This is a genomic window from Paenibacillus sp. NPDC101420 (assembly GCF_050277435.1).
In the GTDB taxonomy this organism is placed as follows: Bacteria; Bacillota; Bacilli; order Paenibacillales; family Paenibacillaceae; genus Paenibacillus_AQ.
In genome coordinates, this window is record NZ_JBNNSE010000004.1 from 393,080 (window position 1) to 450,070 (window position 56,991).

Sequence of the window (56,991 nt, forward strand, 5' to 3'; positions counted from 1 at the left end):
GCCAACACCAACGCCGACCGTGACGCCAACACCAACGCCGACCGTGACGCCAACACCAACGCCGACCGTGACACCAACACCAACGCCGACCGTGACACCAACACCAACGCCGATCGTGACGCCAACACCAACGCCGACCGTGACGCCAACACCAACGCCGACCGTGACGCCAACACCAACGCCGACCGTGACGCCAACACCAACGCCGACACCGTCGCCGGAAGTAACGCCAACGCCAACACCGTCGCCGGAAGTAACGCCAACACCGACACCGTCGTCGGAAGTGACGCCAACACCGACATCGTCGTCGGAAGTAACACCAACACCGGCACCGTCGTCAGAAGTAACGCCAACACCGACGCCAACGCCGGAGCCTCCGGTGTTCCCGACACCAACACCATCATTTGTAATTGGCACTATCATTGTTAATGATGATCCTGTGCCGCTGGGCCCTGTAGCTTCGTCGACTCCAGTACTAGTACCAACACCAACACCGTCGAGCAATACAGAGGTACTTGTTGATGAGGAGGAGATTCCATTAGGACCAGTATTGACAGTAACACCAACGCCGTCACCAGAGGATATTGCTGTAGTGGATGATACAATCCCGCTAGGTAATCCACCTGTTGATGAACTTCCAAAAACGGGAGAATCAAGTTCAGTCCCTTATTATGTAACTGGTCTAGGTTTTGCACTTATTGGATTGCTAATGAGAAATAGATTCTCGAGCAAGAAATAATAAACGGTGATTGTAGCTTGAATACAAGTTATGCCGTGAAGAATAGTAAAGCCGCTTTCGGGACATATTCCGAGGGCGGTTTTCTTTTGTTATGATTGTTATATTTTGGCGCATTCTAAGTAGATGTTATACTGATTTACAACGGATATGAGGAAAGGACGGGGAAGATGAATTGGTATGGTTCTTCATTAGCGCTGTCATCGTCATAGGAGCTCTGATCTATGCGGGCTTTTTCTTTTATGGAATTGCTATTAAACGAGCACCGAAGGAATTCCTGAGTAATAATCGTGATTTGAAGGTTGATCCCCCGGTTGCCGGGGCTTCTTGGGGTGAGGGGAAGGATTGGATCTCCAGTCAGAGCTTTGAGAATGTGGAGATTACATCTGAGGACGGGCTACAACTAAGAGGGTACTTGCTCCTTTCGGATCGTGCTGAAGGTCGTACGGCGATTCTAGCTCACGGTTATTCTGGAAAAGGGAAGGATATGGGGGCGTACGCCAAAATCTATTACGAGAGACTGGGCTTTAATATCCTGATTCCCGATGCCAGGGGACATGGGGAAAGCGCTGGGGATTATATTGGTTTTGGATGGCATGAGCGCAAGGATTATTTGCAGTGGATTGATTATATAATTGAAAAGACTGGGCCCAGTGCTCAAGTTGTACTACATGGGGTCTCTATGGGTGGTGCTACAGTGCTAATGACCTCAGGCGAAAATCTCCCGTCGCAGGTCAAAGCTATTGTCTCGGACTGCGCTTACAGCTCAGTTAAAGCACAATTAGCCTACCAACTACGGCGTATGTATCGCTTGCCAAGTTTCCCTTTTATTCAAAGTGCGAGTCTTATTACTCGTTTGAAAGCAGGGTATGGGTTTAGTGAAGCGTCTGCCTTGAAACAGGTGCGGAAGGCGAAGGTGCCGATTCTTTTTATTCATGGGGATGCCGATAATTTTGTACCATATAGTATGATGAATGAATTGTATGAGTCATGTCAGAGTCCCAAAGAGAAGTTCGTAGTGCCGCAAGCAGGGCATGGGTTAGCTTACGATATGGATAAGACGGGGTATATAAACGTAGTAACAGCTTTTGTGAATCAGTATGTAAATTAGATGCCCTGAACGTAGACAGCGCCCGATATCCGCTAGGTAGCGGTTATCGGGCGCCTATATTTTTCCACACATGGCATGTGTCCTTATGTAAGGTTCGTACAGCCATGCTTTTTCGTTATATTCATCCCCCGCCGTTCGTGAGTAACGGGTGTCTTAATTCCTTGTTATTTCCAGCAGCCGTGTGGCGAGAATAATCCTTCCAATACGACAAAAGCCCTACCTCTCTTTTGCCCTTGCGGCTCCATTGACCGCGCCAGTGTGAATCGGAATGCTATATTTCGAATTTAGTCTCATAAAAAGGAAAGTTTCTGCAAGAAAACATGAAGCCTCTGTGTCCAAATTGCCGAAGTGTAAAATAGTCGGCCTGACATCTTCTTGATGGGGATATTCAATATATCGAAAAACAAATACGATATAAATATAACACAGTATTGTTTAAAAGGCAAATATAATAATGAATTCCAAGATAAGGGTTGTTTGATTTAGAAGGGGAACAAGCAGAGCAAGAGAAAGCGTTTGATTTGAATATATCGTATGCTGGATTATTTGTGGATTAATTCGGAAAAGCTAGAAAGCCAGAGTAAATGGGGCTGTGGGGGTTATTTTGCGTGCCTATTTTGTGAACTGGTCTCTAAAACTTACATTAAACCCCAACATTGATTGAAGGATTGAGGGTAGACCGTTATAATTAATAAGTCTGGATTTTAATTAAAAAATAAGGGAGATTTTTATGAAACGCGCAGATGTGTGGTTGATTTCCATCGTGTTAATTGCTGCGCTCGCTTTTCTCGCACCGAGATGGTTTTCGGACAATGATGATAAAGGTGGGGCCGGTAAAAATCTCGTAGCCAATGTAACGGTGGACGGCGAGTTATTTAAAACGGTAAAGCTTACAAAAGAAGAACAAACCATTGAGGTTCGTACCGAACGTGGCTATAACCTCTTGAAGGTGCATGATTACGGGATTGAAATGTACGATGCCGACTGCCCGGATCAAGTATGCCTAGGTTTTGGTTTTATTACCCTGCCCAAACAGACGATTGTCTGTCTACCGCATAGAGTATTAGTGGAAATCACAAGTGCGTCGGGGGAGGATGATATAGATGCCTATGTCCAGTAGTGAATCTGCAACAGCTTTAAAAAGAACGGTAATTATTGCGATTTTCGCCGCAGTGGCAGTAGTGCTTAGTCTAATAGAAGCGCAGATTCCGTTGTCAGGAATGGGACTGGTGCCGGGTGCTAAACTAGGATTAGCTAACATCATGATTTTGACTTGTATTTACTTTTTACGTGGACGGGACGCATTCCTGCTTGTCATCCTCAAAACGTTGCTTACTGCATTTTTGCTAGGTACTTTTTCAAGCTTACTATTCAGTTTATTCGGTTCGCTGTTTAGCTTTGTTGTAATGTTCGTGTTAATGCTGATTAGTGGCAAAGGCAAGAGTATAAGCTTGATCGGCATTAGTATAGCTGGTGGGATTGCACATAATATCGGTCAGCTGCTGGCAGCTTCTATGGTATTCTCATCCCTTAGTATTTTTTATTATCTTCCCATGCTGCTAATCACTGGAGTAGTAACAGGAATTGCCGTGGGCTATGCAGTCCGTTATTTGGTGGCTTCATTGTCAAAAATATCGTTGTTTGAAGAGTTTTTGGACTGATTAGTCACATCAGCGGAAGGATGACTAACATGAATGAATCATATGAAGGTCAAGGATTAGAGGGAGAAGGACAAGCTATCATCTCTCTGGATGGGGTATCGTTTGGTTATGATCCTGAGCATCCGATTCTTCAAAATATAACGTTATCTATTTCTCAGGGACAATGGGTTAGCTTGGTTGGTCCCAATGGCTGCGGGAAGTCTACGCTAGTTAAGCTACTAAATGCTTTGCTGCCTAAGAGTGCTGGCGAGATTGTGGTTAGTGGTATGCAACTGAGTGAGGAAACGATCGGAAGCATTCGGCAATGCATCGGTATGGTGTTCCAAAATCCAGATAATCAGTTTATTGGAGCCACTGTAGAGGAAGATATCTTATTCGGCCTGGAAGGGCTTTGTTTGTCGTACGCAGAGATGGCTGAGCGGCTACAGGCTTATACGACGAGGCTGGGAATAAATCATCTGCTGTCCAAACACCCAGGTGAGCTGTCTGGAGGCCAAAAGCAGCGTGTCGCTATCGCCTCCATTCTTGCTATGGAACCAGGCATCGTCATTTTTGACGAGGCCTCTTCTATGTTGGATGAAGGAAGCAGAAATGATCTTCTTGGTATTTTGCAGGATATGCGAGCGGAAGGAAATTATACGATCCTTATGATTACGCATGATGCAGATGAGATTTTGGCATCGGATCGGGTGCTTGCGCTGCATGGAGGTGGTTTAGCTGCTGATGTTACACCGGCGGAATTGTTCCGGAACGAGGAGCTTCTGCAAAAATGCCATCTGTGTGAGCCGTATCCTTGGCGCCTTGCACGCGAGCTGCAGAATCAGGGCATCCATGTGGATGTTCCTGCCAGTGAAAAGGAGCTTATAGACACGTTATGGCCATAGAATTACAGCAAGTAAGTTATTCCTATGCTGACCGAAGCCTATGGAAGCTGACGGCGCTCCGCGACATTAACCTCAGTGTTCCAACAGGCTCTATGGTTGGTATTGCTGGGGCGACAGGCTCTGGTAAATCGACACTGCTGCAGTTGTTTAACGGGATACTGAAACCAACGGAGGGTACGGTAAAAGTACTCGATGTAACCATCCAGGCGGGGGAGAAATCACCTAAGCTGATGCCGCTGCGCCGTAGAGTCGGATTGGTATTTCAATTTCCAGAGCAGCAAATGTTTGAAGATACGGTCGAAAAGGATCTTATCTTCGGTCCTCTTAACTTCGGCATGAGCCTCGAAGAGGCAAAGGCACGCGCAAGACAGGCCATGCTAGATATGGGGTTGGATCTGGCACTGCTAGAGCGGAATCCTTTTAAATTGAGCGGTGGGCAAATGCGTAAGGCAGCTATCGCCTCCGTACTAGCTATGAATCCTGAAGTCATCGTTCTGGATGAACCGACGGCTACGCTTGATCCCATCAGCCGTGCAGAACTAATCCACTTGCTGGAGCGTTTATGCCGTGAGCAGGGGAGAACGATCATCGTCGTCACGCATCGGATGGATGAGTTATTACCTTACGCGGACAACTGGCTTGTCCTTAAAGAGGGCAGTACGGCATTTCAAGGCAGCGTAAAAGCGCTGGCAGATGACCCTTCGATTCTGGAACAGTGTGGCTTGACGGTTCCGCAGTCCCTTCGTTACTGGCGTGCAGTAGCTGATCGCTTTGGTCTTACGGATGAAGCTCCTCGCTTAACGGCAGAGAGCTTAGCAGAGCTAATCGCTTCGCTGCCATCTGGAACAGGCAACTCTAGCGAGCAGCACGAAGGAAAGAGGGATGGCCATGAATGAGAAGCTAATCATAGGGCGCAGTATTGAGACCGGTTCATGGGTGCATAAGCTAGATGCTCGTGCCAAAATCACCGGAATGCTATTATACGTAGCTGTTATCCTGCTCTCCCGTTCGTGGATGGCTATGGCGCTGCTGGCTATTTTCTCAATAGCGGTTATGGCTTCCACTCGGATTCCGCTTAAATACTTCCTGAAAGCAGCTAAACCTTTACGGTATTTAATGCTATTTATCTTTATCGTACAGCTGCTGTCTGTGAAGACAGGTGAGGCGGTGCTGACGCTTGGTTCGTGGTCCATTTATGAGGGAGGGCTAAGATTAGGCGCATTTTCGGTCATCCGCATGTTCTTTCTGATCACTTTCACGGCGTTACTTACATTCACCACAACGCCGGGTAAGCTGAATCAAGGGCTGGAGGGGATTTTGGCTCCATTCAAAAAGTTTGGCTTGAAGCCCGACCGTATCACACTGATGATCAGCATTTCCCTTCGTTTCATACCTACGATTCTAGATGAATCGCAGATTATCATGAAAGCGCAGGCCTCACGGGGTGCTGATCTGAAAGAGCTACCTTTAAAGGAAAAGGGGCGAATGTTAGTGTCCTTGCTGGTTCCGATTATCGCTAGTGCGTTTAGGCGTGCGCAGGATCTGGTATATTCCATGGAAGCTCGTGGCTTTCGTATGGATGCTCCGCGTAGTCAGTATCACCGCCTAAGGTGGGGCATATTCGATACTATTTTTATTACTATGTTTATTGTAATGGGGATTGCAGTAGCTTTGGTGTAAAGTACAACTTGTATGGAGAGTATCAACTTGGGAGGGAACTTGAATGGCACGTTATTTTAATGGTAGAGAGATTGAATTATTAGCACCCGCAGGAACGTTTGAGATTTTCAAGGAAGTGATCCAGGCACGATGTGATGCAGTTTATTTTGGTGGACCTGTATTGAATATGAGAATGATGCGTAAAGGATATAATCTGTCTCATGAGGAGATCGTAGAGGCACTAGATATTGCTCACCGTCTAGACAAAAAAGTGTATATCACAGTGAATAACCTATTTAGTGAAGAAGATGTGGAAGAGGCTAAAGAATATTTGCGTTTCCTTGATGGTGCTCGTCCCGATGCCTTGATTGTTCAGGATATGGCAGTGCTGGAGCTAATTCGCGAGATGGAGCTTAATCTTCCTATTCACTCTTCGGTCATGATGAATGTTCACAATCTGGAAATGATCTACGCATTGCGTGATCTGGGTGTAAGTCGTGTGGTTACTTCGCGGGAAATGGATTTGCAGACAGCTAAGCTGCTAGGTCAGCGGAGTGGGATGGAACTGGAGTATTTTATTCACGGGGATATGTGCTCCGTTCACGGTGCGAATTGTTATTTCAGCTCCCATGTATTCGGTATGAGCAGTAACCGTGGGAAATGTATGAAGCCATGCCGCTGGGATTATCGGGTTAAAAAAGACGGGTATGTATATCCGGCCGAATACCCCCTAGCTGTAAAAGATATGTTCATGTATGAGCATCTTCCGGAATTGATTGAATCAGGGATTACCTCCTTCAAAATAGAGGGCCGCATGCGGGATAAGGAGTTTATGGTGATGCTGGCGAATAGCTACGGCGAAGCCATTGACCGGTATATCGATGATCCGATTGGCTTTGATCGTACGGTAGATACGAAAGAGCTTCATAACAACCGTAAACGTGACTTTTCGACGGCGTATGCCTTCGGCAAACCAGGACTGACTAACATTAACCGTCGTTATGAAGGAACTGGTAAATTCTATAGCACTGGAAAAGTATTCAGTACACCAACTGCAGAGCGTGAGCTGTCTGAGAAACGAGTTGAGCAGTTGCGGGAAAGATTGGCTGAGGTCGAGCAACCGCAAAAGACAAAAGCCAAGTTAGCTGTACGTGTGAATAATATGGAACAGGCACGGATGGTCTTAGAGCTTGGTGTAGATAGCCTGTACTTGCCAGGGGATGTATTTGAACCAGATAAACCTTTTACAAAGCGTGACATCAAGGAACTGGGTGAGCTAAAGGGCGATAGCAAAATCTACTTGGGTTTACCACGGATGATGACCGAGCTGCATTTTGATCAATATGATCAATTGCTTGGCGGAGAACGCTTGCCGATTGACGGTATTATCGTTACAAATTTAGGAGCTATTCGTCGTTATAACAATACAGGTTATCCGCTAATTGGGGACAGTAACTTAAATGTATACAATCATCTTTCAGCGCAATTATATGCTAACTTAGGTTTAACTCAGCTTTCGGTATCGCCAGAAATGACGCTAGAGCATTTTGCTACCTTTGCCTCTCGTTGCAAAACGCCTTTGGAAGTTGTTGTTCATGGTACACCTGCACTAATGTATATGGAACATGATCTTTATGAGAATACGGAGTTAATGGAGCCTATTGCTGAAGAGGATAATCAATATGTACACAATAATGTATTGGTACTAAAGACAGACCAAGGCGAGAATCCGGTATATCGTGATCAGCACGGCCGTTGCCATCTTTTATTCGCAAAAGAGCTTTGCTATTTACCTTTGTTGAGTGAGATGAGTGGACTAGGTATATCAAGCTTCCGTATTGAAGGAGCAACCTATAGCGTCGAACAGCTACGTGAAATTATTGTTTCTTATCAACAGGCAATCAACCGATCTGATATCGGGGATGACATGCTGGGCGGCCTTAAGCCGGTCTATGCTGGTTATACTTTGGGCTCGCTACAGTTCAACTAATTGTATTTTAATGGGAACTAAATATCGCCTAGTGATAGGGCGGTGCACAGGACTCTATGAATAAGTTACTATTTTCACAAAAAGGAGAGAACCCTTCATGGAACAACAAGACTTCATCGGAAGAGAAGCAGTAGCAGCCAAACGTAAGCAATATTTCTATCCTTGTACACAGCATTTTTACCGTGATGCACCTCAGCTTGTTCGTGGTTCAATGCAGTTTGTTTATGATGAAAAAGGAAAGTCCTATACGGATTTCTTCGCTGGCGTATCCGTAGTCGCATGTGGTCACTGTAATCCGGCCATAACAGTACGCACGATTGAACAACTGCAGCAGCTGCAGCATACGACAACCATCTATCTAACTCAACCGAGTGTAGATTTGGCAGAGCGTTTGGAAGAGGTTATGCCGGGTGGGCTACGACGGACCTTCTTTGTTAACAGTGGCTCTGAAGCTAATGAGGGAGCTCTGCTGCTCGCTCGGATGTATACGGGACGTAAAGGGTTTATAGCGCTGGAGAGTGGCCTGCATGGCCGTACCAATCTAACTATGAGTGTGACAGGCCTGCCTATGTGGCGTACCGATAAATACTTGGATCATGACGTTGAGTTTATTCCTCGCCCTTATCATCCGGATTTATCGCTGGAGGAAGCGGCATCGTTATCCCTGGAATCGCTAGAGCGGGTGCTTGAAGAGAAGGGGAATACTATCGCTGCCATGATCGTAGAGCCAATCCAAGGCAACGGCGGAATGATTATGCCAACCCGAACCTACTTCCGTGATGTAAAAGCATTGTTAGAGAGATACGGTGTACTCCTAATCGCTGATGAAATCCAAACTGGATTTGGACGTACTGGTAAAATGTTTGCTATGGAGCATTTTGACGTTGTACCCGATATTATAAGTATGGCCAAAGCACTCGGTAACGGAATTCCAGTTGCAGCCTTCGCTACAACCGATGAGATTGCCCTTGCCCTAAACCGTCCTTCAGCTTCCACATTTGGGGGGAATCCGGTATCTGCTGCAACGGCGCTGGCTGTGCTTGATTATATTCGAGATGAACGGCTTCCTGAACGCTCGGTACAGCTCGGAGAACGATTGAAGGCAGGTTTGAAGGCTTTGCAAGCTCGTTATCCTTCGATGATAGTTGATGTGCGGGGAACTGGACTAATGCTGGGTGCGGAGCTAACGGGTGTAGATGCTGAGGGTGCAGCGGCACTTACAGATCAAGTGCTGGAGGCGATGAAGGACCGAGGTTATCTAATCGGTAAAAATGGCATAGGACGCAATGTACTAGCCTTCCAGCCACCGATGATTATTACAGAAGAAGATATCGACGGGATGCTTGACGTCCTGAACGAAGTTCTTGCGGAGCTTAATGACTAATACAATGAATTTCAAGTAGCGAAGAAAGAGGAAAACGAATGGCTATTCTAAACATTTTTAAAACTGCAGGCCTAAAGCTTAAAATGTTCAGCGAACTGGTGATGTTCTCTCATACACTTTTTTCGCTGCCATTTGCCATTATCTCGATGGTGTGGGCCGCTGGGGGCTGGCCATCAGGACATGTGATGATCTGGGGATTGATTGCATTGATAGGCGCCCGTAATGGCGCCAATGCATTCAATCGGCTGGCGGACCGTACGTTCGATGAACAGAATCCTCGTACGGCACATCGACATCTGCCTCAACGCTTACTGGCGGAAAAAGAAGTTGTTGTCTTTGTTATTGTCAACTATGCCATTTTCATTGTGGCTTCAGGCATGCTTAATTTGCTCTGCTTGATCTTGTCACCGGTGGCTATCGTATTGATATCAACCTATTCCTACACGAAGCGGTTTACCTTTCTCAGTCATTTATATTTAGGATTTGTTATTGCTTCTGCACCGATTGGCGCATGGTTCGCTGTAACCGGAAATATCGCATTTACACCGTTTGTTATCGGTACTGTTGTTATGCTGTGGATTGCCGGATTTGATATTATTTACGGCACTCAGGATATTGACTTTGATCGGCGGCATGGTCTATGGTCTATTCCTAGCTTTTTCGGTCTAGAGAACGCGCTGCGCATTGCAAAAGGTCTACATTTCATCATGATTATGCTGCTATTGTTCTTATATCTATGGCGTGATCTCGGCTGGATGTATCTGGTGGGAATTGGGATTGCGACGCTGCTCCTGATGACCGAGCATAAGATTATAAAACCATCGAATCGTAAGCTGATGAAGGTGGCCTCTTATAATCTGAATCAGGTGATCAGCATAGTGATTTTATTGTGTACGCTGATTGATTTTTTTTATGTTAGCTAGGAGCGTTGAGCGTTGAGTGTGGTTAGGAAGCTGCACTGCGTGGAATGTTGGACTTTCGATCGCTGTTATTCTCGGATTTCTTTGATTTGAACCGGCTGTCTGCGGTAGAAATCCGAGAATAAAGGCGAGCGCTACGCTTCTACAGTTCCAAAATTCCACTCCGTTCCGTCCTAACCAATGGCGCATTGCCTCCAAGCTAACAACAAAAGACAACAGCCTACCCAAAAGAGGGTAGGCAATGGGATCGGAAAGCTGGCTACGCGGCTTTCCTTTTTTGTTTTTGTGGACATCTGCGAGGGGGGCTAGAGCCGTGTGAGAGGGCTGAACTAATCCAAGGTAGACTTATAGGGAAAAACTCCCTATATTTCCGAGCTTAAGTGACTTTCGATCTTGTTATAGGGAAAGTCTCCCTCTAAATTGGCTGATTGGTCTATAAACCATGCGAATTTAGGTTTTTAGAGGGAGGAATTCCCTATAATCGTGGAATTCAAGTGATTATTAGCTAATTAGAGGGAGGAATTCCCTATATAGTAACGTCAAATCCTAAGAGACTATTCTCCAAGAGCTAAACACGCTCACGGGCGCTGCGCTACGTTCGGCTTGTTTAGCAAGCACACAAAAAAACGGATACCAACCCAATTAAATGGGTGGTATCCGTTTTTGATTGTCCTTAGCGATCACGGTCGGCAAAATATTGCAGCAGTGTATCCAGATCGGCATGCGCCGGATAGGAGGAGAGCTGCTGCACAATCGCTCCAGCCTTATCTAGGTAGTTCTGGCTGAACTGTTCTGCGCGAGCTAAGGCATCGCTTCTCTTAATAAGGGCAAGCACATGTGCCACCTCAGCATCGGAAGAATCAGGGCCGATTGAACGAATCACAGGCGAAAGCTTTGGATCCTGTAATGCATAAAGCACTGGCAGGGTAACCTGACCATGACGCAGATCGCTGCCGGCGGGCTTACCCAGCACAGCCTCAGACTGCGTGAAATCCAGCAGGTCATCTTGTATTTGAAAAGACATGCCTAAGGCTTCGCCAAAGGTATACAGAAGGTTGGCCACTTCCTCTGAGCTTTCGGTGGATAATGCACCCACACGTAAGCAGGTGGCCATAAGAAGAGCTGTTTTGTTTAAGGACTTCTCAAGATATTGTTCCATTGTAATCTCATAATCAAAAGCATGTTCCATTTGCTGATACTCACCTAGACAGAGCTGAGCAGTAGCTACAGAAGATAAGTCATGAACATATTTGTTTTTGTCTCCGGTATATTTGCTTAACAGTTCGATAACCCGAGCGGACATATAATTGCCAATATGCACAGCTGATAGTGTGCCCGTCTTAGTATGTAGGGCGGGTTTGCCCCGCCGTAACTCAGAATCGTCAATGATATCATCATGAATTAATGAGGCAACATGAATAAATTCAGCGGCAGCAGCTAATTGAAGCGCTCTTCGACCCGTATCCTTTCGGCCAAAACGGCTGCCAACAATGACCATAAGAGGACGGAGGCGTTTACCTCCAGAATTTATAAGCTCAAGAACACTCTGCCCGAGTTGTGATTTCTTAGGAACATCCTTATCTCGTGCCACAAGATTTACGATTTCACGATTAATTTCATCTATGTCTATGTTTAAGGCCTCATGCAGCTTCATCTTATAGATCCCACCTGTCAAATGGCTTTGCTTGTGCGACTGCGCTGTCTGCACTCTTGAATCAAGAACTGTTCGATTCCAGCCGCCGGATCATGTTCCGCGAAGTCTCCATTTGACCGTCTAATTTGCATTTTTTTGATCGAAGGAGCTAGATAAGCAACTAGGTCGAGCTCACGGCATTTCACCGCAAACTGAAGGTAAAAGCTGTACAAATAATCTCCATCCAAAATGTTGCGTGTAAGGTCGGGATGATGTGGGATACATTCCATATGGCGCTCAGCTGCCAAAGTGAGAATAGTGTAAATACCCAGCAAATTGACTTTGCGGTTGTATTCCAGATCATGGCGTTCTAGTACCGAGATTAGCTGCTCACATGCAGCCGGAGAGGGATTAAGCTCAATTCCGGCAATAGGTGACATTTCAGTATGCAACAACCGGAGGGTATCTTCTATGAGTTGTTTGTTCACAAGATTCTCTCCTTCTTGTCGGTTTTGCCGGAAGAAACCATACCCCTGATCATCCCTACAAAACCATTCATTAAAGAATAAATTGACCATTTCCTGATATTAGGAAGATTATTTTCTTCTTGTAAATAAGGAGAGTAATGTGTCCTAGGGACACATTACTCTGAAGTACATCCATATTTAGCTTAATGCCATGCAATCTACATATTTTCTTTGAAATAAATTACACGAACTCAGGGCTTTATAATCAGTCGGTGTATAGATACCATCGTCTGACGATCGGAACTCTCTTCCAATGTTTCTTAAGCCAAGGAAGTACATAGTAATCTAGGCCAAATGTGCTGCCCGATCCGCCGATGCAGGCGATACCCGCACCAACATACCATAACATTTCTGTAGAAGCCATTTTGGTCGACCAGATCATGACGGACATGGCTATCGTCGCTATAGAAGCAATAGCTGTGAACAGACCAACGATAAGCATAATACCGAACACGATTTCTGCACATACCATACCGATTTGGAACCATTTCGCGAGGAATGTATAACTTCCGTCGTTGTTGTAGAACATCAAATCCATGAACCAGTTTGTAATATTATAAACGAAGCCAGGAACTGGCAATGCTTCAACCGCTTCTTTTGCAGTGGATACTGCTGAAGCTGCAGATTGTGCATCTACTGTTGTTTTAACTGCATCCACCGCTACGCTGGCTGCTGATGAAGCATCCGTTGCAAAAGGAGCGGCTGGAATTAGGAATATCTTGTTTGGATCTACCCAAATTTTCCGTAGCTTATCTATACCTTCATATAACCACATTCCACCAAGCAGCATGCGAAGCGGAACGAGCCAGAAGTTAGGTGAACGCTTGGAGAAGTGTCCGCCCAAGAAGCTCTTACGGTTCTCAACATGGAAGAACTCATGCATCATGTAAGTCCAAACTTTATTGAAGCCTACAACCTGAGACAGGTAGAACATATTGATAAAGTGTTTGGATAACATTGCCATAAAACCAGTAAGCATAAAGAACTTGCCTGGCAAACCAACGTTTGCTACACCGTAGCGGCTACCGATGGATACCATAGTACCGTGGAAACCTGGTTTGTATGCTTTTTTAGCAGTGTTCTGAATGTCAGCTGCAATGTTACCAGCAACGATCGGAGCTGCTTGTTCAGCATTCTCAACCATTTGTGGTACAGGACGAGTTTCACCTTCAGGAATGAAGAAAATGTTGTCCCCTACTACATATACGTTCTTATGATCTACACTTTCAAGGTTCTCATTCGTAACAATACGTTTGCGTCCTTGTTGTTGTACTTCAAGTCCACCCACGATTTCAGAACCTTCAACACCTGCAGTCCAAACAATGGTTTGTGAAGCGACAACATTTTTCTCACCAAGGGCAACACTACCTTCGCCTACTTCAGTGATCTTGGCGCCTGTTACAATTTCCACGTTCAGCTTGCGAAGGTGAGCTTCGGCTTTTTGAATCAGCTTATCTGGAAGGATAGGCAGAATCTTCGGAGCCATATCAGCCACAATCAATCTTACTTCGGATGGGTCGATATAGAACTCCTTGCACAATTCCTCGCGTTGCTCAGCCATTTCCCCAACAAGCTCAACACCTGTAAAGCCGGCACCAATGATAACGAAAGTTAACATTGCACGGCGTACAGTTGGATTTTTCTCCATAGCGGCTTTGGTATACATGTCGCGGATTTGACGTTTCAATGCTACCGCATCATCGTAAGACCAGAAGGAGAAGGTATTCTCTTCTGCACCTGGAATGCCGAAGAAGGTTGGTTTGCTACCTGTACCGATTACAAGGTAATCGTACGCATAGGTAGTTTTATTGGATTTGAGTTTCTTACCCTTGAAATCAATATTGCTGATTTCGTCAAGAACAACATTCACTTTAAGTCCAGCAAAGATTTTCTTTAGATCGATCTTGATTGAATCCTCTGGAGCACGGTTCGCGGCAACCTCATGCAGCTCAGTCAATAGAGTGTGATATGGATTCCGGTCGATCAGTGTGATTTCAACATCTTTGTTTTTCTTAAATTTCTTTGCCAGTTTCTTAGCCGTGAGTACGCCGCCGTAGCCGCCGCCCAAAATGACTATTTTTTTCAAAAGAAATTCACCTCATTCGTCTGATTAACTGCAGAAGGTTATGCGAAATTATTTCGCGCCTTCGAGTGCTTTTTCAGCAAGTGTAAAATATTCACCAACATGAATACTCACGCCGGAAATTGCATCAGTTTTACCTTCAGCTGTAAGTTCTGGAGCAGTACCTTTTTCAAGATAGTATTGCTCAACTTTTGCGATCTCTTCATGCCATTCAGCAGAAGCGCCGCCAGCTTTCATACCGTATTTACCATCGACGGAGAATTGTTTCTTGTCGTCGCCAGCAGCATTTACGCCACTGAATTTAACAGCAACAACATTACCGTTAGCAACAGTCAAGTCAACAGTGGATTTCCAACCGGAGTCTTTATCCATTTCGCCTTCAGCATGGTAACCTCCGTCTTTGTATTGACCAGCTTCAACAGGTCCAGCAGCCAGAGCAGCTTGAGCAGCTTTTACAAAGTCAGATACGTGTACAGATACACCGGAGATAGCATCAGTTTTCCCCTCAGCGTCTAAAGTTATAGCTGCTGGATCTTGTTTTTCAATCAAGAAAGCTTCAGCTTTTGCTGCTTGCTCGTGCCATTCAGAAGAAGCACCACCAGCTTTCATGCCATATTTACCATCTTCGGAAACTTTTTTCTTCAGATCGCCAGCAGTGTTTACGTTAAAAGCATCCCAGTCAGCCTTAGTGATCTTTCCACCTTCTACAGTTAGGAGTGCGAAATATTGCCAGCCAGTTTTAGCGTCCACATCAGCAGTAGCGTAATAAGTTCCGTCTTTGTACGTAGCCGCTTCAGTTCCAGTGTTAGTGGAATTAGTTGCTGTACTGTTTTCTGTTGGAGCATTAGTAGCCGCCGGTGTGTTGTCTGTGTTGTTACCGCAACCTGCAAGCAAACTACCTAAGATAAGGGCAGTCGACAAGATTACTGTTGTTTTTTTCATTTGTTATGACCTCCAAAAATATAGTTTAAAATATATATATTAAAATGTAAAACATTTTAATAGTAATGCGAAGTGATAAAAATCACTTTATAAATGATATTTGTCACTTTAATCTTGGGGTGAAGAGCCAAACTCTAACAGTATCATGACATATATCGGCATACGATAGAAAAAAATTTAATGATGTTGTTTCATCTCCGAGGGCATTCTAGCACATAGAGCAAATAACTCATGTGAAAAAAATCACTTAAAAAATTAAATGTTTAATTTATACATTGATTGTATCAAATTTTAAAGGATTTGAATACCTTTTTTTAAACTATTATTTGACAAATTGTGACTTTCTATAGATTAGGTAAGATTCATGGCGAATAGGACAGGGTAATGTAACGATAACACAGGATAGTATTCTACCCTACTTAATTCAGCTAAGGAGATGAGCATATAATGGACAACAATGTGTTTAAAGGAAAATGGAAACAGCTCAAAGGTGAGGCCAAAAAGCAATGGGGCAAGCTTACAGATGACGATCTTGATGTGATTGATGGTGAAAAGGATAAGTTGGTAGGTAAACTACAAGAGCGTTATGGCCATTCGAAAGAAGACGCGGAAAAAGAGTATCAAAGCTGGGGACGTTCCTACCGCGATTAATTCAAAATAGCTTATATTCTCAGTGCCCAAATATAAAATGCATAGGAAGAGCGCAAATCGTATACGATTTGCGCTCTTCCTATGCAACAATTAGGTGTGCGAAGGTTAAGCTATGGTATTATTGTGAGATGAAATCTGTAATTTATCTTGTGCAGGCAGGAGCAAAACTATGGGGTATCTTAAAATATTTTTCGGGAATACCGCAATTCTTATAGCCGTGGCCTATTTGGCTAATCTGATCTATAAACATACCATTTCAAATGCAAGTGTAGGAATAAAGAAGGCTAGCTGGGTGATCCTGGCGATCTTTGCTGGTTGGATCAGTACTCTTTTTGGTTATAATCTGGACGACCATGTGATCTTTGATTTGCGGTTTGTACCCTTAATCATCTCGACGCTGGCGTATCCTAGACCCATCACACTTATATTGATCGGTATAGGGACGGGGCTTACAAGGTTAACTTTTGGAGTGACAGAGGCAGCAGTTGCAGGAATGCTAAATCTTTTTATTTTGGGAGTTATTTGCGCGGCGCTTAGCTACTGGGTCAGACACTCAACCCTCAGTATTGTGAATCAAGGTCTGATCGTTATTCTAATCGTTAATCTTATGAATGCCATAAACATTATGGCGTTAGGCGTTATCCCTGTGGAAGAGTACATAAGAGAGATTATGCCAATTACGTTCCCTGCGGGGCTAATTTTAAGTATTTTGTTCTCATTAATTATCCGTGATTTTCAACTCGGTCTTCTAAGGAATGAGCAGATCCAGCATGCTAACGAGCAGTTGTCTGCTCAGACTGAAGAATTACATAAGAACAAGCTTGATCTTGAAGAGCGTGCTAATCAGTTAATGATGGCATCTCAATTCAAATCGGAATTTCTCGCCAATATGTCACATGAGCTTAGAACTCCATTGAATAGCATCATTAATCTATCGCAATTAATTGAAGAAAATGATGATTTGCTTACGGAAGCAGAAATAAGAGAGTATGCAGCCATTATCCATCGTTCGGGTGATGAATTATTGATGATCATCAGCGACATTTTGGATTTATCCAAGGTGGAGGCAGGTCGATTAGATATTATAAATGAAGAATTAAATGTTAGCGAGATCCCAGATTTGCTGGCAATGCAGTTCGCTGTGACGGCCAAACAAAAAGGACTGGCTTTTAATATCTCCATGGATGAGAATGTCCCTCCAATGATTCATTCCGATCCACATCGCGTACAGCAGATTTTGCGTAATTTGCTCTCAAATGCTTTTAAATTTACAAAGACAGGTTTCGTATCGCTGCATATCCACGAGCAGGAAGGTGGGGAAGGGGATGCCGTGCAACATTGGCTTGTATTTGATGTGGAGGATAGTGGCATAGGAATCGCACCGGAGAAGCATGCCATGATCTTTGAAGCCTTTCAACAGGCAGACAGAACGACTAGCCGGAAATATGGTGGAACAGGACTAGGACTTTCTATTAGTAATGACTTGGCCAGATTGCTCGGCGGGTTCATTTCTCTGGAGAGTAAGGAAGAGAAGGGGAGTCGATTTTCGCTTTATTTGCCCCTTGAAGTGGATAGTGAGTAAAACTCCAATATTATTTGGTGATTTGGCGTATTGACAGTAGATTGATGCGGAGTAGAATGAAGCCAATGCCGCATCAAAGGAGTGTTACCGCCTCTATGGACAACATGGAAAATAAGCATAAGGTTACGGTTTCAAAACGTGTTCGTAAACCTTCAGTGCATCGCAGAAATTTGCGTATAGCTACGCTGGAAGGTGTGCCGTCAACTATTTTTCAGGTACTGCTGCAAGGGCAGTTCCTAACAGGATTTCTACTATATTTAGGAGCTTCCTCTAGTCAAATTGGATTTGTGCTAGCGCTTACTACATTAGTTAATGTGGCACAGATTGGGGTAGCTTTTCTGATTCAGAAGCTGCCAAGTCGCAAATGGGCTATGGTTACTTTTATCGGTCTGCATAGGATACTTTGGGGTTCTACGGGACTAATCCCGTTTATTTTTCCTAAAGAATATTGGGTCATCGCATTTATTGCTTTATATACTACTGCTTTTATTGCCAATACTGCTGGTGGTGTGTTGTGGAGCTCAGTGATTAGTGATCTAGTTCCCGCACGGGTACGTGGACGTTATTTTGGGATTCGTAACACGGTCCTGAATGCACTTGGAAGTTTGGTTATGTATGGCGGAGGTATTATTCTGGACCGTTATCCCGGGGGTCATGGTTTTCTGATTCTATATATTGTTGTGTGGATCTTCTCGATATCGAATGTCGTAGTATTCTTTTTTTATCCGGATGTACCGTTCGAGAAATCAGAAGAGCATAAATTTTTGCCCATGTTTAAGAAACCGCTTAAAGATACATTATTTATGAAGTCAACCTTGTTTCTGGCTGCTTGGCTGTTGTTGCAGAACCTAACGGTTCCGCTATACTCTTATGTCATGTTGCAGTTACTTCATATTAATTATGAAACGTTGTCATTGCTTAATGTGTCCCAGACCGTGTTTATGATGGCTAGCTTCTACGTTTGGGGCAATCTAAATGCGAAATACAGCAATAAGCGACTGTTATTCTTTACTTTGCCGATTATTGCACTGTCCTCATTGATGTGGGGACTCTTGTCTGTGATGCCGATGCTGGTGGTCTTATTTGCGGCCCATATCGTTTTTGGTGTTGGTGTAGGCGGTTTCAACCAGCTGGCCTTTAACTTTATTATTGGAGACACGCCGAAAAAAGAACGGCCGATGTATATGGCCACATATGCGGCGCTTACCGGGTTATCATCCTTTTTTGGTCCGCTTATTGGCGGTCAGCTCTATGAAAAAATTGCGCACTGGCCGCAATGGACTCAGGTATACGGTATGCAGCTAGTGGTAGGGACGCTTATGATTGCACTTGCGTTTCTGCTAGGTCGTCGTATTCTAAAGGACGAATAGAAGTAAAAGGGGGTTATTCCTTGTTAAGAATAGCGATGGTATTAGGTGCCACCGGATTGGTAGGCAAAGCGGTTACGGAGGAATTGTTAAATCGTGATAGCTGGGAAGAAGTAAGGGTGCTTGTACGGACACCGTTAGCCATAGAACATCCTAAGCTTAAACAAATCGTTGTAGATTGGGAGAACCTAAGAAACTATACAGAGTCGTTCGAAGGGGTACATTCCATCTTCTGTTGTTTAGGAACTACGATAAAAAAGGCGGGTTCACAAGAAAAGTTTGAACGAGTCGATCTACACTATCCGCTTGATGCTGCAGCCATAGCAAGAGAACAGGGTGTTAAACAGTTTTTGGTCGTCTCTTCAATAGGGGCAAAGGCGAAGTCGCGTAATTTCTACAGTCGGACTAAGGGAAGAGCGGAAGAAGGTTTAACCGCTATTGGATTTCAAGGTATGCATATATTTCGCCCCTCCTTGCTACTAGGCCAACGTGAAGAATTCAGATTAGGGGAAAGAGTCGGAGCCAGTTTGATGAAAGCGCTGGACTTTGTAATGGTGGGTAAGGCGGCTAAATATCGTGCAATACCTGGTACGACAGTCGCAAGAGCTATGGTTAACATTGCGTCTGCGGATACCCATGGATTACATATTTATACGAATGAAGTGATACATGTGATTGGGAAACGCTAAGCTTTCTGGGTCTCTAATAAATTTGCATTAAGATGAGAACAGGACTTACAATGGACAATAAATGATCAGCGCATAATGGAGAGGGGTAGTAAGATGAGCAAAAAACAAGTAGCTACAACAAAAGCACCCGGAGCAATCGGTCCTTATAGTCAAGCTATAACCACGGGTAGCTGGGTATACACTTCAGGACAACTTGGTCTGAATCCGGAAACGGGTAGTTTGGTTGAGGGTGTACAAGAACAAGCGCGTCAAGCGCTTAACAATGTACAAGCCATTCTTGAGGAAGCTGGTGCAACACTAGACCATGTAGTAAAGACAACTGTATTCTTAAAGGATATGAATGATTTCGCGGCCGTTAATGAGGTTTATAGCACCTTCTTTAAAGAACCTTATCCTGCCCGCAGTGCTATTGAGGTTGCGCGTCTGCCTAAAGACGGACTTGTTGAGATTGAAGCGGTAGCTCGTAAGAAATAAGGAGTTATCCTTTGCACTTTTATTATTTTACCAAAATGGCAGGCTAAGGTGGATAACCCTAGCCTGCCATTTTTTATATTAGAATTAGTAACTTCTGTATCTCCGATACCTGCTACGGCGGGGTTTGAACAATAACCAGATGCTGTAAAGAAGCAGGAGGCCTGCTGTAATCATTCCGGTTAAATAGACATCGTTGGTCTCTTTGTGTTCCAAGGCAATCGCAATGAAGGCCCACACGAATACGAGTGGATAAATGCTATCTCGGTAAGGATAGCTGACCACAATTGCAAGTAGAGTTCCTACGCAGAGCATGATAACGCCCCAGGTGCTACCGCTAAGACCCCAACCTCCCCAATGATTCTTTTCTAGAACAACGCTGATGTTCACGATAGTAGCCACAGAGATCCAGCCAAGGTATATACTAAAGGGTAGCTTCATCAGCCATTTCTCGCCTGAGGTAGGATTAGCGATCAAACGTGTTTTTCGGTAAATGACAATCAGTGTGATTAACATCAGCACCATAGCAACCAGAGAGAGCTCAATGTATAAGTATTGCCAAAGGAAGAGCCAACTCATATTAAAAATACAGCTCAGAACAAACCAGAACTGAACCGCCCGCACAGAATCTCTAGAGGCTGTATAGGAGCGGAATTGATAAATAATGAAGCCGGCTAACAGTAGATAAATCAATGACCAGATGGAAAACGCGTAACCGGCAGGTGTGATGTAGGTCTGATATTTATCAGAGATTTCTCCAGTGCTGTGCCCGCCTAATGGTAAGGTGACCGAGAGCACATTCACGATAATCACACCTAAAAAGAACAGAAGATTCCACCATTTATAAGGATTATAACGTCTCAAAGAATTCACTCCCTAGCTTTTAATAGGGTGATGCTTACTTAGAATATACCCGCTTTCGGCACAATTAAGACTATAAACAAGAAAAGAAGTGACTAGCGAGTCATAATGTTCATGGATAGTATGGTAGTGGTGAAGGGTATTTTACGATAGTGGCTAGAACATTTATTAAAAATATGCTGAAATGAATCAAATTCATGGGTGTTTCTACGTACTTCAACTTTATTTGTATAAAAATCTACAGAAAATATGCAGAAACGTTTTTAAATCAGCGCTTTTTCGTATAAGATGAAGAGATGAAGATTCAAGAGCAGATAAGTTTTATCCTAGTTCTTTATCCTTATATTTCTTACAGGAGTGTATCTCATCTCTAAAAGGATGGAGAAACTACTTCTACTTGTATAGCTTCAAAATTTATTTCTCGCGAAAAAGGTTGCAGTTACCACCTGATGGTGGCGGACTGGTTCTTTTTTGCTTGCTTAAAAGACAGGAGATCACCGATGACTAAGCATCTTTATGCAATATGGTTGGGGGATGTGTTATTTTGCTTCTCTGGCGAAACTTCGGAGCCGAAGGTTGACGCTTGGACCCGAGTGGTGAAGCGGCTGGAGCTGCAGGGAGGAGTTCGCCCTTTTGCGAGTGCTGCTCTGCGACTCGCAGAAGTGAAATATCCGGCTCCTCCTGTAGAGGGGAAGCCAGCACGCCGTGGATTGCCCGGAAGAACATTCGAAGGGCTCGCCTTAGTCCCTAGCGATGCATTTGAACTGCTTCTGGCATGGGATGAGACGTTATGCCGAGATCAGGGAGTAGAGCCTGGAGGCGAATTGCGCTATTGGGCGGCAGCAGCCCGCTTTGCGCTGGAATTGATGGGTACTGGCGGCGTTACGCCAGGAGCCTTGCCCCCACGTCCGGTAGGTTCACGCCGTCGTGGTGGTGAACAAGCAGCAACGGTCTGCTGGTCTCCAGCTTTTCGAAAGCAGGAGGATAAGGAGATCTTTCTGCAGCTGGCGTCGTCCATGCCGGTATTGGCCTTAGGGACGCATATAGCTGAAGCGGGGGATTTATCTTCGAGGGAAGAGGCAGGCGCCTATGTGCTTTACTCCTTTATGCAGGCGGTAATGACTGCAGAGATAAAGAAAGTGATTGCGGGTATTGAAAGTGAACTTACCCCTTACAAAGCCAATTATCGCCGGGGTTACTCCCCTTTAACTGAGCTGTGGTGGAATAGTCTTCTTACAGGCAGCCGGGATATACCCGTGCAGGGAACGCAAGCAGAGGTGACAGATCTTCTGGCTACTGTGAATGAGACAGCTGGTAGCGATGTGCCGCAATCGGAACCTGAAGAAGCGCGGAGTGGACAGCTGGGTCTTGGGCTACGTCTTGAGCCCCCTGGAGATAATGAAGAAATCTGGCGGTTAACCTTCTGGGCGGAGAACAAGGAAGAAGGGGAATTCTGGATTCCGGCAAAATCGATTTGGAGCAGTAAGGAACGAGAGTTTACGTTATGGGGGAAACGCTATCGAAATATACAGCAGCAGCTTCTTATAGCGCTGGGCCGAGCGGCAAGAATCTCTCCAGACATAGAGCGCGCTCTTTCTATGCCTGCACCTACGGGAGCAGATTTGGAACCAGAGCGTCTTTATTTCTTTTTGAAGGAGACGGTGCAGCAGCTGCGTGAGCGTGGAATAACCGTGCAGATGCCATCGCGCTGGAGCCGTGAGGGACGCCGCCGGATTGGCATGAAAATGAAAATGCAGCCGGTAGTGAGTGGGATCGATAGTCCTGCTCCAGTGGCTCTTGGGATGGAAGAGCTGATTTCATTTCGCATTGAAGCCTCACTTGGGGAGAGTACAATCAGTGAAGAAGAACTAAACGCACTAGTGGAGGCAGGCGTACCCTTTGTACGTTTCCGCGGAGAATGGATTGAGGTAGATCCTAAAGAAATTCGCCAGGTTCTTAGATATATGAAACGCCATGAAAATGGGGAAATGACCGCAGCCGATTGGATGCGTCTAGAGGCTGAGGATGGTGAAGAGCGGCTCTGGAAAGGGATGTCGGTCACGGGGATGGAAACATCCGGACTATTGTCATCGCTGATGCGGGGCGACATATTGCGTAATCTTCCAGTGCGTGCCGTACCTGAAGGTCTGCACGGCACCCTGAGACCTTATCAGGAGCGCGGCTATCAATGGCTCTCCGTTCTCAGTGGTCTGGGATTTGGGGTGTGTCTGGCCGATGACATGGGTCTCGGTAAGACGGTGCAGGTCATTACCTGCCTGCTGGACCGCGCTTTAAGTGCTCCACCTGAAGAGAAGCAGGAGCCTGTCTTGATTCTATGCCCAACCTCACTTTTGGGGAACTGGCAGCGGGAATTGCAGCGCTTTGCGCCTTCTCTTAAAGTTCACATTCATCATGGTGGACGCCGAGTGCGGGGGGATAGCTTTTTAGAACTGGCTGCCAGTCATGATATTGTATTGACGACCTATCATTTAGCAGGTCGTGACAGTGAGGATTTAGCGAATGTTCAGTGGTCCACTGTGGTGCTGGATGAAGCTCAGTATATTAAGAATCATCGGACAAAACAGGCGCAAAGTGTGATGAAGCTATCAGCGCCGCATCGCATAGCTATGACGGGGACACCAGTAGAGAACAGACTAGGTGAGTTATGGTCTATTTTTCACTTTTTAAACCCGGGCTATTTAGGAACCTACCATTCCTTCCGGCAGCGGTATGTATCTGGAGAGGGTGGAGAACGACTGCGGGAATTGCATCGCTTGGTATCACCATTCTTGTTGCGCCGCTTGAAAAGCGATCCGGATATCTCTAAAGATTTACCGGAAAAGCTGGAGCTGAAGTCTTATTGTCCGCTGACGGAAACACAGGCAGTCCTATATCAGGGTGTCGTGGATGAAATGCTTGGCGTGATTGGAGAGAGTAGCGGGATGGCTCGCAGAGGACTCGTGCTGTCTTCTCTAACGAAATTGAAGCAGATTTGTAATCATCCTCAGCTATTCCGCAAAGAAGAAGGCAGGGGTCCGCGAAGTGAGCATTCCGGTAAAATGGAAGTCATGTTCGAGATTCTGGATAGCATTGCGGAGGTCGGAGAATCTGTGTTGATCTTTACTCAATATGTAGCGATGGGTGAGCTCTTGGTTAGCAAGCTGACTAAGCGTTATGGAACAGCGCCGCTATTCTTACACGGCGGAATTCCAAAACGAGAGCGCGACGAGATGGTTCATGATTTTCAAGAGGGAAAAGGCCCATCCTTCTTCGTACTTTCTTTAAAAGCGGGTGGTGTAGGGTTGAACCTTACAAGAGCTAATCATGTCATCCATTATGACCGTTGGTGGAATCCGGCAGTCGAGAATCAGGCGACAGACCGGGCATTCCGAATTGGTCAGGATAAAAATGTTCAAGTGCATAAGTTGATTTGCCAAGGAACGTTGGAAGAACGTATTGATGAATTGATTGAGCGTAAGAAGAATCTTTCCGAGCAGGTTGTTGGCTCTGGCGAAACATGGTTGACTGAGATGTCCAATCATGAGCTGAAGGAACTTATTGAACTGCAGGATCAGGACTGGATGTAAGACAGATATGAGTGTTACGGAGGGATCGAACAATGAGTGAACGGTTAGAGATGCGGCTGGAAGTTGTGCCTGGATTAGTAAAAGCAGCATGGTCGGTGCTACCTGGGAAAGTGACGGGAGGGTCTCGGTCGAAGGGTGAATTGAACGCCAGTGCGCCTTCTCAGGAACAACAAGCGGATCGACCTCTCTCTCTGAAGGTTCCGGTATGGCATGCTTCCCGAAGAAAAGAAATATTACGAAGTCTGGCACTAAGTCCCGGGGAAGTATTTGCCCTGCTGCAAGGACGTTTGACGGGTGAGCTGGCAGAGCTTGAGCTTCTACCTACGGATAGTGAGCTGGAGCAAGCCCTTTTTGAGGGTGAGGGTTTGGAGCATAAGGCGGAAACTTTGAAGCTTATTAAAGAACGTCTTGCTGAAGAGCCACTGCTGGCACTTTCGCTGAGAGGATTTACTAAAGGAGAGCTCTTGGACGGAATTTTTGCCCTTTGGGCTGAAGGGGATATTTCTAGCGGCGAAGCTGAAACAGAGGAAGAAGAGGCCTCGGTTAGTGAACTTTCTACAGAATTGGCTCGGCTTGAACGCAAGGGTCCGGCCATTTCCTCTGGCGAATGGCTGGCAGAAGCGGCTGCTGAGGGTTCTCTACATCAGCCTGGGCCACAGTTCCATGAGATTGCGGCTAGACCGTTTCCTTCGCCGGTAGTAGTAGCTGAAGTTACAGAAGACTGGGGAACGTTGCTACCGCAGACACCTAAAGCCATTGAGGGATTAACTTTGATTATGCAGCGGGTTGCAGAAGCGTCTGCACGTCGGGCGAATAAGGGTCTGATTAAGCGGTAAGTGAAAATACGAAAGAGGCTGTCTCAAAAGTAGTGAATGCTACTCTTGAAACAGCCTCTTGTTTTGCCTAATTATCTAACAGAGTATCTGGTTAGTTATTCTAATGCTGACCAGCAGGAGGCAATTCTCCTTCTGAAAGCTCTAGAATTTCGCGGCGAAGACGAAGCATTTTTTGATCTAGTTCATCAGCGGCGCGCGCGGCTTCTTTCAGTTCCTCAGCGACATGCGAAGGCAACTGCTTATCGAATTTATAATACAGAATATGTTCCATGCTTGCCCAAAAGTCCATAGCTAGGGTGCGCAGCTGGATCTCAGCCTTGACCCAGCGTGTTCCTTCCAGCAGGACGAGTGGGATACCGACTATAAGATGAAGGCTTTGATATCCGTTTGGTTTAGGATGAGCTATATAATCTTTAATCTCAAGCACGCGGATGTCTTCGCGTGTACTAAGATGATCTACTAAACGGTATATATCTTTAACGAAGGCACATACAATCCGCATTCCGGCAATATCGTGAATGTATTGCTCCATATTTTCCAAGCTGAAACCGTAGCCTTTGCGCTCCATCTTTTGAAGAATGCTCTTTGGTTCTTTGATCCGGCATTTGACATGTTCGATGGGACTGAAGCCGTCGCGGGATTGCCATTCCGTCTTGATCACATCAATTTTATTCTGAAGATCATTTAACGCGTGGCGATAGAGTGCCGGTAAGGCTTCGAACTCGTTAACCAGTTTAGCGAAATCCTCGTTGCTGTTACCTTGCCACTGTTGCAGATCCTTTACGTGTACCTGTAGCTGACTAAGCGTAAGCTGTGTGCTCTCATGTTCTTCCACTGAAACTCTCCCGATTTCGTTATTTGTGATAATTCTATTTTAACCGATGTAGAACCCCTGACGCAAAATTACATTCAAAATTAGGAAATATAACCCATAAGTGTAAGAGGGAAGTGGCTTAAATCAATTAGTATGGATTTTATAGGAACATTCTCCTCTAAATCGCGTATTAAAGCACATTAATGAATCTACTCGATACATTTGGTATGATAGAAACACGTATCGCTGGAGAGGGAGGAACTGTAATGAGTTTTATCAAAAAAATTAAAGATAGCGCGAGCCGGGTTACCGAAAAAGCCCAAAACTCAGTAGAGATCGGCAAGCTGAACGGACTTATTTCCGACGTTGAACAAGAGATGGAAGTTGAATTTACGAAAATGGGCAGACTTTTTTATGAAGGATATCGTTCAAAGGATATGTCGGTAGCTGAAGGTAAAATGGTGGAGCTGTCCCGTAACTGTTCCAAACTTCAGGAAAAAATCGAAGTCCTGCGGACACGAATTGCTGAGCTGAAAAATGAGCGGTTATGTTCATGTGGTCATATTGTGGCGCTTGATGCAAACTTTTGTCCGAAATGCGGAAGTAAGCTGGAGCCATTGTCCGCTTCGAGAAGGGTGCCTTCTACACCGGTATTTGTTCAATCTGTGAATGAAGATGACGAAGATCAATATTATGGTGCAGATGAGCTTACGGATGAAGAGAAGGAAATTGCAATGAAGCTGCACCCGCAGAGTGTCGTATATGCTGAAGTTCAGCATCCGGATGATGAGCTGCCACTTGAAGAATATAAGGTGAGCGAGCAAGATATTGAGCGGGAACGTAAACAAGCCGAGCAGCTGGAACGGGAAAGAAAAAGACAGCTTGAACTAGACCGTCGCTTCGGCGAATGGCACAAGAATGAGCACCAGGAGGAATCTGCGGTCACTGAGGACCATGGTGTACGAGATATGATCCAGTGCCAAATCTGTCGGAACGAATTACCTAAGGGCTCCTTATGGTGCCCGCGATGTGGGTCAGAGCAAATATAGTACGGATTTCAGTCAGCTTAGGGGGACAACAAGATGGAACAGCTGCTGCTGCATCTGCGCAATCTGGGCTTCACGGAGATGGAGTCCAAAATTATGGTAGAGCTTGCGACAAAAGGTCAGGCTTCTGGCTATGAGGTTGCCAAACAGCTCGGAGTTTCAAGATCGAATGTGTATGCGGCGTTACAACGCCTTACGCAGCAGGGATATGTACGATGTGGCGAAGGAGAACCTGCGCGGTACAGTGTTCTCAATCCAGAGGAGCTTGCGACCATGATCTCGGGACGGGTTCAAGCTTCACTGGCTTATATGGAAAGTGAGATGCCTCGCGGTGGACCTGTTAGCCCTTCGTTTTATAATGTGGAAGGTGACCGCAATGTATTGGGCGCTCTTATTCGCCAACTTAATATGGCTGAGCAAGAGATCGTAGTGGATATGTGGCGTGAGGAAGCGTCACTTCTACGGAGTGAACTTGAACAGGCGGAGTTGCGTGGCGTTAGACTCTTGTGGGCGTTTGATGGTGGCAATGCTGCTCCTGCCGCCTATCCGGTATGGCCGCCTCTCGGAAGAGATACTCAGCGAACAGATGGACGGAAGTTCTCATTCGTGATCGATCGGAGCTGGTGTATGCTCGGGATGCGCTATGAAGATGGATCGGCACAAGCGGTTGTAACCGAGCACCCGGTGTTAGTAGATCTGCTATTGAATCATTTTGCACAGGAAATGGTGCTGTTCGAGCTGGAGCAGGATATGGGCGCAGAATTAGAAGAACGTTATGGTGAGCGTTACAGCAAAATTCACAGCAAATATGTGATGCATGATCCAGGCGATGATGGGGAAGAACAGGCGCAGTAGCTATTACAGGGAGGTGAAAAGCATGGAATGTATCGTACATTTTGAAGTGGTGCATGAGGATGGTCCTAAAAAATTGCGTGGACTGCTGTTTCTGGATAAAGGAGCAAGTCCCGGAGAAGCAGAGCTAGTTGAAATGTTCAAGGACATGAAATTTAACGTGAGACTGGAAGATCGCGAGAAATTGATCTTTAAACCGGTAAATCCGGGCGATTTCGTGGAGATCCGAATTACGGGTTATGATAATGGGCAAGAAAAGAGCAAGGATGACCATAATTTAAAATCTATCGTTGGAAATTTATTGCCACAAAAACCGACAGGTCTATAAAGTGGGGAGAAAGGATTCATTGATGGGAGAAGGAGGAGCACTATGGAGCTGTTGAGACAAAAGGTGTTAAAAGAAGGTATTGTACTCGGGCAAGGCGTGCTCAAGGTAGATTCTTTTCTGAATCATCAGATGGACCCCTTTCTAATGCGTGAGGTTGGCCGTGAGTTTACCCGCCGTTTTTCCGGCGAAGAGATTACGAAGGTACTGACGATTGAATCTTCGGGAATTGCTCCGGGGATTATGACGGCATTAGAGCTGGAGGTTCCGCTGATTTTTGCCCGTAAGCAGAAATCGTTGACGCTGACAGAGGATATTTATGTAGAAAAGGTTTACTCCTTCACGAAGAAAGAAACGAATGAAATTACCGTTTCCAAGAAGTTCATTGCTCCGGGTGAGCGAGTTCTGATTGTTGATGATTTTTTGGCGAATGGCGAAGCCGCCTTCGGACTTGCTCGTATTGTTGAGCAGGCAGGAGGAAGTGTGGTTGGGATTGGTATCGTGATCGAAAAAGCGTTCCAGCCAGGAAATCGGTTACTGCAGGAAGCTGGTTACCGGGTAGAATCACTCGTGCGAATCGCTTCACTGGAGGACGGAAGAATCTCTTTCGTGGAAGAAGAGGAAGGGCTACTTAGCTAAGACTCTTTGGTGTAGATTGGGATGAAGTTAACACAAAACAGCAAGAGACAGGTTTATAAGCCTGTCTCTTGCTGTTTTTTTTGTGATGCACGGGTATGGATTACCCGTTGCTACCGCATGCCGCTGCAGGATCGGCGTGGCGCTGCGCGCTAACCGCCGCCAGCGGCGAGAGCACCCGCAGCGCCCCTGACTCGCAGCGCACGGCAAGCGGCCCTTTGCCGAAGCTCTCGCCATCGCCGATCGCCGGCCGGGCCTCTGCGAAGTTGACGGCTACGCTACGTCCACGCAGCATCGACACGAAGGGCAACGCTACATGCTTGCCCTTCAGTACCGTTGGGAACAGCCGCAGCAGCTGCCCGCGGCTGCACCCGTGCACGACGCAGACGTCGAGCTGGCCGTCATCGGCCTTCGCCTGCGGGCAGATCAAGAGCCCGCCGCCGTAGCTGGGCAGGTTGCAGACCGAGACCAGCCATGCCTTTTCAAAGACGTGCTCCGTCCCGTCGCACGCAACACTCACCCGGCATGGCTTAAACGTCATCAGCGTATGCAATATGCCGATGATATAAGCCAGTTGGCCTGCGCCAATGGCATTGCACAGCCGTTTGTAACGGCTGGCATTCACATTCTCGGCCACCTGAGCATCAAAGCCGTTGGCAACGGCTGTTAAAGTCAGTCCGTTTGCGCCTGAGATCAGATCGGCTTCGATATACCGTTCGCTAAGTGCAGCTTCCAGCGCGGCTTCAGTCGAAAGCGGAATACCGAAGCCGCGTGCGGAGTCGTTACCGGAGCCGGCAGGGATGATTGCCATGGGAATATCTTTGCCACGAAGGGCACCCAAAATGCTGTGCAGCGTGCCATCGCCGCCGATTACAATCGCGGCTTTCCAGTCCTCACGGTGTTTAAGTGTATTTAGAACGAGAGCTTCTGTACCCTCTGCGCTATGCGTAAACAAGGTCGTATATGGCAGCATCCGCTCTTTCATGAGCGCCTCTACAGTATGCCAGGTCCGCCCGCCTGCGCCCCCGCCGGAACGCGGGTTTATGATGAATAGATACATTTAAATTCCTCCAGCCTGTAGAATTCCGTTGATGCCCGTCTTTCCATTGTAAGGAGTGGATAGGCAAAAGGGAATACTTTTCAGCGATAAGAGGTGTTAGTTCAGCGGTGTTTATAGATGCCGAATCTGACTTTCTGCGATATCCCCAACCCAAGGGAGCTTATACCATCTGCTGCTTAAAGCTTGATAGATCATAAGCAGCCATATAGCAAAGCTGCAAAGAGAAAGGATTGCACTCAACAGGGAACCGAGAAAAGGGATAAATCCGGTTAGGACATGGAGAATCATCAGCACGCCGAACGTAAGCAGTGATTGCAACGCGTGGAACAGCACGAAGCGGTTGCGTTTCTCCAGAGCGAGAAAGACAACACCGCCGATAAAAGGGAAAAAATAGCACAGCGCGCCCGCAATATTATCGGGCAATCCGGTGGATGATTTGAAAGGGGACAAAGGGCTCACTCTCCTTCTACTTGGAGAAGAAGGGGGTTAGTTCGCTACTCCTTCTTCCTTAAAAGCCTATGACTTGTCAGGAAAAAGTATGTTTAGCTCATTGTGGGTATAATATACTTTTCCAACAGCTTGCGGGGGTTCTTCCAATTGTTTGTCTTACTCTCTGCTGTAAAGACCACTACCGTATCTAACTTGGGTAGGAGAAGGATTTGCTGTCCGCCATGACCGTGGGCAAGCTTGTAGGGTTGGCCGCTCATCGTACCTACCCAGAACTGATATCCGTAATCTCCAAAAGCCGGGTATCCCGTAGTCTGTGCAGTTAGTGCTTCTTGCAGCCAATGCTTCGGAATGATCTGCTGTTTTGCAAATACGCCGTTATTAAGCAGACATATACCAAATTTAGCCATATCTCTTGAGTTTAAGTACAGACCAATATGTCCCATACTATGTCCTTCGGGACTCGGTAACCAAGCCGTGTGAGTCATTCGGAGAGGGCTAAATAAATGCTCAGCAGCATAGGTGAATGCATCAAGACCTGTGGATTCACTAAGGATCATCGAAATCAGATGGGTGTCGATACTACGGTATTGAAATTGACCGATATGTTCCGGAATTATGTTCATACTAAGAGCAAAGGAACCCCAGCGGCGACTACGATGGAGATTCCGGACGAAAGGCTCCCCCAGCTTCTTGCCCGTGATCCAGCTAAATCCGGAAGTCATGGTAAGCAGATGACGGAGAGTGATTTTTGATAAATGAGGGGAGTGCAGGTATGGAACATGCTTACGAAGTACCTTGGAAACCAAGACATCGATATCAGGGATATCTCCCCGATCGATAGCGATTCCGGTAATTGCGCTGATAAAGCTTTTAGTCGCAGATCGAAGATCATTTAATGCCCCGGCATGATGGTTGCCGTAATAACGTTCAAAGATGAGCTTGCCATGGCGAGCAATAAGCATACTATGCATCTTTGGATATTCTTTCTGAATAGCATAATCAGCTTGTTCAAGACCCTCACGGCGCGTTGCAGTTTCCTCGGGTAGCGCGGTAGTCATCGCGGGAACTACGTTATAAGATGAAGTCAGTAATGGTGTAGGTTGGCCCATAATGATCTCCTTTTCTTGCTGTGGTATGTGCTAGGTGTGGCCTGCTATAGAGCATATTGTATTTTAACCCGACACGAGCAATATGACTTACGAAGAACATTGTAAAAAAATAAAAAATTTCCAATTAGCACATTTTACAAGGAAAGGTGGAAGTTGGACCGGAATATGATACAATATAACGATAAGGCCCGAAAGGGGTGATTCAGTAAGTGGCTCTTCGGGTAATAAAAGTGTCAAGGAGCTTTCGTTCAACAGGCGTCCTTACTCTCAGCCCAAATCACGACGAACCTGCTTCACCGGCGAACCAGTATCTCAAGGCTTTGAAGCTTTGAATTTTACGTTTTGGCGGATAATGCAAGCCACGTATGTGTAATGGTTGCTTCACTTGCATTCGAGGTTACGGCGTACTTTTCATCATGCATTCTCTACAACGGAGCATTCATTTTCAATGTTTTGGGAGGGAACTGATCATGGCAAGTAAAGGTCATAACGAAGTCAAGGAAAGTTTACGGGAAATGACACGTATTTTCCGGCCCAAAGATCCCAAGAAATTCGTAAAGGAGTACGTCCGAAAATATCGGATTACCGGAGGCTATGAAGAAGAACTGACCATGGTCGTGGAGCATGAGCTGGTAAAGATGAATTCATCCGTCTCCTAGCTAACAGATACGAGTGTCACTTACTTTTGACATCATTTTGAGTAATAACATCCACGAGGATTCTTATAAACCGTGCCCGAGCAGCGTTTGTTGCAGGAATCGGTTTTTTTTGTATGTACATTTATGAATAAGAAATATTGTCTCTCATAAAATAGTCAAATGAATTAATAGACACATTTCACAATGAATGCGCTTTAACGATCATTTTTTATTTGATTGCGTTTTCAAAAAATGCGCATAAATGCAGGTGGGACAAGGAATTATTATGTCGAAAATTACAATGTGAACTAGTTGTGAACGATTGACAAAACTTTCCCTTAAACTTATATTAATAGTGATTGTTATAATTGACAGAAAAAAACAGGAACCTACGAAATCGGGAAAAGCGGGGTAGATCAATGATGAAAACGTGGCAGGCTGTAAAGCGACTCCTTCCCATGACCGCTATGTTTGGTCTCTTTCTTGCCGGGTGCGGCCGTGAGGACTTGTCAGTGCTCAGACCACAGGGGCCTCAGGCGGAAATGTCTTATGGATTAATGGAGCTGTCGATCAGTATTATGATCGTCGTGTTGCTGATTGTCTTTACGATTGCAGCTTATGTACTGATCCGTTTCCGTCGAAAGCCGGGTCAGAATGAAATCCCTGAGCAGGTTGAGGGTAGCATCAAGCTTGAGATTCTCTGGACGGTCATTCCGCTTATCCTCGTAGTGGTACTGGCAGTTCCAACGGTGAAAGCAGTGTTCGCCGCAGGAGATGATCATGCCAATGACAAGGATGCGATTAAGGTTAAAGTAACCGGCCACCAATATTGGTGGGGGTTTGAGTATACCGATTACAAGGTGACTACAGCGCAGGATCTGATTATTCCAGTGGGCAAAGATATTGCTTTTGAACTGGAGACTAAAGATGTGCTGCACTCCTTCTGGGTCCCTTCCCTTTCCGGTAAAATCGACACCAACCCAGCCGGGACGATTAACCGCTTCAGCTTCAGTGCACCTAATGAAGGCGTTTACCGTGGCAAATGTGCGGAACTATGCGGGCCGTCTCATGGATTCATGGAATTTAAGGTGAAATCGGTTAGTGAACAAGATTTTCAGAAGTGGATAGATTCGATGAAAGCACCCGTAGCTGTGCTGCCAGAGGATCCTGCTTTAGCTGAGAAGTTCAAAGCGGCGTGTCTGACTTGCCACGCTGTAGGTGATCAAGGGATTAATAATGCGCCGAACTTGACCGGAATTGGTTCGCGGGAGTCGATTGCAGGGATCCTGCTCAACGACGACACGAGGGAGGATGGTGCACCAATTGAGGAGAATCTCAAAACATGGCTGCATGATCCACAATCCGTAAAACCGGGCAATCTGATGCCTAACCCCAAAGATCTAGGCCTAAGTGATGCGGAGATTGATGGCATTGCTGAGTATCTGGCCAACTATAAGCTGGACTAATGCCTTAGCCTAAAGGCGGGCGGAACTTTCGAAAAAGGGGGTACGAACTTTGGCTCAAGCAGCGCATACCTTGAATTCATCCAAGCCTCTGGGGCATGGCCACAATGTGAAGCGCCATACAGGACTTATGGATTGGCTAACAACCGTCGATCATAAAAAAATCGCAATTTTGTACCTATGGGCCGGAGGATTATTTTTTGGTATCGGCGGAATTGAAGCACTTCTGATTCGCTGGCAACTCATCAAACCAATGAATAATTTTTTGGATGCCCAAACGTTTAATGAACTTATTACCATGCATGGTACGACGATGATATTCCTCGGCGTCATGCCAATCATCTTCGCCTTAATGAATGCCGTCATACCGCTACAAATCGGTGCACGTGACGTAGCCTTTCCTTTTCTAAATGCACTTGGCTTCTGGACCTTCCTGTTCGGCGGAATTCTACTGAATCTCAGCTGGATAATGGGTGGCGCTCCTGATGCCGGATGGACCTCCTACACCCCACTATCTACGAGTACATACAGCACTACACACGGTGTAGACTTTTATACGATTGGTCTTCAAATTGCCGGATTAGGTACCCTCATCGGGGGGATTAACTTTCTAGCCACGATCATTACGATGCGCGCGCCGGGAATGACCTACATGCGGATGCCGATGTTTGCTTGGACTACATTTATTACTTCCGCAATTATTCTGTTTGCATTTCCAGCAGTTACAGTAGGTTTAGTACTGCTGACATTCGACCGGATACTTGGAGCCAATTTCTTCGAGGTTGGGGCTGGGGGTAATCCGGTGCTCTGGCAACATATCTTCTGGATATTTGGTCATCCAGAAGTATATATCCTCATTCTGCCTGCCTTCGGAATTATATCGGAGGTTATCCCGACTTTTTCACGGAAGCGATTGTTCGGGTATAGCTCAATGGTGTTCGCTACCATCCTGATTGCCTTCCTGGGCTTCATGGTTTGGGCTCACCATATGTTCACTACCGGACTTGGGCCGGTAGCTAATGCGTTGTTCTCTGTATCGACGATGTTGATTGCGGTTCCGACAGGAATCAAGATTTTTAACTGGTTGTTCACGATGTGGGGCGGGCAAGTACGTTTCACGACACCAAACCTGTTCGCGGCAGGATTCATTCCTACCTTTACGATGGGTGGCGTCACTGGCGTCATGCTGGCTTCTGCGCCTGCTGACTTTCAGTTCCATGATACGTATTTTGTTGTAGCACATTTTCACTACGTTATTGTGGGCGGCTTGGTGCTTGGCCTGTTTGCAGGTCTGCATTACTGGTGGCCGAAGATGTTTGGTCGGATGCTAAGTGAGAAGCTGGGCAAATGGACCTTCTGGACGTTTATCATCGGATTCCATCTGACATTCTTTGTACAGCATTTCCTTGGACTCATGGGGATGCAACGTCGGGTATTCACGTATTTGCCGAATCAGCAATTCGATTTGCTGAATTTAGTCAGTACAATCGGTGCTGGATTGATGAGTGTGGGCATGATTATATTCTTGGTTAACATCTATCTAACTTCAAGAAGACCGGCGGATGCAGCTAATGATCCTTGGGAGGATGGACGTACACTAGAATGGACGATTCCTTCACCACCACCAGAATATAACTTCAAGCAAACCCCACTTATCCGTGGTATTGATGCATTCTGGAAAGAAAAGATGGCAGGAAATAAAGGCATGACTCCGGCAGAACCGGTCGGCTCGATCCATATGCCGTCTGCAACTATATTGCCGTTTACTATGTCTGTTGGAATTTTCATCGCTGGACTTGGCTTCATGTTCAGTCGGGATGACTTCGGCAACGCCTTTATGAGCTTTATGTTTAATAATTATATCGTTACAGCCATCGGTCTTATCATCACGTTTGGATCTATGCTGTTGCGTTCGCTGTATGATGATCATGGATGGCATATTGAACCTGAAGAGCTGGAAGGAAGTGAGCGGACATGACAACGGCACATGCAGAAGCTTCTAAGGAAGAATTTCCTCACGAGCCGGAAAAAGCTACGCTCGAAGGACGAAACAAGGTTCTTGCCTTTTGGTTGTTTCTAGGTGGGGAAGCGGTATTGTTCGGTACGTTGTTCGCTACGTTCCTCGCATTGCGTAATCAGACGAATGAGGGGCCATCGGCGAATGAATTGTTTCACTTGCCGCTTGTAGCTGCTGCAACATTCATTCTTTTGGTAAGCAGTCTGACGAGTGTATTCGCTATCCAAGCGATGCATAGGAACCGTCCGGCTGTGCTTCGTAACTGGCTTTTGGTAACTGTAGCCTTAGGGCTTGGCTTCCTGATTCTGGAGATCTATGAGTTTACTCAATATGTGAGACACGAAGACTTCGGAATGACTACAAGTGCATTTAGTTCGGCATTCTATACATTAGTAGGATTCCACGGTGCGCACGTAGCTTTCGGGATTGCATGGATCGCCATCCTGATTGGGCAACTCATGCGTAAAGGATTAACCGTAGTTACTGCACCAAAAGTGTATGTGTCAGCCATGTACTGGCATTTTATTGATGTGGTATGGGTCTTCATCTTTACGGTTGTATACCTACTTGGAAAGGTGGGCTAGACACTATGACGACAGATCAGCATGTGCCAGAGAATGACGGGTATAAGCATCGTCATCGGCATGAAGGGCCACAGAGGCATATTGTTGTCTTTATACTGTCCATTGTCTTGACCTTAATTGCTTTCGCCGCTGTTGCGGCTGGAGGGGTGAATGCCACCTTTGCGGTTATTCTACTCCTGGTGATGGCAGTCATTCAGGTCATTGTGCAGATGGGCTTCTGGATGCACCTGAAAGATAAAGGACATCTAATACCGATTATCTTCATGCTGGGTGGTTTTTTTACCGCCGGTACCTGTATTATTATGTCGCTGTATTGGGTTTGGTGGAATTAACGGACTATAAAGAAAGAGGCGGGCTGAGATGCCCCCTCTTTTTGGTGTTTAACTAGATCCTGCGCTAGGAGGGGTTAGGGTTATGCTCGGATTACAATATTTTAGCTTTGCAGAACTATGGAGCCCGCTTTTTCTGGCGGTCATGCTGCTGCTGACGGCGGGTTATTTCGTTTGGATTGGTCCGATTGATGGACTTCATGCCGATTCAGTTCCGGTTCCATTCTGGCGAAGAGCACTATTTGTGTGCGGAATGCTTGCGCTTTATCTTGCACAAGGCGGTCCTGTTAGTCTATTAGGACATATGATGTTTTCCTTCCACATGGTTAGTATGGCCTTGTCATACCTAGTGGCGGTGCCGCTGATTATGCTGGGGATTCCAGATTTTATCTGGCGCAGCATATTGAGAGTAAATCCATTTCGCCGGTTGTCTTTTTTAGCTCGACCGGTGGTAGCTGCTCTACTGTTTAATGGACTATTTTCCTTGTACCATATTCCTGTTATCCATGATTATGTGATGCTGCATTTTACCGTTCACCGAATCTACTATATTGTTTTATTCCTAACAGCTGCCTTAATGTGGTGGACATTGATCAATCCGTTACCGGAGCGTCGAATGGCGAGTGGACTGGGCAAGATTGGGTTTATTTTTCTAAACATGGTATTGCTGACACCAGCTTGCGGACTGATTATTTTTGCAGATCAACCGCTCTATGCTACTTACAGTGATCCGGAGACTTGGGCACTTGCCATGGGCTATTGTATATCGGGTGATCCTTCTGCCTTACTTCAGAATTTTGGGGGTCCTGCGTTCTTTTCATTGTTGTCACCAAAAGTGGATCAGCAGGTGGGAGGTATCGCGATGAAGTTCATTCAGGAATTTATTTTTGCCTCTATGCTTGCTTATGTGTTCTATCATTGGTATAAAAAAGAGAACGGACAAGAGGGCGATGAATTATCGACGCCTTCCTCAGCACTCGAGGAGAGCACCTTGACCCGTGCATAACTGGTAGACTGCCAAGGAGGAGAATCATGGATATTTTTACGGTGTTTCCAACTATTAGCACATCGTTCATCGTGCTTAGTGCGGTGCTCGTAGCTATTGGCTGGTGGCTCATCATTAAGGGCAAACGCGAGGCGCACAAGAAGACGATGATTGCTGCCGCAATCGCCGCGCTCCTGTTTTTTATTGTTTACGTATCTAGAACGTTGTTTGTGGGAAACACCTCATGGGGTGGTCCTGATGAACTTCAGACGATTTATCAAGTGTTTCTGATCTTCCATATCGTGCTGGCAACGGTAGCTGCGGTATTCGGACTTACTACGTTAACTCTTGGATTTAAGGCGAAGTACTCCAAGCACCGTAAGTGGGGCAGAGTAACATCTATAATCTGGTTCATTACTGCGATTACTGGCGTTATGGTGTATGTGCTGCTTTATGTTCTGTATCCAGGTGGACACACCAAGCCAGTGTGGGAAGTTATTTTGGGCGCGTAAGATAGTTGCGTGAAAAGAGCTTGTGATTGGCATGTGAAAAGAGCATGTGAATATGCGTGCGAATCGTACGTGAATTTGTGTGAATAGTAATGAAATAAGCCTATGCATCTGCTCGTTCCTAAATAGGGATGATGGATAACGGGCTTATTTTAGTTTATGGAGTTGGGGGAGTGCTGAAGTTGTAAAATTGAACTGTGAAATCACTTGTGATATGAACAGTGGCGTGATGTGAAGCATTCTATTTACTTATTTTTAGGGAAAACCTCCCTGAAAGAGATAAGTTTTGAGCTCGAAAAACGATAATTAGGGAATTTCTCCCTGTATTTTAACCGTTTAAGCTCTAAAACGTAGAAATGGCTGAATTTATAGGGAGGAATTCCCTAAAAACGTTGATTTCAGGCTAAATCCAAGTAATTAGAGGGAGATTTTCCCTAATTGTTAATTCTACTAGCAGTTACACCCACCGAGTGATTCACATCCACTCAGTGGTAGCGCACGCCGAGGAGTCGCATCCATTAGTGGTCACACCCACAGAGGAGTCGCTCCCGCCCTTCAATCACCCCACCGAGCCGCAACAACTGGCCCTACACCTACAACCCATTGGCGAAGCAACAATGAGGCTGTCCTCACTCCGCGTCCTTCGCTCATATTCAACCTCTCCATAAGTTATGTTTAATCCTCTGATTAGTTAATCCTGATAATGATCAGTTTCCCATACGTGCAAAGCCTTCTCCAAAGGGGGGAGCGCATACCTCCTAATCAACTTGAATGTTTTCCATTTACAGGATTGACAATGGTAAATTAAGGACATATACTGTGTATATAGATATATACAGTAAGCACAGGGATATGAACACCTGCTTCTGCTAGACGCTGAAGACATTGTAAAGCGAGGTTAGTTTTAATGAGAACATTAAAAGATTCATGGTTTATGTTGCGCTCTGATTTTCGCGGAGACAAATTAAAGATATTAGGGACCCTCGTAATAACAGTTATTTTTATGTGTTATCTTGGTGGAATGACTAGCCTGGTAGCAAATGACGTACTAGGTGAGCAGGATCGGACGATGATAACGGATTTCTTATTTCTTTCCTTTATACCCTTATTGGGATTAACATTCTCTCGCCGTTCCATGAAATATTGGAGTGAAGACTCTTACACAAAAATGTTGGTTTACTTAAGAACCTTACCAATTCCAGCTGCAGTAATATTATCGCGGAGAAAACTTCAGGGAGTTTGCTCCTTTATTCTAAATGGTACGTTATTCTTCGGTATTGTTTACTTGTTAGGGGAAAATTTCCGGACAGAGCTGGCGGTTCCCTCGTATATAGCTTTTGCCATTACATGGCTCGGCTTCGGATTCATGGTCTCAGGTCTATATATTTTTATTGAGTATCTTTTTAGCGGCAAAGCTTATCTATGGCTAACATTGCTTATCGTAGTGTTATCGTGGGGAATATCATTCCTAGTTACACTTGGGGGAGGTAATTTGTTTTTATACAGTATCTCCTATTCCAAGGAGTGGGGGCTGTTATCTCCGATCATGTGGGGATCACTTCTGCTGGGGACAATATCTGTGCAGTTATTCTCTAAATGGACTATACATCGACTGAAGAGTCGCAATCTCGTATAAAAAATCGGAATGGCAAGGACTGCGCTCTAGCACGCTAGAGTGGAAGGCGAGGTGTAAATAATGTGGATACCGGTACAAATCAACGAAAATAGTGCAGAGCCCCTCTATCATCAGATAGAGACTCAGCTTAGATCATTAATCATTAGCGGAGTCATTACAGAAGGTACGCTACTGCCCTCGATTCGTGAGTTTGCAGGAGATCTGAAATGCAGTGTAATTACAGTGCGGCGCGTATATCAGGATCTGGAGAACGAAGGTTTGCTGCGAACGAGACAAGGAACAGGTACCTTTGTATCCCACATAGGCGACGGAGCAATGGAAGAATACAAACGAGACACGGTAGGCAAAGCACTTGAAAGTGCTGTGGATATCGGCCGATCGGTACATTGCAGCAAGGATGAACTTGAGCAGATTTTTATGGAGATTGTAGAACGCAAGTATAGAGCAAAGGAATGAAAGGGGGGCGCATATTCATATGGTACAGATGGCTATAGAATTGCGGAATGTACTTAAACAGCGGCGAAACAAGACGATAGGACCGCTGACCATGAATCTGCCAAGAGGATATATTACAGCCCTGGTAGGTCAGAATGGATCTGGCAAAAGCACGCTACTGAATCTACTGATGCAGCTGACCAATCCAGAGGAAGGCGAGATATATTGGTTTGAGAACAGGTATGATAGCGGGTTGCCTCTGGAGCTGCGGCAGACCATTGCCTATGTTCCTGAGACGTCGATTACTGAGGAGAACCACTGGAATGCAGAAGAGGCCGCTCAATTTCGACAGCATTGGTATCCGAACTGGGATGAGTCGTATTTTCAGGATCTAATGGATCGCTTTGAGGTTCCATATCATATGAGGCTTTCTAAGATGTCTAAGGGTGAGCGTCGGAAATTCGAAATTGCCGCAGCACTTGCGTCACGCCCAAGTCTGCTGCTACTGGATGAACCTTCATCAGGTCTTGATCCCTTTGCCTGGAAGATTATGATCGAGACGCTGCTTAAATATATGGATGAGAACAACGCTACGATCATCATCTCTACACACATTGTGGAAGAGGTGCGGCGGTTGGCAGATTATATCATGCTTATGCATAGAGGTGAACTGCTGGGTATGGCCGAGAAAGACAGTTTATTCGGTACTTGGACCGAGGTATGGGTACAGGTTGCAGGTGAAGAGGAGCTTGCTGAGTTATCAGCGGAATTACCGGGAGGTATAAACTTTACCATGGATACACCGGGTGTAGCTTCTTTTATCATAGAACAATTTTCTAAGAACGAGAAACGCATTCAGGACTTGGGCGTAAAGGTTATCAAGAGTCGCAGTTTAGAATTGGACGAAATATTGGGTTTATGGACACAGGGACACCGTCCTATCCTGATTGATCACAAGAGAGGGGACTAGAGAAATGGAAGCCTTAAAGCTGGAAAGTGTAATGAAGCAATATGGAGAAAAAACCGCTGTAAACGGAATTAACCTAACGGTAGGCAAGGGGGAAATTTACGGATTACTGGGGGCAAATGGTGCAGGGAAAACAACCACAATGCGCATGGTGCTTGGCCTAATTTACCCTGATGGCGGGAATATTTTGTATAATGGAAAGTCGTATAACAGCGAACTTCAGCAAATCATGGGCTATCTGCCCGAAGAAAGAGGATTATATCCAAAGGTAAAGGTAAGCGATCAAATCGTCTACTTGGCACGTCTGCGCGGGATGTCGGCTAGTGATGCAGATAAGAGCCTTCGCTACTGGCTCGATCGGTTTGAGGTTCCGGATTACTACAATAAGAAGATTGAAGAGCTCTCCAAAGGGAATCAGCAGAAAATGGGCTTTATCGCCGCAGTCGTTCATAAGCCGCAAATTCTCATCCTTGATGAAGCCTTCAGTGGCTTGGACCCTGTTAACGTGGAACTACTGAAAGATACGGTAAAAGAATTGCGTGATCAAGGAACGAGTATCTTATTCTCTACTCACCGGATGGAGCATGTTGAAGAGCTTTGCCGTAATATTACGATTTTGGATCGTTCCAATACTGTCGTGCAGGGCGATATTCGTACGATTAAGAGTGGATATCCTCGTGAACAAGTATTGTTGCGTACGGATAACGAAGTGACCGGTCTAGAATCAATTGCAGGTGTAACAGCAGTACAGCGACAGGAGCGAGGTTATCTGTTGTCAATCAGTGAGATCGGCGCAGCACAACGTATCCTACAGCAGGCGATGGCGCAGGGTGAAGTGGAGCATTTTGAAATTAAGGAACCAACGTTAAATCAAATCTTTATCAGAGCGGTGGGTGAATCTCATGAATAAGATGGGGACAATTATTGGCTTTACCTTTAAAAATAAAGTAAGAACGAAATCATTCATGATTACTACGTTAATTCTAGTGTTGCTGCTCAGCATTGGGATGAATCTTCCGTACATCATCGATCAGTTTAAGGGAGATTCTACAACAAACGCAGAGACTCAAATTGCTGTGATCGCGGAAGATGGAAATCAGGCTGCAGAGTTGTTGAAGGCTTATACTTCACCTGAAGGAATGCCGCAGGCAAAAGTTGTGCAATATACTTCTGCCGACGATGCGGAGCTAAAGAAAGCTTTAGATGAAGGGACTGTAGAAGGGTATGTTACTTTTGCAGAACCGACTGGTGAAGGACTTCCACCCGTTACTTATCATAGTGAGAATGGTGAATTGAAGGGCGATGTACAAATCTATCTCCAAAATGCCCTTCAGCAGGTAAACACCCAGTTCGTCGTTGGCGACAAGCTGACGCAGGAGCAGATTGCTGCTATGTCAACACCGGTACAGATAGCTACTCAGCAGCTCAACCCTGATGGGACTGCGGGAGATAAGGATGCGTCGCAGGAATCCGCTCCACCTATTAATTACGTCATTGTATACGCCATGCTTATGCTGTTCTTCATGTCTATCATGATGACCGGTAATATGATCGCAGCTGAGATTACTTCAGAGAAGAGCTCACGGATCATGGAGATTCTGATTACAAGTGCCTCACCTTTAGCGCAAATGTTCGGTAAAGTTATCGGTGTCTTCTTAGTAGGGTTATTACAAATTGGCGTCATTATTGCAGCGGTAGTTGTCAATCTCAAGCTTCCGCATAATGCAACGATCTTGAAAGATTTAGACCTGGATTTAGGTCAGCTTAATATTAACTTGTTGCTTTATGGGATTGTTCTTTATGTACTAGGTTATTTCCTCTATGCCTTGATGTATGCAGCTGTAGGTTCGATTGTCAGCCGTACAGAGGATCTTGGCCAAGCGGTTATGCCGATTATGATGTTAGGCTTCGTAGCATTCTATGTTCCACTATTCAGTATCTCTAATGCGGATACTCTGCTGGTTAAGGTAGCGAGTTATGTACCGTTCACCTCTCCATTGACCATGCTGCTCCGGATTGGTGTTGGTGAAGTAGCGATCTGGCAAGTTATTGTATCATTAGCCATCCTGCTTGTTACCACATTCATCTTTGGATGGTTGGCTGCCAAGATCTATCGCACAGGCGTATTGATGTACGGCAAACGTCCAAGTATTAAAGAGATCAGAAAAGCGATGAAGGCTTACAAGATCTAAGTGGCTTCTTATAAACTTTTAAGGAGTGGTAATCATGACTAAAAGTGAACAATACAATATGATGCTTTTAATGAGTTCGGTATCTCTGGCTACGGTTAGTAGAATGCTCTCGACCAATGGGTCCACTTTAATGGATTTCACTCAGGGTGTATTGACTGGGATTGCCATGGTGGGGATGATTGCGGGATTGTGGATGTACGGAAAGGCTCGTAAGAGTAAAGCGTAATAGTAGGGAAATAGGGAAAGGAAGCCGCGGCAGATGCCGTGGCTTTTTTATTTTTGTGTATGTATCGTAAAAGTTATTTGGAAGATAGTTGAGGGAGTTAGACAACGGATAGATTACCACTAGGCAGCAAATCCTCTTGAGCAGTCAGTTGCTCCCGCACACGCCTAAGCTGTGCTTTTAGGACAGGAACACTCTTTTGCAGAATGATGCTTATTTGAGGTAAAGATAGCTTTAGGCCATACCACATCGTTTTTATAAGCTGTTCCTCCCAAGGCAATGTCTTGGCAGACAGAAGAGACCGGCGTGCGTAATAATCGGCGCATTGTCGGATACAAGAGCGGTAAGCCTCGATAGAGAATAGCTGGCTGTCGAAGCTTTTTTGACGGAATATTTTATGAAGCTCTTTAAAAGTACGGATAGTAACCTTCTCGGCTTCTACTGATTGTTGTAACAACATGGAACTGAGCGTATAGATATCATTCGTACACTTTTGAACACACTCTGCAAATATAGTTCTACGGGGTGATTCGGAAGGTAAGGGGTCAGGCATGATAAACACGATCCTTTCAGAATGGGTTATGGGATGAACTTATAATAAAGAAAAGTAAGAAATGGATTTGTTGATAAGCTCGGCGGTATCAGGTTCTGGATAACTATGTTTTTGAAGCGCTACACTGGATGGTTTATAATATAGCCGCCCTCCTTTGGAATCTCTCCCACCAGCGACAGCTCTGTACAGACGACCTTGCTCAATGTGCCCTGCCAAGGATTTACCCTGCAGCTTGGCTTTTAAATCCTGTAAAGCACCTTGCACTAGCTCAAACTGAGTCTGATCCCACTCTGAACCATGGGTACGTACTTTATCTATCGCTTCCTCTAGCCGGCAATGGTATATCATTCTGAGAAAAGAACTCCATTTAATAAGGTCGAAAGTTTTGGTATTGGCAGAGATAAGACATGCCCCCCAGCTGCTACCTCCTTTACAGGTAAGTTTCAGGATGCCATAACGGCTGTCTTGATCAGCCTCCATTCCATAGTGAATAGGCTCTGGTGAATCAAAGACGAATACTTCTATGCGAGATAGTCTTCGCTGGTCCATGACAGGTTTCTCCTCCTTAGGTTTCCAAAAGCTTAAGATTTACATGGTGAATGACGTTAGCCTTCTCTATACAGGCGAGCATTTCAGCTTCATTCTCACAGACTGCGGCATGCTCCAGCCATAGTCGGAATTTCTGTTTGCGTATAACGGATAAATGTAAGGGAAAGGTGTTGCGGGATCTCATTACGTACCAACCGACTGCAACGTCTTTCCACGGTTCCTTAAAAGCGGTGAGCCACGGAAAACGTTGGTGTGCTGACCAATCCTGCAGCTGTTGCTTTTCTCGGATATTTTTATATATTTCGTATATAATTGTTCGGTCCATACAGTATTCACAGGTAGATGGGCTGCTGAAATGGCGAAGTGATTCAATCTGCTTCTGACCAAAAGCATAGCCGACAATAGTTCTGTGATGATCCTCTTCGAACCACAACGCTCCAAAGCAAACATAATTTAGACTTATCGGCTCAAGTAGCCCTTGCTGAGTTCCCCAATAATAGTGTTTCATTTCTTTCACCCCGTCCAGCATGCTATCACCCTATAGATTCAGGTAACGCAAAAACCGCAGCAAGAGGAGGACCTCTGCTGCGGTTTTGGAATACAGGTATACACACACCTGTGCCAAAGCGTGGCGGATCAAGGGTCTCTCTCTTTACGCTTACGAGGTTAGCTGTCGGATTCGGACGGTGAGAGTCGCCCTACCTATGTGAGACTTGAACAGTCTCCTTCGGATTCACCCCAAGTAGGCCATGTGGCCTGATGGTTCCCCCGTTCCCTGCAAATGCAGGAACTCAGCGTTGAATGTATTTCGTGAAATAGATTCAACCCGAATCATACTCTTTTCAAGGTGTTTCTGTAAAAACAGAAAGTGTTCTTTTGAGCGCAATTTAAACCAAATCCTGCCTACTACGACGAAAAAGGGAACCAAATAGGTATTTATTGCGAGTTATCGGGCTTCTTCCTCGCTTAATCTCGCTTTCTTGTTTCCTTTCTTATATAGGCGATTTTTGGTGATTTCACTAATCGTGGTGAATAAAATCACATGGTATGACCGTTTTTCGCTAATGGATTGAAACTCGAGTAAACAAGAGATATAGAGAGATTGGATATCAAGTAAGCGCTATCCAATGCGAAAATAGTTTTTAATTTGCATTATTTTGGCATCAATCAGGTTTTACAATACTTCCTGCATAAGGGTATGATTACTCCTGTTTCAACAACAATCGAATATTTGATCCGCTTAATTTCCGATAAGGAAAGCGGGGGAACCAACAATCGGCAGACGATGTGAGAGTCGGAAGCCGGTTATGGGGTGAATCCTGTAGAAGATGCCAGTGAGCTCGCATCTATACAGGTAGGGCGACTCTCACCGCCCGAATCCGACAGCTAACCTCGTAAGCGTATGGAGAGAGGATGAGTGCAATGTGACCGCTAGCGAGCCACAGAGGAGAATCCTTTGTGGCTTTTTGCTGTGCTTTTTTAAGCAAAGCATTTATGGAAAACCTCACGAAGAGGTCGTTATATTCATCATTAGCGGTAGCTTTTCTTTCAAGATCAGGGTGATCAAGCTCTGATCTTACAAGCAAAGCATTTGAGGAGAATAAGAGATGACAGATCAGAATGAATATGTACTGGTATGTGCGCCAACGAAGGCAGGCGAACATTTTATTAAGCTTCTAAAATTCAGAGGCATTAAGATGGCCGGATTGACCAACAACTTGCCTGAGAAGGCCCTACTCGAAGAGATGGGGATTGAACAAGTCGTTCTAGTTGATACCCGCCATCAGAATACTTGGTTTCGCCCGCCGTTTCCGGTAGGCCGGGTATATCTGTTCGAGAGCAGCTTTACGTTATGCTGCCGTTACATTCAGATGTGCCGTACCTGGACGACACAGCCGATTTTTGTAATTACAAGCTCAATAAATCCTAGATTGGTCTATAAAAGACTTGGCGCGAGTTATGTAATCTATTCCCACAGCGGTGATGCTGATTTTCTGGTAGATAGATCACCTCATTAAGGATAAAAGAAGGAGTGCGGAAGATATGATGGATCTGTATATGGTGGCTTCGTTAGCTGTAATTTACGGGTTATTTTATGGATTTATGCGCTGGTGTGCAGGTGTAGTTGAGGATACGGGGAGGGATAAGCTGTGATTCTAGTAATCGCTGTTACCCTACTGCTGTTTATATATCTGGTTTATGCATTGATTCATCCGGAGAAATTTTAAGGAGGGGCATTCATGGGCATTTTGCAAATTGTTACTGTAATCGTAATTCTCATCTTGCTGGTTAAGCCGATGGGCACGTATTTATATTATGTGTTTTCTAATGAACCGAACCGTACGGATCGATGGTTTGGAGGTATGGAAAAAGGGATTTTTAAGCTGATCGGCCTGAAAAAACGGGACGGTATGTCCTGGAAGAAGTATGCGCTCAGCTTTGTTTTAACGAATATCGTACTGGTTACTTTCAGCTATATCTTTCTTCGATTGCAGCGGGGTTTACCGCTAAATCCGAATGGAATTGCGGATATGGAACAGACGCTTTCGTTCAATACGGTGATTAGTTTTATGACTAATACAAACCTGCAGCATTACAGCGGGGAGACGGGACTTTCGTATTTTTCACAAATGGCTGTCATCACGATGATGATGTTCACGTCTGCAGCGAGCGGATTTTCTGTTGCGGTTGCCTTTGTCAGAGGGATCACAGGACGGAAATCAGTCGGGAACTTCTTCGAGGATTTCGTTAAAGCACATATTCGTGTATTCATTCCTCTAGCTCTGCTGGTTTCATTGGTACTGGTAGGACTACATGTGCCGCAAACACTCAAACCATCGCTTGAAGTCACTACACTAGAGGGGCAAACGCAACAAATTGCTATCGGTCCAGTAGCTTCTCTGGAATCGATCAAGCATTTGGGCACCAATGGTGGCGGCTTCTTCGGAGCCAATTCATCGCATCCTTTTGAGAACCCTAATCCACTTACGAACGTGCTAGAGATTCTCTCTATGTGGATGCTGCCAGCTTCGCTCCCTTATATGTACGGATTGTTTGCCAAGAACAAACGTCAGGGCTGGGTAATTTTTACCGCAATGATGACCTTGTTTGTTCTGCTATTAAGCCTAAACTTCTATGCTGAATCGAAAGGCAATCCGGCGATCAATGCACTAGGAATAGAATCTTCACAAGGTAGTATGGAAGGTAAAGAGGTGCGCTTCGGCATACCGCAGTCTTCCTTGTTTACTTCAGTAACAACCGCAGCTACGACAGGTAGTGTTAACAATATGCATGATACGCTGACGCCGCTGGGAGGCATTACGCCTCTTGCACTGATGATGCTCAACAATGTCTTCGGTGGTAAAGGTGTCGGACTGATCAATATGCTGATGTATGCGATTCTGGGTGTCTTCCTGTGCGGTCTCATGGTCGGCAGGACACCGGAGTTCCTCGGACGGAAAATAGAGGCCAAGGAGATGAAGCTGATTGCCATAGCGATCCTTGTGCATCCGTTCATTATCCTTGTGCCAACCGCAGCTGCGTTCCTGACCGATTTGGGGCAAGGGGCGATTACGAACACTGGATTCCATGGACTCAGCCAAGTGTTATATGAATATGTCTCTTCTGCCGCGAACAATGGTTCAGGATTTGAAGGGCTTGCAGACAATACAACTTTTTGGAATGTCACAACCGGGATTGTCATGCTGCTAGGTCGTTATGTCTCTATCATTGCAATGCTGGCGGTAGCAGGTTCTCTGCTTAAGAAGAAGCCGGTTCCTGAGACGATTGGCACGTTCCGCACAGACAATGGACTGTTTACGGGAATCCTGATTGGTACAGTAGTGATTATCGGTGCGTTGACGTTCCTGCCGGTCATTGTACTCGGCCCCATTGCAGAATATCTAACCTTACGGTAGGAAGAGGGAGAATAAGATGAGTACTGTAAAAAGAAAAAAGCTGCTGACGGGACCCATACTCCTTAGCGCTGTAAAGGATAGTTTTATAAAGCTTAACCCAGTAACGCTAATCAAAAATCCCGTCATGTTCGTGGTAGAGGTCGGTACGATCATTGTCCTCCTCATGGTGCTGGCTCCTGGATATTTTAATGCAGAGCAATCGATAGGCTTCAATATCACAGTGTTGTTCATTCTGCTGTTTACAGTGCTGTTTGCGAACTTCGCTGAAGCACTGGCAGAAGGCCGGGGGAAAGCCCAAGCCGATTCGCTCAAGAAAACAAAACAAGATATCACAGCTAACAAACTGGTTGGAGGAGCGGTGAAGACAGTCTCTTCCTCCGAGCTGCGTAAAGGAGATATCGTCATTGTCAGTCAGGGAGAACTCATCCCTGGTGACGGTGAGGTGATTGAAGGGCTGGCTTCCGTAGATGAATCAGCGATTACAGGTGAATCTGCACCTGTAATCAAGGAAGCTGGTGGGGACTTTGGCTCCGTTACAGGCGGTACACGGGTCGTCAGTGATGAGATTAAAGTCAGAATTACAAGTGATCCTGGTGAGTCGTTTCTAGATCGAATGATCTCTCTTGTTGAAGGGGCGAAACGTCAGAAGACACCTAACGAAATTGCGCTAAATACGCTTTTGATCAGTCTGACGCTGATTTTCTTGATTGTAGTAGTGACCTTGCGGCCGATTGCAACTTATCTAGGTGTTGATCTTGATATTCCGGTTATGATCGCCTTGTTGGTCTGTCTGATCCCGACAACTATCGGGGGACTGCTATCCGCAATCGGAATAGCGGGTATGGACCGGGTGACCCAGTTTAATGTACTCGCGATGTCTGGTAAGGCCGTTGAGGCTGCTGGCGATATTAATACGATGATCCTAGATAAGACCGGTACGATTACCTTTGGGAACCGGATGGCGAGTGAATTTGTACCAGTCGGAAATGAATCCGAAGCGGAGCTTACGGCATGGGCGGCCATCAGTTCCCTAAAGGATGAGACGCCTGAGGGACGTTCTGTAATTGAGCTGGCCAAAAAGCTGGAACGCAGCTATGACAGCAAGCTTGCTGAAGGTGGCGAATTCGTAGAGTTTAAGGCCGAAACTCGGATGAGTGGTATTGACCTGCAAGATGGACGCTGCGTACGCAAAGGTGCGGTAGACTCCGTGAAGAAATGGGTACAGTCGAAAGGCGGTGTCATTCCCGCGAACCTCGACAGTAATTCTGATGCCATCGCCCGGATGGGGGGGACCCCGTTAGCGGTTGCGGTAGACAATCGGATCTATGGACTTATTTACTTGAAGGATACCGTTAAGCCAGGCATGAAAGAGCGGTTTGATGAGCTGCGGAAAATGGGGATCAAGACCATCATGTGTACGGGTGACAATCCGCTGACCGCAGCTACGATTGCCCGTGAAGCGGGGGTAGATGATTTCATCGCTGAAAGTACACCTGAGGATAAAATAGCAGTCATTCGCCGCGAACAGAACGAGGGTAAGCTGGTTGCGATGACCGGGGATGGTACAAATGATGCCCCTGCCCTTGCGCAAGCTGATGTGGGCTTAGCCATGAATAGCGGCACTACAGCTGCTAAGGAAGCAGCAAATATGGTCGATTTGGACTCCGACCCTTCGAAGATTATAGAGGTCGTAGCGATTGGTAAACAGCTGCTGATGACGCGGGGTGCGTTAACAACCTTTAGTATCGCGAATGATATCGCGAAGTATTTCGCTATTATTCCGGCGATGTTCATGCTCGCCATTCCTGAAATGGAAGCCCTGAATGTAATGGGACTAGGCTCGCCAAGCTCGGCTATAATATCCGCCTTAATATTTAATGCGATTATTATTCCGCTGCTCATCCCACTGGCTATGAAGGGTGTGTCGTATAAAGCTATGAGCTCTACGAAGCTGCTTGGACGTAATATATTTATCTATGGGCTAGGCGGAGTGGTTGTTCCATTTGCTGGCATCAAGCTCATTGATATGATCGTAAGTGTATGGATTTAACGACGTGTTGACTAATCATTGAAAGGGTGAGAGCATCGTGAATAACGGAAACGCCATGGAGGACACTGAAGAGCAGTTATCATCATCGAAAGGTGCTTATTTCTTTATTATTGTGCGACTAAGTTTAGTATTTATTGTTCTCTGCGGAGTGATCTATCCTCTGACAACTACAGCGCTTGCCCAGGTTCTAATGCCGTCGCAAGCGAACGGCAGCTTGCTTAAGAATGATGCTGGAGTAGTTGTAGGCTCGGAACTCATTGGGCAGAACTTTACGAACCCAGCACTATTTCATGGTCGTGTGTCTAGTATTGAGTATAAAGCAGAAGCCTCAGGGTCCAATAACTACGCTCCATCCAATCCGGATATGCTGCAGCGGACAAAGGATTTCATTACGCAGTGGAAGCTCGATAATCCGGATGTGCCCGTGAACAAATTGCCAGTTGATTTGGTCACCAACTCGGGTTCGGGGCTTGATCCGCATATCACACCAGCTTCAGCAATGGTGCAGATTCCTCGGATTAGCAATTTAACCGGTATTCCTGCATCGCAGCTGGAAGAGCTCGTAAATAAGCATACCGAGGGTCGTGACTTAGGGTTGTTTGGTGAAGAACGGGTCAATGTGTTGAAGCTGAACATGGATCTACTGAAACTATCGAACAAATAAATATAGTAAATGTCCCTGCCAGATCTCTAGAATCGGGCAGGGATATCTTGCTTTCTTATATTTCTACGAGAAACGGCTGTCATCTTTGAAGGACGACAATGTCGTTTCTTCTTGGAACAGAAGGGTACATGCATGATCGGGGTTATTAAGGAGTGGTCTTGATGGGAACATACCGGAGGAAGACGCCGGAGGAGCTGCTGCTCTCTATCTATGAGCTGCATCGGGGTCGTCTGAAGATCTATATCGGTCCGGTCAGTGGGTCGGGCAAAACGTATCAGATGCTGCGTGAGGGCCAGGCGCTAAAAGCACAGGGAATTGATGTTGTGATCTGTGCGGTTTCGACGAATCAGAGTCCAGAAACTAAGGATCAGCTGGGCGATTTGGAACGGATACCAAGTATTCATTGGTTTCAGAAAGATATAGAGAAGAAGGATCTTGATGTAGAAGCTATTGTGGCACGTAATCCAGAAGTTGTGCTAACCGATGGCTTGGCCCACCAGAATCGCGAGGGTGCGGAGAGATCTGGAAGACTGGACGATATCAAATACTTATTGAGCAATGGGATTAGTGTCATCACAACTGTAAACGTGTACGAACTAGAAGGTGCTGCGGATCTGGCACGGAAATGGACCGGGATTGAGGTAGAGCATTCTCTTCCCGCCGAGGTGCTTACCCTTGCCGATGATATCGTTCTAATTGATGTGACCCCTGAAAAAATACTTCAGCGCTTGTCCGATGGCCATTTAGGTAAACGCCAGCAGAGATCGCTTTTTAATAAGGGTAATTTAAGCAAGCTGCGGGAGCTGGCACTTCGGATGGTCGCTGAGGATGTTAATGACTCGCTGGAGAAACACCGGGAAGAACAAGGGCTGCAGGGAGCGTCGGGGATCGCAGAGAAGGTGCTGGTCTCCGCACAGTATTATTGGAATGGCTCGATCCACATCCGACGTGGACAGCAGATCGCCAAGCGGTTAAATGGGGATCTTTCAGTAGTGTCATTCTGGAAGCAGGATCTCACCCTTTCTAAGGAAGCAGCTACATTTAAGCGTTCCCTCTGGAAGCTGACCGAGAAGATTGGTGCCTCTATGGAGGAGATCACCTTTCGCTCGAAGCGGGAGATCCCACATCTGTTGGTAAAATACGCGATCGAACATAATATTACCCGGATCGTTATGGGACATTCCAAGCAGACCGCTTGGCAGGAATTATGGAAAGGCTCAATCGCTAATTCGTTACTGAAGCAAATCCGAGGTGTGGATGTGTTCTTCGTAGCGGATCGCGCAGATCGCGAAGGAGAACGTGTACTTCCAACCCGGCAGAGTCGTAATGAACGGAAAGCGGATGCCTATCACAGGTTAAGCAGTCAGGAAGTAAAGGATAAAATCGATGCGATTCGCGGAGGAACCTTTAAGGTATATATTGGGGCTGCTCCCGGTGTGGGCAAGACTTACAAGATGCTTCGTGAAGGGAACGATCTCTTAAAGAGAGGGATCGATGTCGTGATAGGGCTCCTGGAGACACATGGCCGCAAAGAAACCCTTGAACAAATAGGCGATTTGGAGACCCTTCCGCGTCTACGTATGGAGTACCGCGGGACTATCCTTGAGGAGATGGATACGGCAGCAATTATTAAGCGTAATCCAGAAGTCGTGCTAGTGGACGAACTCGCTCATACCAATATGCCAGGCAGCAAACATAAGAAGCGGTATATGGATGTTATGGAGCTGCTGGATGCGGGAATATCTGTGATTTCTACCGTGAATGTGCAGCATTTAGAAAGTCTGAATGACGCCGTAGAGCAAATTACAGGAGTTAGAGTAAGGGAGACTTTTCCGGACAGCATTCTACAGCGGGCAAATGAGGTAGAGCTTATCGATGTATCACCCAAGACGCTTCAAGAGCGAATGAAGGACGGAAAAATATATGCCATGGCCAAGGTGGATCAGGCGCTGGGGGCTTTTTTCAAAATCGGGAATTTGATCGCCCTACGGGAGCTGGCGTTGCGGGAAATTGCTGATGATGTTGATGAAAGGCTAGAATCTTGGGAACGTGTTGGTTCGTTACGGGGACCTTGGCGGCGTCAGGAAGTAATATATGTGTGTATCACCTTGGGGGATCATGCGGAGCGTTTAATTCGGCGTGGTTTTCGGATTGCATATCGTCTAAAAGCTTGCTGGTATGTTACGTATGTGCAGGAATTTAAACAAAATGGACCCGTATATGATAAACGTATAAATGATTTAAAGGAATTGACGGAACGACTGGGTGGAACGTTCAAGATGATTCCTAACGTACTTCCTGCACGAGTGGCGTCCTTGCTGCTTGAAAGATCTCAAGCTTTGCAGAGTACTCAGATTATTATTGGTCAATCACAACGCTCATGGCTGCGAAAAAGTATTCGCGGCGATGTTACCAAGCAGATTCTGCGTTCTGCCAGAAACGTGGATGTGCTGGTCGTGGCAGATCTCATACGTGAGGAAGCATAGACTATGACTAACAAGTAAAAACGCCTTCGGCGTCCCTAAAGGACGGTAAGCGTTTATGCGAGAAATATAAGGATAATGTATAGCGTGAAAATTATAGATTCTTATATTTTGAAAAAGGGTACCTTCAAGCCGATTGGCTATGAGGATACCCTTTTTTGCAGCTATGAATTACATCATGTACTGAATAGTTTAATAGCTTAATTATTGGGCAGCTTCGATGAGTGCTTTGAGCGCAGGAAGATTAAATCCCTTGATCGCTTGATCCCCTGCTACAGTGACAGGAACACCCATGAATCCAAGCTTCTCAACTTCCTCTTGATAGACTGTGCTGGTCATAACATCTCTTACTTCAAAAGGGACACCCTGCTCCGTAAGATAATTTTTAACCAAATTACAGTCACTGCACCCTGCGGTTGAATAGACAATCACTGGCTCACTCATTGGTTCACAGCCTCTTTGATAGCATCTCTTGTAATTTTCCAGTGGGAAGTGTTCCAGCGAACCTCATTGTCCTCAAGCAGGAAGAGTTGTGGAGATTCATGTTTGATGCCAAAATCCTCAGCAATTTGATTGGAAACGGGACGATCCTCGATGACTAAGACCACTGCAGCGGCAGTATCCGCATCCTTCAGATAAGCCTGAAACTCTTCATTAGCTTTAGCACTAATCGGGCAGGTCGTGCTGTGTTTGAACAGCAGCTTCTTGCCAGGCTTAGCTACATATTGCTCAAGATCCTCCAGCGTATGGAGTTGTTGAATAGACATAGATATCACCCTCCTGGGATCGTTATTTTGCTAACAATTGTGTTGTTAACAACCTGTAATCATGATTGTAACATATATCAAAATTAAAACAAAAAGGATTCTGAAAGGCTTGCACAAGAGGCGATATACCTGAAACCAATCGCGTTGAAAAAAAGAGTACAGCATGCTAAGGTGAAAAGAAGCAACATGCCTAACCATATCGCTACGAGATAGGAGTGTTCAGAAGAATGAAGAGAGTTGCATGTGTAACTGGAGCTGATCGGGGGCTCGGACTGTCGCTTGTACGTTCATTGCTGGCCAAACAGTTCTCAGTATTTGCAGGACAGTTTTTAAAAGAATCGGAAGATTTGAAAGCGCTTAAAGAGAAATATCCTGAACAGTTGGAGCTTATCCCCCTAGATATCAGCAATAAAGATAGTGTGAAGCAGGCTGCAAGAGTAATAGCCAGTAAAACTGGATATGTCGATATGATTATTAATAATGCAGGTATTATTCGTTCTGCTGATAATGCTACTGTGCTGGTGGAGCTGGATGATGAAGGCATGGCAGAAATATATAATGTAAATACGCTTGGCGCGTTAAGAGTCAGCAATGCACTGATGGGACTATTACTACAAAGTGAGGATAAATTAATCGTCAATATTTCATCGGAGGCAGGCAGTGTTGCCCGAAATAAGCGTATCAACATGTATGGCTATTGTATGTCGAAGGCAGCACTGAATATGCAGTCCTCCTTGATGCATAATCATCTGAAAACGCTTGGCGGTCAAGTAATGGTGTTCCATCCTGGCTGGCTGCAGACTTATATGCATGGTAAGAAGGATGAGCAAGCGGAAATGACTCCCGAACAGTCCGCGGAGCAGATTATCGACCTTGTTCTGGATTATAAAAAATATATGGGCGAGGAACCGGCCTATCTGGATACGGATGGCAGCTCATGGCCGTGGTAGAACGGATATTTCAAAATAGATAAGATGAAAGGCGCTGATAACATGTCTACACTAAAAGCACTCGCACTCGGAAGCTACTCGGAGGTTAAATATCACCCCTTTGCTGGCGTGGACCGGGAGATCGAACAAATCCTTGCGAATGACTTACAGGTTTTCTCTTCAGAGGATTATGCACTTCTCAATAAAGAAACGTTGTCTGACTACAAGCTGGTAATCTCCTACACTGAATTTTCTGATGACAAAATCCCCGCGGATCAAAGTGGTGCTTTGCTATCTTATGTGGCTGGCGGGGGCGGACTACTAGTGGTACATAACGGAATTTCCTTACAGCGCAATCAGGAGCTTGGCGCTATGCTGGGCGCACATTTCACCCATCATCCAGAGTATACTTCGCTGCAGATGTCCATACCCGCACGAGAGCATCCCATTATGCAGGGAATTGAAGAATTTGTAATTGAGGATGAGCCGTATTATTTTGAGATGCATCCTTATTTCGAAACAACGGTGCTCGCTGAATATTCTCATGAGGGAGCTATGCGCCAAGCGGCTTGGTGTCACGAATTTGGCTTGGGCCGGGTTGTTTATTTAATGCCAGGGCATCATTTACCATCATTCTCAGTAGAACCATTCCGCGAAATGATTCGTAGAGGTGGGCTTTGGGCAGCAGGATTATTGTAGAATATAAGCGGCGGATATACTTGTTGTAAGATTATAAATGAGTCCAACTGTGGGATAACTACGGTTGGATTTTTTTTGTTGACTCTTACATTGATGTCAGGGTTTATACTGGTGTAGAACAATTCTCATGAACCCCGGGGAGATTGCTATGAAAATAGGTGAGCTTGCTAAAATGACGGGCGTAAGCGTCCGTTCAATTCGTTATTATGAGAGTCAGGGATTAATTTCGCCGATCCGTCAGGCCAACGGATATCGGGAGTACTCTCCGCTCGCTGTGGAGACGGTAGAAACGATAAAATTATATTTGAACCTGGGTCTGTCCACAGAGCAGATCGCGGGCTTTCTACATTGTGTCTTGAAGAACAAAGAAGCTTTCTGCGCAGAAGTGATGCCACTATACCGTAGCAAGCTTGAAGATATTGAACGTCAGCTTGTAGAACTGAATCAGATCAAACGCAATTTGGAAGAAAGAATGGCCTCTATCCTGCAAGAGCAGAACGAGAGTAGTTTAGAGGCATGTACACTGGAGAGTTTGG

57 protein-coding genes and 2 riboswitches (1 of these 59 running past the window's edge) are annotated in these 56,991 nt (G+C 45.7%); of the genes, 43 read left to right on the top strand and 14 right to left on the bottom strand.

What is annotated here, in order from left to right; genetic code table 11:
• The 10 genes from ACQKMP_RS19625 to ACQKMP_RS19670 form a co-directional block, all read left to right on the top strand.
• Positions 1-739, top strand: a 739-nt coding sequence (locus ACQKMP_RS19625; RefSeq protein ID WP_427470538.1) for an LPXTG cell wall anchor domain-containing protein, incomplete at its 5' end; no start/stop codon positions are given.
• Between the two features lie 172 nt (positions 740-911).
• Complete coding sequence (locus tag ACQKMP_RS19630; RefSeq protein ID WP_339244521.1) at positions 912-1,847, top strand: alpha/beta hydrolase; 936 nt, start codon at positions 912-914, stop codon at positions 1,845-1,847.
• 730 nt (positions 1,848-2,577) lie between these two features.
• Positions 2,578-2,967, top strand: coding sequence for a NusG domain II-containing protein (locus ACQKMP_RS19635; RefSeq protein WP_042184493.1), 390 nt, complete (start codon positions 2,578-2,580; stop codon positions 2,965-2,967).
• Positions 2,951-3,508, top strand: a complete 558-nt coding sequence (locus ACQKMP_RS19640) for a Gx transporter family protein (RefSeq protein WP_042123757.1) — start codon at positions 2,951-2,953, stop codon at positions 3,506-3,508. The genes ACQKMP_RS19635 and ACQKMP_RS19640 overlap by 17 nt, the downstream gene beginning before the upstream one ends.
• A 29-nt stretch (positions 3,509-3,537) precedes the next feature.
• Complete coding sequence (locus tag ACQKMP_RS19645; RefSeq protein WP_427470541.1) at positions 3,538-4,392, top strand: ATP-binding cassette domain-containing protein; 855 nt, start codon at positions 3,538-3,540, stop codon at positions 4,390-4,392.
• Complete coding sequence (locus ACQKMP_RS19650; RefSeq protein WP_427470543.1) at positions 4,383-5,288, top strand: ATP-binding cassette domain-containing protein; 906 nt, start codon at positions 4,383-4,385, stop codon at positions 5,286-5,288. The genes ACQKMP_RS19645 and ACQKMP_RS19650 overlap by 10 nt, the downstream gene beginning before the upstream one ends.
• Entirely contained in the window at positions 5,281-6,072 is a 792-nt protein-coding gene (locus tag ACQKMP_RS19655) for an energy-coupling factor transporter transmembrane component T family protein (protein WP_042184497.1), read from the top strand. The genes ACQKMP_RS19650 and ACQKMP_RS19655 overlap by 8 nt, the downstream gene beginning before the upstream one ends.
• 43 nt (positions 6,073-6,115) lie before the next feature.
• Complete coding sequence (locus ACQKMP_RS19660) at positions 6,116-8,041, top strand: peptidase U32 family protein (protein WP_379424954.1); 1,926 nt, start codon at positions 6,116-6,118, stop codon at positions 8,039-8,041.
• Positions 8,042-8,138: 97 nt separating this feature from the next.
• Complete coding sequence (locus tag ACQKMP_RS19665) at positions 8,139-9,425, top strand: aspartate aminotransferase family protein (protein WP_042184501.1); 1,287 nt, start codon at positions 8,139-8,141, stop codon at positions 9,423-9,425.
• 38 nt (positions 9,426-9,463) lie between these two features.
• Positions 9,464-10,348 carry a UbiA-like polyprenyltransferase gene (locus ACQKMP_RS19670; RefSeq protein WP_076285942.1) on the top strand — a complete coding sequence of 295 codons (885 nt, stop codon included), beginning with the start codon at positions 9,464-9,466 and terminating at the stop codon, positions 10,346-10,348.
• Between the two features lie 670 nt (positions 10,349-11,018).
• On the opposite strand, the gene ACQKMP_RS19675 is transcribed toward ACQKMP_RS19670, so the two are convergent.
• From ACQKMP_RS19675 to ACQKMP_RS19690, 4 genes are all read right to left on the bottom strand, one after another.
• Entirely contained in the window at positions 11,019-11,999 is a 981-nt protein-coding gene (locus ACQKMP_RS19675) for a polyprenyl synthetase family protein (RefSeq protein WP_149644609.1), read from the bottom strand.
• Between the two features lie 17 nt (positions 12,000-12,016).
• Positions 12,017-12,466 carry a hypothetical protein gene (locus ACQKMP_RS19680; protein WP_042184507.1) on the bottom strand — a complete coding sequence of 150 codons (450 nt, stop codon included), beginning with the start codon at positions 12,464-12,466 and terminating at the stop codon, positions 12,017-12,019.
• A gap of 244 nt (positions 12,467-12,710) precedes the next feature.
• Positions 12,711-14,591, bottom strand: coding sequence for an FAD-dependent oxidoreductase (locus tag ACQKMP_RS19685; RefSeq protein WP_042184509.1), 1,881 nt, complete (start codon positions 14,589-14,591; stop codon positions 12,711-12,713).
• A 48-nt stretch (positions 14,592-14,639) separates the two neighbouring features.
• Complete coding sequence (locus ACQKMP_RS19690) at positions 14,640-15,530, bottom strand: hypothetical protein (RefSeq protein WP_042184511.1); 891 nt, start codon at positions 15,528-15,530, stop codon at positions 14,640-14,642.
• Positions 15,531-15,977: 447 nt separating this feature from the next.
• Here ACQKMP_RS19690 and ACQKMP_RS19695 point away from each other — a divergent pair, with 447 nt between their 5' ends.
• The 5 genes from ACQKMP_RS19695 (at position 15,978) to ACQKMP_RS19715 (ending at position 20,293) form a co-directional block, all read left to right on the top strand.
• The gene (locus tag ACQKMP_RS19695; protein ID WP_042184513.1) at positions 15,978-16,181 is read left to right on the top strand and encodes a CsbD family protein; all 204 of its coding nucleotides are present in this window, start codon (positions 15,978-15,980) and stop codon (positions 16,179-16,181) included.
• A 169-nt stretch (positions 16,182-16,350) separates the two neighbouring features.
• A complete protein-coding gene (locus ACQKMP_RS19700) occupies positions 16,351-17,763 on the top strand; it encodes an ATP-binding protein (RefSeq protein WP_427470547.1) in 1,413 nt (470 codons plus the stop codon).
• A gap of 95 nt (positions 17,764-17,858) precedes the next feature.
• Positions 17,859-19,133, top strand: a complete 1,275-nt coding sequence (locus tag ACQKMP_RS19705; RefSeq protein ID WP_081382976.1) for an MFS transporter — start codon at positions 17,859-17,861, stop codon at positions 19,131-19,133.
• Between the two features lie 20 nt (positions 19,134-19,153).
• Positions 19,154-19,819: an oxidoreductase gene (locus ACQKMP_RS19710; RefSeq protein ID WP_427470549.1), complete on the top strand. Its 666-nt coding sequence runs from the start codon at positions 19,154-19,156 to the stop codon at positions 19,817-19,819.
• A gap of 93 nt (positions 19,820-19,912) precedes the next feature.
• Complete coding sequence (locus ACQKMP_RS19715; RefSeq protein WP_427470551.1) at positions 19,913-20,293, top strand: RidA family protein; 381 nt, start codon at positions 19,913-19,915, stop codon at positions 20,291-20,293.
• An 84-nt stretch (positions 20,294-20,377) separates the two neighbouring features.
• On the opposite strand, the gene ACQKMP_RS19720 is transcribed toward ACQKMP_RS19715, so the two are convergent.
• Positions 20,378-21,154, bottom strand: coding sequence for a TspO/MBR family protein (locus ACQKMP_RS19720; protein WP_427470553.1), 777 nt, complete (start codon positions 21,152-21,154; stop codon positions 20,378-20,380).
• Between the two features lie 497 nt (positions 21,155-21,651).
• On the opposite strand from ACQKMP_RS19720, the gene ACQKMP_RS19725 reads away from it, so the two are divergent.
• Both ACQKMP_RS19725 and ACQKMP_RS19730 read left to right on the top strand, forming a co-directional pair.
• Complete coding sequence (locus ACQKMP_RS19725) at positions 21,652-24,738, top strand: DEAD/DEAH box helicase (protein WP_339244540.1); 3,087 nt, start codon at positions 21,652-21,654, stop codon at positions 24,736-24,738.
• 32 nt (positions 24,739-24,770) lie between these two features.
• Positions 24,771-25,574: a hypothetical protein gene (locus tag ACQKMP_RS19730; protein WP_340973943.1), complete on the top strand. Its 804-nt coding sequence runs from the start codon at positions 24,771-24,773 to the stop codon at positions 25,572-25,574.
• A gap of 100 nt (positions 25,575-25,674) precedes the next feature.
• On the opposite strand, the gene ACQKMP_RS19735 is transcribed toward ACQKMP_RS19730, so the two are convergent.
• A complete protein-coding gene (locus ACQKMP_RS19735) occupies positions 25,675-26,349 on the bottom strand; it encodes a GTP pyrophosphokinase (RefSeq protein ID WP_042193221.1) in 675 nt (224 codons plus the stop codon).
• A 305-nt stretch (positions 26,350-26,654) separates the two neighbouring features.
• On the opposite strand from ACQKMP_RS19735, the gene ACQKMP_RS19740 reads away from it, so the two are divergent.
• The 4 genes from ACQKMP_RS19740 to ACQKMP_RS19755 are packed head-to-tail and all read left to right on the top strand — an operon-like array spanning position 26,655 to position 29,250.
• Positions 26,655-27,437, top strand: coding sequence for a zinc ribbon domain-containing protein (locus tag ACQKMP_RS19740; protein WP_427470555.1), 783 nt, complete (start codon positions 26,655-26,657; stop codon positions 27,435-27,437).
• A 33-nt stretch (positions 27,438-27,470) separates the two neighbouring features.
• Positions 27,471-28,289: a TrmB family transcriptional regulator gene (locus tag ACQKMP_RS19745; RefSeq protein WP_339244544.1), complete on the top strand. Its 819-nt coding sequence runs from the start codon at positions 27,471-27,473 to the stop codon at positions 28,287-28,289.
• Positions 28,290-28,311: 22 nt separating this feature from the next.
• Positions 28,312-28,614 (top strand): hypothetical protein, encoded by a 303-nt coding sequence (locus tag ACQKMP_RS19750; RefSeq protein WP_042184527.1) that lies wholly within the window; start codon positions 28,312-28,314, stop codon positions 28,612-28,614.
• A 42-nt stretch (positions 28,615-28,656) separates the two neighbouring features.
• Positions 28,657-29,250 (top strand): xanthine phosphoribosyltransferase, encoded by a 594-nt coding sequence (locus ACQKMP_RS19755; protein WP_042123794.1) that lies wholly within the window; start codon positions 28,657-28,659, stop codon positions 29,248-29,250.
• Positions 29,251-29,350: 100 nt separating this feature from the next.
• Here the strand turns inward: ACQKMP_RS19755 and ACQKMP_RS19760 are convergent, their stop codons facing one another.
• From ACQKMP_RS19760 to ACQKMP_RS19770, 3 genes are all read right to left on the bottom strand, one after another.
• On the bottom strand, positions 29,351-30,307 hold the full coding sequence (locus ACQKMP_RS19760) for a diacylglycerol/lipid kinase family protein (RefSeq protein ID WP_427470558.1): 957 nt from the start codon (positions 30,305-30,307) through the stop codon (positions 29,351-29,353).
• A gap of 111 nt (positions 30,308-30,418) precedes the next feature.
• A complete protein-coding gene (locus ACQKMP_RS19765) occupies positions 30,419-30,757 on the bottom strand; it encodes a DUF4870 domain-containing protein (protein ID WP_060626766.1) in 339 nt (112 codons plus the stop codon).
• Positions 30,758-30,849: 92 nt separating this feature from the next.
• A complete protein-coding gene (locus ACQKMP_RS19770) occupies positions 30,850-31,866 on the bottom strand; it encodes a serine hydrolase domain-containing protein (RefSeq protein WP_042184532.1) in 1,017 nt (338 codons plus the stop codon).
• A 470-nt stretch (positions 31,867-32,336) separates the two neighbouring features.
• Between ACQKMP_RS19770 and ACQKMP_RS19775 the strand changes: the two genes are divergently transcribed.
• The 13 genes from ACQKMP_RS19775 to ACQKMP_RS19835 all read left to right on the top strand — a co-directional run bounded on the left by ACQKMP_RS19775 (position 32,337) and on the right by ACQKMP_RS19835 (position 43,847).
• Positions 32,337-32,525 (top strand): hypothetical protein, encoded by a 189-nt coding sequence (locus tag ACQKMP_RS19775; protein WP_042123803.1) that lies wholly within the window; start codon positions 32,337-32,339, stop codon positions 32,523-32,525.
• Between the two features lie 398 nt (positions 32,526-32,923).
• Positions 32,924-33,970, top strand: a complete 1,047-nt coding sequence (gene coxB, locus ACQKMP_RS19780; protein WP_427470561.1) for a cytochrome c oxidase subunit II — start codon at positions 32,924-32,926, stop codon at positions 33,968-33,970.
• 127 nt (positions 33,971-34,097) lie between these two features.
• A complete protein-coding gene (gene ctaD, locus ACQKMP_RS19785; protein WP_042193223.1) occupies positions 34,098-35,945 on the top strand; it encodes a cytochrome c oxidase subunit I in 1,848 nt (615 codons plus the stop codon).
• On the top strand, positions 35,942-36,568 hold the full coding sequence (locus tag ACQKMP_RS19790; RefSeq protein ID WP_042184533.1) for a cytochrome (ubi)quinol oxidase subunit III: 627 nt from the start codon (positions 35,942-35,944) through the stop codon (positions 36,566-36,568). Before ctaD ends, ACQKMP_RS19790 begins: the two co-directional genes overlap by 4 nt.
• Positions 36,569-36,573: 5 nt before the next feature.
• The gene (locus ACQKMP_RS19795; protein WP_042184535.1) at positions 36,574-36,900 is read left to right on the top strand and encodes a cytochrome C oxidase subunit IV family protein; all 327 of its coding nucleotides are present in this window, start codon (positions 36,574-36,576) and stop codon (positions 36,898-36,900) included.
• A gap of 82 nt (positions 36,901-36,982) precedes the next feature.
• On the top strand, positions 36,983-37,903 hold the full coding sequence (gene ctaG / locus ACQKMP_RS19800) for a cytochrome c oxidase assembly factor CtaG (RefSeq protein ID WP_042184537.1): 921 nt from the start codon (positions 36,983-36,985) through the stop codon (positions 37,901-37,903).
• A gap of 26 nt (positions 37,904-37,929) precedes the next feature.
• Complete coding sequence (locus ACQKMP_RS19805; protein WP_042123812.1) at positions 37,930-38,394, top strand: DUF420 domain-containing protein; 465 nt, start codon at positions 37,930-37,932, stop codon at positions 38,392-38,394.
• Positions 38,395-39,298: 904 nt separating this feature from the next.
• Entirely contained in the window at positions 39,299-40,027 is a 729-nt protein-coding gene (locus ACQKMP_RS19810; RefSeq protein WP_042184538.1) for a hypothetical protein, read from the top strand.
• A gap of 60 nt (positions 40,028-40,087) precedes the next feature.
• Positions 40,088-40,483, top strand: coding sequence for a GntR family transcriptional regulator (locus ACQKMP_RS19815; protein WP_042184543.1), 396 nt, complete (start codon positions 40,088-40,090; stop codon positions 40,481-40,483).
• A gap of 91 nt (positions 40,484-40,574) precedes the next feature.
• The gene (locus ACQKMP_RS19820; RefSeq protein ID WP_427470683.1) at positions 40,575-41,432 is read left to right on the top strand and encodes an ATP-binding cassette domain-containing protein; all 858 of its coding nucleotides are present in this window, start codon (positions 40,575-40,577) and stop codon (positions 41,430-41,432) included.
• 4 nt (positions 41,433-41,436) lie between these two features.
• Positions 41,437-42,339: an ABC transporter ATP-binding protein gene (locus ACQKMP_RS19825; protein ID WP_042184547.1), complete on the top strand. Its 903-nt coding sequence runs from the start codon at positions 41,437-41,439 to the stop codon at positions 42,337-42,339.
• Positions 42,332-43,621 carry an ABC transporter permease gene (locus tag ACQKMP_RS19830; protein ID WP_042184549.1) on the top strand — a complete coding sequence of 430 codons (1,290 nt, stop codon included), beginning with the start codon at positions 42,332-42,334 and terminating at the stop codon, positions 43,619-43,621. The genes ACQKMP_RS19825 and ACQKMP_RS19830 overlap by 8 nt, the downstream gene beginning before the upstream one ends.
• 34 nt (positions 43,622-43,655) lie before the next feature.
• Positions 43,656-43,847 carry a hypothetical protein gene (locus ACQKMP_RS19835; RefSeq protein ID WP_042184550.1) on the top strand — a complete coding sequence of 64 codons (192 nt, stop codon included), beginning with the start codon at positions 43,656-43,658 and terminating at the stop codon, positions 43,845-43,847.
• A 97-nt stretch (positions 43,848-43,944) separates the two neighbouring features.
• On the opposite strand, the gene ACQKMP_RS19840 is transcribed toward ACQKMP_RS19835, so the two are convergent.
• The 3 genes from ACQKMP_RS19840 to ACQKMP_RS19850 are packed head-to-tail and all read right to left on the bottom strand — an operon-like array spanning position 43,945 to position 45,454.
• Entirely contained in the window at positions 43,945-44,397 is a 453-nt protein-coding gene (locus tag ACQKMP_RS19840; RefSeq protein WP_042184551.1) for a hypothetical protein, read from the bottom strand.
• A gap of 39 nt (positions 44,398-44,436) precedes the next feature.
• Complete coding sequence (locus ACQKMP_RS19845) at positions 44,437-44,946, bottom strand: hypothetical protein (protein WP_052404137.1); 510 nt, start codon at positions 44,944-44,946, stop codon at positions 44,437-44,439.
• Positions 44,947-44,962: 16 nt separating this feature from the next.
• Positions 44,963-45,454 carry a hypothetical protein gene (locus ACQKMP_RS19850; RefSeq protein WP_143759525.1) on the bottom strand — a complete coding sequence of 164 codons (492 nt, stop codon included), beginning with the start codon at positions 45,452-45,454 and terminating at the stop codon, positions 44,963-44,965.
• Positions 45,455-45,587: 133 nt separating this feature from the next.
• A riboswitch (cyclic di-AMP (ydaO/yuaA leader) is annotated at positions 45,588-45,753 on the bottom strand.
• Positions 45,754-46,173: 420 nt separating this feature from the next.
• A riboswitch (cyclic di-AMP (ydaO/yuaA leader) is annotated at positions 46,174-46,363 on the top strand.
• Between the two features lie 190 nt (positions 46,364-46,553).
• On the opposite strand from ACQKMP_RS19850, the gene ACQKMP_RS19855 reads away from it, so the two are divergent.
• The 6 genes from ACQKMP_RS19855 (at position 46,554) to ACQKMP_RS19880 (ending at position 54,063) form a co-directional block, all read left to right on the top strand.
• A complete protein-coding gene (locus ACQKMP_RS19855) occupies positions 46,554-46,964 on the top strand; it encodes a hypothetical protein (protein WP_042184555.1) in 411 nt (136 codons plus the stop codon).
• 132 nt (positions 46,965-47,096) lie between these two features.
• Positions 47,097-47,174, top strand: coding sequence for a K(+)-transporting ATPase subunit F (gene kdpF / locus ACQKMP_RS19860; protein ID WP_076101420.1), 78 nt, complete (start codon positions 47,097-47,099; stop codon positions 47,172-47,174).
• A gap of 12 nt (positions 47,175-47,186) precedes the next feature.
• Positions 47,187-48,863 (top strand): potassium-transporting ATPase subunit KdpA, encoded by a 1,677-nt coding sequence (kdpA, locus tag ACQKMP_RS19865; protein WP_340973958.1) that lies wholly within the window; start codon positions 47,187-47,189, stop codon positions 48,861-48,863.
• 16 nt (positions 48,864-48,879) lie between these two features.
• Positions 48,880-50,913, top strand: a complete 2,034-nt coding sequence (gene kdpB, locus ACQKMP_RS19870) for a potassium-transporting ATPase subunit KdpB (protein ID WP_042184559.1) — start codon at positions 48,880-48,882, stop codon at positions 50,911-50,913.
• A 55-nt stretch (positions 50,914-50,968) separates the two neighbouring features.
• Positions 50,969-51,577, top strand: a complete 609-nt coding sequence (gene kdpC, locus ACQKMP_RS19875; protein ID WP_042193229.1) for a potassium-transporting ATPase subunit KdpC — start codon at positions 50,969-50,971, stop codon at positions 51,575-51,577.
• Positions 51,578-51,738: 161 nt separating this feature from the next.
• A complete protein-coding gene (locus ACQKMP_RS19880; protein WP_427470567.1) occupies positions 51,739-54,063 on the top strand; it encodes a histidine kinase in 2,325 nt (774 codons plus the stop codon).
• A 201-nt stretch (positions 54,064-54,264) separates the two neighbouring features.
• On the opposite strand, the gene ACQKMP_RS19885 is transcribed toward ACQKMP_RS19880, so the two are convergent.
• Positions 54,265-54,504 carry a glutaredoxin family protein gene (locus ACQKMP_RS19885; protein WP_042184561.1) on the bottom strand — a complete coding sequence of 80 codons (240 nt, stop codon included), beginning with the start codon at positions 54,502-54,504 and terminating at the stop codon, positions 54,265-54,267.
• The gene (gene ytxJ / locus ACQKMP_RS19890; protein ID WP_042123836.1) at positions 54,501-54,827 is read right to left on the bottom strand and encodes a bacillithiol system redox-active protein YtxJ; all 327 of its coding nucleotides are present in this window, start codon (positions 54,825-54,827) and stop codon (positions 54,501-54,503) included. Before ytxJ ends, ACQKMP_RS19885 begins: the two co-directional genes overlap by 4 nt.
• A gap of 227 nt (positions 54,828-55,054) precedes the next feature.
• Here ytxJ and ACQKMP_RS19895 point away from each other — a divergent pair, with 227 nt between their 5' ends.
• From ACQKMP_RS19895 to ACQKMP_RS19905, 3 genes are all read left to right on the top strand, one after another.
• Entirely contained in the window at positions 55,055-55,777 is a 723-nt protein-coding gene (locus ACQKMP_RS19895; RefSeq protein ID WP_427470570.1) for an SDR family NAD(P)-dependent oxidoreductase, read from the top strand.
• 42 nt (positions 55,778-55,819) lie between these two features.
• Positions 55,820-56,455 carry a ThuA domain-containing protein gene (locus ACQKMP_RS19900; protein ID WP_339800095.1) on the top strand — a complete coding sequence of 212 codons (636 nt, stop codon included), beginning with the start codon at positions 55,820-55,822 and terminating at the stop codon, positions 56,453-56,455.
• Between the two features lie 148 nt (positions 56,456-56,603).
• Positions 56,604-56,991 carry the 5' portion of a MerR family transcriptional regulator gene (locus tag ACQKMP_RS19905; RefSeq protein WP_042184564.1) on the top strand. The gene runs 5 nt beyond the window's last position, so only the first 388 of its 393 coding nucleotides appear in the window; its start codon is at positions 56,604-56,606; its stop codon lies beyond the right edge, outside the window.

Excerpts from the sequence above, each read along its gene's own strand:
- ytxJ (WP_042123836.1), bottom strand. The coding sequence starts at position 54,827 with ATGTCTATTCAACAACTCCATACGCTGGAGGATCTTGAGCAATATGTA.
- ACQKMP_RS19790 (WP_042184533.1), top strand. The coding sequence starts at position 35,942 with ATGACAACGGCACATGCAGAAGCTTCTAAGGAAGAATTTCCTCACGAG.
- ACQKMP_RS19760 (WP_427470558.1), bottom strand. The coding sequence starts at position 30,307 with ATGTATCTATTCATCATAAACCCGCGTTCCGGCGGGGGCGCAGGCGGG.
- ACQKMP_RS19745 (WP_339244544.1), top strand. The coding sequence starts at position 27,471 with ATGGAACAGCTGCTGCTGCATCTGCGCAATCTGGGCTTCACGGAGATG.
- ACQKMP_RS19660 (WP_379424954.1), top strand. The coding sequence starts at position 6,116 with ATGGCACGTTATTTTAATGGTAGAGAGATTGAATTATTAGCACCCGCA.
- ACQKMP_RS19705 (WP_081382976.1), top strand. The coding sequence starts at position 17,859 with ATGGACAACATGGAAAATAAGCATAAGGTTACGGTTTCAAAACGTGTT.
- ACQKMP_RS19845 (WP_052404137.1), bottom strand. The coding sequence starts at position 44,946 with ATGGACCAGCGAAGACTATCTCGCATAGAAGTATTCGTCTTTGATTCA.
- ACQKMP_RS19810 (WP_042184538.1), top strand. The coding sequence starts at position 39,299 with ATGAGAACATTAAAAGATTCATGGTTTATGTTGCGCTCTGATTTTCGC.
- ACQKMP_RS19675 (WP_149644609.1), bottom strand. The coding sequence starts at position 11,999 with ATGAAGCTGCATGAGGCCTTAAACATAGACATAGATGAAATTAATCGT.
- ACQKMP_RS19645 (WP_427470541.1), top strand. The coding sequence starts at position 3,538 with ATGAATGAATCATATGAAGGTCAAGGATTAGAGGGAGAAGGACAAGCT.
- ACQKMP_RS19895 (WP_427470570.1), top strand. The coding sequence starts at position 55,055 with ATGAAGAGAGTTGCATGTGTAACTGGAGCTGATCGGGGGCTCGGACTG.
- kdpA (WP_340973958.1), top strand. The coding sequence starts at position 47,187 with ATGGGCATTTTGCAAATTGTTACTGTAATCGTAATTCTCATCTTGCTG.
- ACQKMP_RS19655 (WP_042184497.1), top strand. The coding sequence starts at position 5,281 with ATGAATGAGAAGCTAATCATAGGGCGCAGTATTGAGACCGGTTCATGG.
- ACQKMP_RS19750 (WP_042184527.1), top strand. The coding sequence starts at position 28,312 with ATGGAATGTATCGTACATTTTGAAGTGGTGCATGAGGATGGTCCTAAA.
- ACQKMP_RS19880 (WP_427470567.1), top strand. The coding sequence starts at position 51,739 with ATGGGAACATACCGGAGGAAGACGCCGGAGGAGCTGCTGCTCTCTATC.
- kdpC (WP_042193229.1), top strand. The coding sequence starts at position 50,969 with ATGGAGGACACTGAAGAGCAGTTATCATCATCGAAAGGTGCTTATTTC.
- ctaD (WP_042193223.1), top strand. The coding sequence starts at position 34,098 with ATGGATTGGCTAACAACCGTCGATCATAAAAAAATCGCAATTTTGTAC.
- ACQKMP_RS19770 (WP_042184532.1), bottom strand. The coding sequence starts at position 31,866 with ATGGGCCAACCTACACCATTACTGACTTCATCTTATAACGTAGTTCCC.
- ACQKMP_RS19700 (WP_427470547.1), top strand. The coding sequence starts at position 16,351 with ATGGGGTATCTTAAAATATTTTTCGGGAATACCGCAATTCTTATAGCC.
- ACQKMP_RS19670 (WP_076285942.1), top strand. The coding sequence starts at position 9,464 with ATGGCTATTCTAAACATTTTTAAAACTGCAGGCCTAAAGCTTAAAATG.
- ACQKMP_RS19840 (WP_042184551.1), bottom strand. The coding sequence starts at position 44,397 with ATGCCTGACCCCTTACCTTCCGAATCACCCCGTAGAACTATATTTGCA.
- ACQKMP_RS19775 (WP_042123803.1), top strand. The coding sequence starts at position 32,337 with ATGGCAAGTAAAGGTCATAACGAAGTCAAGGAAAGTTTACGGGAAATG.
- ACQKMP_RS19825 (WP_042184547.1), top strand. The coding sequence starts at position 41,437 with ATGGAAGCCTTAAAGCTGGAAAGTGTAATGAAGCAATATGGAGAAAAA.
- ACQKMP_RS19850 (WP_143759525.1), bottom strand. The coding sequence starts at position 45,454 with ATGAAACACTATTATTGGGGAACTCAGCAAGGGCTACTTGAGCCGATA.
- ACQKMP_RS19795 (WP_042184535.1), top strand. The coding sequence starts at position 36,574 with ATGACGACAGATCAGCATGTGCCAGAGAATGACGGGTATAAGCATCGT.
- ACQKMP_RS19635 (WP_042184493.1), top strand. The coding sequence starts at position 2,578 with ATGAAACGCGCAGATGTGTGGTTGATTTCCATCGTGTTAATTGCTGCG.
- ACQKMP_RS19885 (WP_042184561.1), bottom strand. The coding sequence starts at position 54,504 with ATGAGTGAGCCAGTGATTGTCTATTCAACCGCAGGGTGCAGTGACTGT.
- ACQKMP_RS19650 (WP_427470543.1), top strand. The coding sequence starts at position 4,383 with ATGGCCATAGAATTACAGCAAGTAAGTTATTCCTATGCTGACCGAAGC.
- ACQKMP_RS19805 (WP_042123812.1), top strand. The coding sequence starts at position 37,930 with ATGGATATTTTTACGGTGTTTCCAACTATTAGCACATCGTTCATCGTG.
- ACQKMP_RS19835 (WP_042184550.1), top strand. The coding sequence starts at position 43,656 with ATGACTAAAAGTGAACAATACAATATGATGCTTTTAATGAGTTCGGTA.
- ACQKMP_RS19755 (WP_042123794.1), top strand. The coding sequence starts at position 28,657 with ATGGAGCTGTTGAGACAAAAGGTGTTAAAAGAAGGTATTGTACTCGGG.
- ACQKMP_RS19740 (WP_427470555.1), top strand. The coding sequence starts at position 26,655 with ATGAGTTTTATCAAAAAAATTAAAGATAGCGCGAGCCGGGTTACCGAA.
- ACQKMP_RS19730 (WP_340973943.1), top strand. The coding sequence starts at position 24,771 with ATGAGTGAACGGTTAGAGATGCGGCTGGAAGTTGTGCCTGGATTAGTA.
- ACQKMP_RS19820 (WP_427470683.1), top strand. The coding sequence starts at position 40,575 with ATGAATCTGCCAAGAGGATATATTACAGCCCTGGTAGGTCAGAATGGA.
- coxB (WP_427470561.1), top strand. The coding sequence starts at position 32,924 with ATGATGAAAACGTGGCAGGCTGTAAAGCGACTCCTTCCCATGACCGCT.
- ACQKMP_RS19855 (WP_042184555.1), top strand. The coding sequence starts at position 46,554 with ATGACAGATCAGAATGAATATGTACTGGTATGTGCGCCAACGAAGGCA.
- ACQKMP_RS19640 (WP_042123757.1), top strand. The coding sequence starts at position 2,951 with ATGCCTATGTCCAGTAGTGAATCTGCAACAGCTTTAAAAAGAACGGTA.
- ctaG (WP_042184537.1), top strand. The coding sequence starts at position 36,983 with ATGCTCGGATTACAATATTTTAGCTTTGCAGAACTATGGAGCCCGCTT.
- ACQKMP_RS19830 (WP_042184549.1), top strand. The coding sequence starts at position 42,332 with ATGAATAAGATGGGGACAATTATTGGCTTTACCTTTAAAAATAAAGTA.
- ACQKMP_RS19900 (WP_339800095.1), top strand. The coding sequence starts at position 55,820 with ATGTCTACACTAAAAGCACTCGCACTCGGAAGCTACTCGGAGGTTAAA.
- ACQKMP_RS19690 (WP_042184511.1), bottom strand. The coding sequence starts at position 15,530 with ATGAAAAAAACAACAGTAATCTTGTCGACTGCCCTTATCTTAGGTAGT.
- ACQKMP_RS19695 (WP_042184513.1), top strand. The coding sequence starts at position 15,978 with ATGGACAACAATGTGTTTAAAGGAAAATGGAAACAGCTCAAAGGTGAG.
- ACQKMP_RS19715 (WP_427470551.1), top strand. The coding sequence starts at position 19,913 with ATGAGCAAAAAACAAGTAGCTACAACAAAAGCACCCGGAGCAATCGGT.
- ACQKMP_RS19725 (WP_339244540.1), top strand. The coding sequence starts at position 21,652 with ATGACTAAGCATCTTTATGCAATATGGTTGGGGGATGTGTTATTTTGC.
- ACQKMP_RS19665 (WP_042184501.1), top strand. The coding sequence starts at position 8,139 with ATGGAACAACAAGACTTCATCGGAAGAGAAGCAGTAGCAGCCAAACGT.
- kdpB (WP_042184559.1), top strand. The coding sequence starts at position 48,880 with ATGAGTACTGTAAAAAGAAAAAAGCTGCTGACGGGACCCATACTCCTT.
- ACQKMP_RS19815 (WP_042184543.1), top strand. The coding sequence starts at position 40,088 with ATGTGGATACCGGTACAAATCAACGAAAATAGTGCAGAGCCCCTCTAT.